Origin of the sequence: Rhodovulum euryhalinum (assembly GCF_004342445.1) — a bacterium.
GTDB lineage: Bacteria > Pseudomonadota > Alphaproteobacteria > Rhodobacterales > Rhodobacteraceae > Rhodovulum > Rhodovulum euryhalinum.
Genome location: NZ_SLWW01000006.1, coordinates 53,706 through 110,865, shown reverse-complemented (window position 1 = coordinate 110,865; position 57,160 = coordinate 53,706). Strand labels below are relative to the sequence as shown.

At 67.6% G+C, this 57,160-nt stretch carries 53 protein-coding genes (2 of these 53 only partly in view); 25 read left to right on the top strand and 28 right to left on the bottom strand.

Going from position 1 to position 57,160, the window contains the following annotated elements:
* From pseC to pseF, 4 genes are all read left to right on the top strand, one after another.
* A protein-coding gene (gene pseC, locus EV655_RS08905; RefSeq protein WP_132543940.1) for a UDP-4-amino-4,6-dideoxy-N-acetyl-beta-L-altrosamine transaminase crosses the window boundary here: on the top strand, positions 1–290 show its end. Its footprint begins 847 nt before the window's first position; 290 of the gene's 1,137 nt are visible here — the last part of the coding sequence; its start codon lies off the left edge, out of view; the stop codon is at positions 288–290.
* A complete protein-coding gene (locus EV655_RS08900) occupies positions 280–1,380 on the top strand; it encodes a glycosyltransferase family protein (RefSeq protein WP_132543938.1) in 1,101 nt (366 codons plus the stop codon). Before pseC ends, EV655_RS08900 begins: the two co-directional genes overlap by 11 nt.
* Positions 1,381–1,457: 77 nt before the next feature.
* Positions 1,458–2,522, top strand: coding sequence for a putative sugar O-methyltransferase (locus EV655_RS08895; protein WP_243645036.1), 1,065 nt, complete (start codon positions 1,458–1,460; stop codon positions 2,520–2,522).
* Positions 2,519–3,223 carry a pseudaminic acid cytidylyltransferase gene (gene pseF / locus EV655_RS08890; RefSeq protein WP_132543934.1) on the top strand — a complete coding sequence of 235 codons (705 nt, stop codon included), beginning with the start codon at positions 2,519–2,521 and terminating at the stop codon, positions 3,221–3,223. Before EV655_RS08895 ends, pseF begins: the two co-directional genes overlap by 4 nt.
* Before the next feature lie 107 nt (positions 3,224–3,330).
* On the opposite strand, the gene EV655_RS08885 is transcribed toward pseF, so the two are convergent.
* The 3 genes from EV655_RS08885 to EV655_RS08875 form a co-directional block, all read right to left on the bottom strand.
* A complete protein-coding gene (locus EV655_RS08885) occupies positions 3,331–4,116 on the bottom strand; it encodes an ATP-binding cassette domain-containing protein (protein WP_132543932.1) in 786 nt (261 codons plus the stop codon).
* Complete coding sequence (locus tag EV655_RS08880; protein ID WP_132543930.1) at positions 4,113–5,195, bottom strand: ABC transporter permease; 1,083 nt, start codon at positions 5,193–5,195, stop codon at positions 4,113–4,115. The genes EV655_RS08885 and EV655_RS08880 overlap by 4 nt, the downstream gene beginning before the upstream one ends.
* Before the next feature lie 111 nt (positions 5,196–5,306).
* Positions 5,307–6,320, bottom strand: coding sequence for a sugar ABC transporter substrate-binding protein (locus EV655_RS08875; protein WP_424511310.1), 1,014 nt, complete (start codon positions 6,318–6,320; stop codon positions 5,307–5,309).
* Between the two features lie 196 nt (positions 6,321–6,516).
* Between EV655_RS08875 and EV655_RS08870 the strand changes: the two genes are divergently transcribed.
* The gene (locus EV655_RS08870) at positions 6,517–7,719 is read left to right on the top strand and encodes an ROK family transcriptional regulator (RefSeq protein WP_243645035.1); all 1,203 of its coding nucleotides are present in this window, start codon (positions 6,517–6,519) and stop codon (positions 7,717–7,719) included.
* A gap of 41 nt (positions 7,720–7,760) precedes the next feature.
* Here the strand turns inward: EV655_RS08870 and EV655_RS08865 are convergent, their stop codons facing one another.
* From EV655_RS08865 to rsxA, 8 genes are read right to left on the bottom strand one after another with little or no spacing between them, the layout of a single operon-like run.
* Entirely contained in the window at positions 7,761–8,792 is a 1,032-nt protein-coding gene (locus tag EV655_RS08865) for an FAD-dependent oxidoreductase (protein ID WP_132543928.1), read from the bottom strand.
* Positions 8,793–8,815: 23 nt separating this feature from the next.
* On the bottom strand, positions 8,816–9,073 hold the full coding sequence (locus tag EV655_RS08860; protein WP_132543926.1) for an RnfH family protein: 258 nt from the start codon (positions 9,071–9,073) through the stop codon (positions 8,816–8,818).
* Positions 9,070–9,801, bottom strand: a complete 732-nt coding sequence (locus tag EV655_RS08855; protein ID WP_132543924.1) for an electron transport complex subunit E — start codon at positions 9,799–9,801, stop codon at positions 9,070–9,072. Before EV655_RS08855 ends, EV655_RS08860 begins: the two co-directional genes overlap by 4 nt.
* Before the next feature lie 15 nt (positions 9,802–9,816).
* On the bottom strand, positions 9,817–10,473 hold the full coding sequence (rsxG, locus tag EV655_RS08850) for an electron transport complex subunit RsxG (RefSeq protein ID WP_132543922.1): 657 nt from the start codon (positions 10,471–10,473) through the stop codon (positions 9,817–9,819).
* Positions 10,470–11,558, bottom strand: coding sequence for an RnfABCDGE type electron transport complex subunit D (locus EV655_RS08845; protein ID WP_132543920.1), 1,089 nt, complete (start codon positions 11,556–11,558; stop codon positions 10,470–10,472). The genes rsxG and EV655_RS08845 overlap by 4 nt, the downstream gene beginning before the upstream one ends.
* Entirely contained in the window at positions 11,555–13,117 is a 1,563-nt protein-coding gene (gene rsxC, locus EV655_RS08840; protein ID WP_132543918.1) for an electron transport complex subunit RsxC, read from the bottom strand. The genes EV655_RS08845 and rsxC overlap by 4 nt, the downstream gene beginning before the upstream one ends.
* Positions 13,114–13,683 (bottom strand): RnfABCDGE type electron transport complex subunit B, encoded by a 570-nt coding sequence (locus EV655_RS08835; protein WP_132543916.1) that lies wholly within the window; start codon positions 13,681–13,683, stop codon positions 13,114–13,116. The genes rsxC and EV655_RS08835 overlap by 4 nt, the downstream gene beginning before the upstream one ends.
* A gap of 22 nt (positions 13,684–13,705) precedes the next feature.
* Positions 13,706–14,287, bottom strand: coding sequence for an electron transport complex subunit RsxA (gene rsxA, locus EV655_RS08830; protein ID WP_132543914.1), 582 nt, complete (start codon positions 14,285–14,287; stop codon positions 13,706–13,708).
* 434 nt (positions 14,288–14,721) lie between these two features.
* On the opposite strand from rsxA, the gene EV655_RS08825 reads away from it, so the two are divergent.
* The 17 genes from EV655_RS08825 (at position 14,722) to acmB (ending at position 32,302) form a co-directional block, all read left to right on the top strand.
* Entirely contained in the window at positions 14,722–16,029 is a 1,308-nt protein-coding gene (locus EV655_RS08825; RefSeq protein WP_243645033.1) for an FprA family A-type flavoprotein, read from the top strand.
* An 18-nt stretch (positions 16,030–16,047) separates the two neighbouring features.
* The gene (fdxC, locus tag EV655_RS08820; RefSeq protein WP_132543911.1) at positions 16,048–16,338 is read left to right on the top strand and encodes a ferredoxin FdxC; all 291 of its coding nucleotides are present in this window, start codon (positions 16,048–16,050) and stop codon (positions 16,336–16,338) included.
* A gap of 64 nt (positions 16,339–16,402) precedes the next feature.
* Positions 16,403–16,597 carry a 4Fe-4S binding protein gene (locus tag EV655_RS08815; protein WP_132543909.1) on the top strand — a complete coding sequence of 65 codons (195 nt, stop codon included), beginning with the start codon at positions 16,403–16,405 and terminating at the stop codon, positions 16,595–16,597.
* A gap of 7 nt (positions 16,598–16,604) precedes the next feature.
* Complete coding sequence (locus EV655_RS08810; RefSeq protein WP_132543907.1) at positions 16,605–17,102, top strand: SoxR reducing system RseC family protein; 498 nt, start codon at positions 16,605–16,607, stop codon at positions 17,100–17,102.
* Positions 17,090–18,196: an FAD:protein FMN transferase gene (locus EV655_RS08805; RefSeq protein ID WP_424511309.1), complete on the top strand. Its 1,107-nt coding sequence runs from the start codon at positions 17,090–17,092 to the stop codon at positions 18,194–18,196. The genes EV655_RS08810 and EV655_RS08805 overlap by 13 nt, the downstream gene beginning before the upstream one ends.
* A 308-nt stretch (positions 18,197–18,504) precedes the next feature.
* Positions 18,505–18,834 carry an STAS domain-containing protein gene (locus tag EV655_RS08800; protein WP_132543905.1) on the top strand — a complete coding sequence of 110 codons (330 nt, stop codon included), beginning with the start codon at positions 18,505–18,507 and terminating at the stop codon, positions 18,832–18,834.
* Positions 18,835–18,837: 3 nt separating this feature from the next.
* On the top strand, positions 18,838–19,206 hold the full coding sequence (locus tag EV655_RS08795; protein ID WP_132543903.1) for a response regulator: 369 nt from the start codon (positions 18,838–18,840) through the stop codon (positions 19,204–19,206).
* Positions 19,203–21,140, top strand: a complete 1,938-nt coding sequence (locus tag EV655_RS08790) for a chemotaxis protein CheA (protein WP_132543901.1) — start codon at positions 19,203–19,205, stop codon at positions 21,138–21,140. The genes EV655_RS08795 and EV655_RS08790 overlap by 4 nt, the downstream gene beginning before the upstream one ends.
* Complete coding sequence (locus tag EV655_RS08785) at positions 21,140–21,610, top strand: chemotaxis protein CheW (RefSeq protein WP_132543900.1); 471 nt, start codon at positions 21,140–21,142, stop codon at positions 21,608–21,610. Before EV655_RS08790 ends, EV655_RS08785 begins: the two co-directional genes overlap by 1 nt.
* 2 nt (positions 21,611–21,612) lie before the next feature.
* Positions 21,613–23,259, top strand: a complete 1,647-nt coding sequence (locus EV655_RS08780; protein ID WP_132543898.1) for a methyl-accepting chemotaxis protein — start codon at positions 21,613–21,615, stop codon at positions 23,257–23,259.
* Positions 23,256–23,732 (top strand): chemotaxis protein CheW, encoded by a 477-nt coding sequence (locus EV655_RS08775; RefSeq protein WP_132543896.1) that lies wholly within the window; start codon positions 23,256–23,258, stop codon positions 23,730–23,732. Before EV655_RS08780 ends, EV655_RS08775 begins: the two co-directional genes overlap by 4 nt.
* Positions 23,733–23,750: 18 nt before the next feature.
* The gene (locus EV655_RS08770; RefSeq protein WP_132543894.1) at positions 23,751–24,647 is read left to right on the top strand and encodes a CheR family methyltransferase; all 897 of its coding nucleotides are present in this window, start codon (positions 23,751–23,753) and stop codon (positions 24,645–24,647) included.
* Position 24,648: 1 nt separating this feature from the next.
* Positions 24,649–25,779, top strand: coding sequence for a protein-glutamate methylesterase/protein-glutamine glutaminase (locus EV655_RS08765; protein WP_132543892.1), 1,131 nt, complete (start codon positions 24,649–24,651; stop codon positions 25,777–25,779).
* Positions 25,780–27,942: 2,163 nt separating this feature from the next.
* Positions 27,943–28,308: a NifB/NifX family molybdenum-iron cluster-binding protein gene (locus tag EV655_RS08755; RefSeq protein WP_132543888.1), complete on the top strand. Its 366-nt coding sequence runs from the start codon at positions 27,943–27,945 to the stop codon at positions 28,306–28,308.
* Between the two features lie 310 nt (positions 28,309–28,618).
* Positions 28,619–29,674, top strand: coding sequence for a hypothetical protein (locus EV655_RS08750; protein ID WP_132543886.1), 1,056 nt, complete (start codon positions 28,619–28,621; stop codon positions 29,672–29,674).
* 237 nt (positions 29,675–29,911) lie between these two features.
* Positions 29,912–30,943: an NADP-dependent oxidoreductase gene (locus EV655_RS08745; protein ID WP_132543884.1), complete on the top strand. Its 1,032-nt coding sequence runs from the start codon at positions 29,912–29,914 to the stop codon at positions 30,941–30,943.
* 153 nt (positions 30,944–31,096) lie between these two features.
* On the top strand, positions 31,097–32,302 hold the full coding sequence (acmB, locus tag EV655_RS08740; RefSeq protein ID WP_132543882.1) for a methyl acetate hydrolase AcmB: 1,206 nt from the start codon (positions 31,097–31,099) through the stop codon (positions 32,300–32,302).
* A 231-nt stretch (positions 32,303–32,533) separates the two neighbouring features.
* Here acmB and EV655_RS08735 read toward each other — a convergent pair whose 3' ends face one another.
* From EV655_RS08735 to EV655_RS08650, 17 genes are all read right to left on the bottom strand, one after another.
* Complete coding sequence (locus EV655_RS08735; RefSeq protein WP_132543880.1) at positions 32,534–33,865, bottom strand: TRAP transporter large permease; 1,332 nt, start codon at positions 33,863–33,865, stop codon at positions 32,534–32,536.
* The gene (locus EV655_RS08730) at positions 33,858–34,349 is read right to left on the bottom strand and encodes a TRAP transporter small permease (protein ID WP_132543878.1); all 492 of its coding nucleotides are present in this window, start codon (positions 34,347–34,349) and stop codon (positions 33,858–33,860) included. The genes EV655_RS08735 and EV655_RS08730 overlap by 8 nt, the downstream gene beginning before the upstream one ends.
* A 69-nt stretch (positions 34,350–34,418) precedes the next feature.
* A complete protein-coding gene (locus EV655_RS08725) occupies positions 34,419–35,423 on the bottom strand; it encodes a DctP family TRAP transporter solute-binding subunit (RefSeq protein ID WP_132543876.1) in 1,005 nt (334 codons plus the stop codon).
* A gap of 284 nt (positions 35,424–35,707) precedes the next feature.
* Positions 35,708–36,487 carry a MurR/RpiR family transcriptional regulator gene (locus EV655_RS08720; RefSeq protein WP_132543874.1) on the bottom strand — a complete coding sequence of 260 codons (780 nt, stop codon included), beginning with the start codon at positions 36,485–36,487 and terminating at the stop codon, positions 35,708–35,710.
* Positions 36,488–36,581: 94 nt separating this feature from the next.
* Positions 36,582–37,613, bottom strand: a complete 1,032-nt coding sequence (locus EV655_RS08715) for a C45 family autoproteolytic acyltransferase/hydrolase (protein WP_132543872.1) — start codon at positions 37,611–37,613, stop codon at positions 36,582–36,584.
* Positions 37,603–38,331: a glutamine ABC transporter ATP-binding protein GlnQ gene (glnQ, locus tag EV655_RS08710; RefSeq protein WP_132543870.1), complete on the bottom strand. Its 729-nt coding sequence runs from the start codon at positions 38,329–38,331 to the stop codon at positions 37,603–37,605. Before glnQ ends, EV655_RS08715 begins: the two co-directional genes overlap by 11 nt.
* Positions 38,328–38,984 carry a glutamine ABC transporter permease GlnP gene (gene glnP, locus EV655_RS08705; protein WP_132543868.1) on the bottom strand — a complete coding sequence of 219 codons (657 nt, stop codon included), beginning with the start codon at positions 38,982–38,984 and terminating at the stop codon, positions 38,328–38,330. Before glnP ends, glnQ begins: the two co-directional genes overlap by 4 nt.
* A gap of 69 nt (positions 38,985–39,053) precedes the next feature.
* On the bottom strand, positions 39,054–39,791 hold the full coding sequence (glnH, locus tag EV655_RS08700) for a glutamine ABC transporter substrate-binding protein GlnH (protein WP_132543866.1): 738 nt from the start codon (positions 39,789–39,791) through the stop codon (positions 39,054–39,056).
* Between the two features lie 378 nt (positions 39,792–40,169).
* On the bottom strand, positions 40,170–41,033 hold the full coding sequence (locus tag EV655_RS08695) for a phosphatase PAP2 family protein (protein ID WP_132543864.1): 864 nt from the start codon (positions 41,031–41,033) through the stop codon (positions 40,170–40,172).
* Positions 41,030–42,412, bottom strand: coding sequence for an ArnT family glycosyltransferase (locus EV655_RS08690; RefSeq protein ID WP_165905309.1), 1,383 nt, complete (start codon positions 42,410–42,412; stop codon positions 41,030–41,032). Before EV655_RS08690 ends, EV655_RS08695 begins: the two co-directional genes overlap by 4 nt.
* A gap of 55 nt (positions 42,413–42,467) precedes the next feature.
* Positions 42,468–42,785, bottom strand: coding sequence for a lipid-A-disaccharide synthase N-terminal domain-containing protein (locus EV655_RS08685; protein ID WP_424511308.1), 318 nt, complete (start codon positions 42,783–42,785; stop codon positions 42,468–42,470).
* Positions 42,782–43,588, bottom strand: coding sequence for a glycosyltransferase family 2 protein (locus EV655_RS08680; RefSeq protein ID WP_132543860.1), 807 nt, complete (start codon positions 43,586–43,588; stop codon positions 42,782–42,784). The genes EV655_RS08685 and EV655_RS08680 overlap by 4 nt, the downstream gene beginning before the upstream one ends.
* A 1,389-nt stretch (positions 43,589–44,977) precedes the next feature.
* Positions 44,978–45,847 (bottom strand): metallophosphoesterase family protein, encoded by an 870-nt coding sequence (locus EV655_RS08670; RefSeq protein ID WP_132543856.1) that lies wholly within the window; start codon positions 45,845–45,847, stop codon positions 44,978–44,980.
* Between the two features lie 2 nt (positions 45,848–45,849).
* On the bottom strand, positions 45,850–47,277 hold the full coding sequence (locus tag EV655_RS08665) for a hypothetical protein (RefSeq protein ID WP_132543854.1): 1,428 nt from the start codon (positions 47,275–47,277) through the stop codon (positions 45,850–45,852).
* 12 nt (positions 47,278–47,289) lie between these two features.
* Positions 47,290–47,973, bottom strand: a complete 684-nt coding sequence (locus EV655_RS08660; RefSeq protein WP_132543852.1) for a protein-tyrosine phosphatase family protein — start codon at positions 47,971–47,973, stop codon at positions 47,290–47,292.
* Between the two features lie 1,049 nt (positions 47,974–49,022).
* Positions 49,023–49,334 (bottom strand): carboxymuconolactone decarboxylase family protein, encoded by a 312-nt coding sequence (locus tag EV655_RS08655; protein ID WP_132543850.1) that lies wholly within the window; start codon positions 49,332–49,334, stop codon positions 49,023–49,025.
* A gap of 16 nt (positions 49,335–49,350) precedes the next feature.
* Positions 49,351–50,049, bottom strand: coding sequence for a cyclic nucleotide-binding domain-containing protein (locus EV655_RS08650; RefSeq protein ID WP_132543848.1), 699 nt, complete (start codon positions 50,047–50,049; stop codon positions 49,351–49,353).
* A gap of 252 nt (positions 50,050–50,301) precedes the next feature.
* Here EV655_RS08650 and EV655_RS08645 point away from each other — a divergent pair, with 252 nt between their 5' ends.
* From EV655_RS08645 to narH, 3 genes are all read left to right on the top strand, one after another.
* Positions 50,302–53,022: a nitrate/nitrite transporter gene (locus tag EV655_RS08645; RefSeq protein WP_132543846.1), complete on the top strand. Its 2,721-nt coding sequence runs from the start codon at positions 50,302–50,304 to the stop codon at positions 53,020–53,022.
* Positions 53,023–53,086: 64 nt separating this feature from the next.
* Positions 53,087–56,815: a nitrate reductase subunit alpha gene (locus tag EV655_RS08640; RefSeq protein WP_132543844.1), complete on the top strand. Its 3,729-nt coding sequence runs from the start codon at positions 53,087–53,089 to the stop codon at positions 56,813–56,815.
* Positions 56,812–57,160, top strand: the 5' portion of a protein-coding gene (narH, locus tag EV655_RS08635; protein WP_132543842.1) for a nitrate reductase subunit beta. Its footprint extends 1,175 nt past the window's final position; the window shows 349 of its 1,524 coding nt (coding positions 1–349); it begins with the start codon at positions 56,812–56,814; the stop codon falls past the right edge of the window. The genes EV655_RS08640 and narH overlap by 4 nt, the downstream gene beginning before the upstream one ends.

Genomic DNA, 57,160 nt, shown 5'->3' with positions numbered 1-57,160 from the left:
TGGTCCGGCCGGTGCTGGGTCCGGCCAATCTTTCGGCCTGGCACCTTTACCCGATCCAGGTGGAGGACCGCGCCCGCGTCTTTGGCCAGTTGCGCGCATCGGGGATCGGCGTGAACGTCCATTACATCCCGGTCCACACCCAGCCCTTCTGGCAGGCCCGCGGCTTCGGGCCGGGGGATTTCCCGGTGGCCGAAGCGTATTACGCGCGGGCGATCAGCATCCCGCTTTACTTCGGGCTGACCGAGGCAGACCAGGACCGGGTGGTCGAGGCCCTGCGCGATGCCCTCTGAGCCGAACACGCCGGTCCTGCTGGCCTATCTGAACGGCATGCCGGACGTCGAAAGCACCTATCCCGTTCTGGCCCGGCTGCATGCCCGCGGCCGGGTGCGGGTGCGCGCGCTGGTCTATTCCAAAGTTCTTCGTAAAGAGCCGCGCTTGGCTGAGGCCTTTGCGAAGAATGGGTTCACCCCCGAGCCTGCCTCCAAGCTGCGGATGAAGTTTTTTTTCCAACAAGACATTATCGAGGCCGATGCTATCCTGACTATAGCCGATGCGAGCTGGGACACGACAAGCCGGCGCAGACGATCAAACTTCATACGCAGTATGAAAAAGCGAAGTTATTTTATTCAGCACGGCGCATATCAACTTGGTATCAACGGTTCGCGACCAAACAACATTCCAATGGAATTTTATTCTCAACACCTCCTTTTCTGGGAACCAATAGGCAAGAACCATATTGGCGTGTCTGACAGATTTTCAGACAGGGTAAGCGTAGTTGGTTTCACCAAGCAGAACATCCTGCCGCCCCGCAGCTGGGGGGCCGAGGTCACGGACTGGGTTGCGCGCCATCCGCGCCGGCTTCTGGTCTGCCAGTCCTTCCGCTGGGGCAATGGCCGGTATTCGGCCGACCATATCGATCATTTCTACGCGCTCATGGATGCGGCGCTGACCCGGCATCCCGACCTGGGCATCGTCATCCGCTCGCACCGGGGCAAGGTACGCCGGAACCACCGGGCGCATGACAGGGCGCTGCGGGCGCGGCACCCGAACGTGCTGTTCTCGCATTACTATTCGGGCCCTCTGGCCAAGGCGACGATCCACGACGCGCTTGATCTGTGTCACGCGATGGTCTCGCCCACCTCGACCACGGTTCTGGACTGCGTCTATCGCGGCAAACCGGCCGCGGTCTTCGCCGAGAACCTGGATATCTTCCCCGACCTGCCGCAGATCGACGGGATCGAGGCGCTGGAGGCGTTCCTTTCGCAGATCGACAATCCGGGGCCCGAACAGGCGGCGCTGAGGGACCGGTTCGGTGCGTTCGACGACAATCTCGACCGCGCCGCCGCCGCCATAGAACGCACGCTTCTGGAGGCGGCATGACGGAACGCGACTCGCGAAACGGAAGACCTGCCAAGGGGCAAGGCGATTCTGCGGCGTCGGACCCGACGCTCGCGTTGATGCTCGCGGACATGGAAAGCGCCCCGGCCGAGTTCCGGCCGACGAATTTCTGGTCTTCCGGCCTGACGCGGATCATCGAGGACATCGAGACCCTTGGCCTCGACGGCTTCCGGACCCACCCCTCGGCCGCCTTCTTCTACGTGCCGCTGTACGCGTCGAACACCTTGCGGAAACGGGGGCGCTGGCTGATGCCGCTGGTCCGGCGCCTGCCCGCCCGCAAGCGGGCGCGGATGATGCGGCGGCTGACCCGGTCGGACCGGGCGTTCCTGGACTACCGCATCTATCGCGCGACCGAGGTCGCGGGCGGGCTGCCGCTCGACCAGGTCAGCGAAAGCGATGTGGGCGGGGGCGAGCGGTTCGCCTTCGACGGTCGCAGCTACAGCCGGTCGATGCTGAACTACCTGCGCGCGCTGAACCTCTACAAGCGCCATACCGACAGCGCCGGGCTGCAAAGCTGCCTCGAGAGCGGCGGCGGCTACGGCACGCTGGGCGAAATCCTGCTCAAGGCCAATCCCGAGGCGTTCTTTGTCAATGTCGACATCCCGCCCGTGGCTGCGGTCTCGACCTATTACCTCGGGCAGGTCTTCGGGGCGGAAAACGTCCTGTCCTACCGCGACAGCCGCACCATGGAGGTGATCGACCTCGACGACATCCGGCGCCGCTACAAGGCCGCCGTGCTCTGCCCCTGGCAGTTGCCGCGGGTCCGGGGGCAGGTCGATCTGTTCGCGAACTTCATGTCCTTCCAGGAAATGGAACCCGAGATCGTGCGGAACTACGTCACCCTCGTCCAGCCGCTGATCGCACGGCATGTGCTGATGCGGAATACCGCTGTCGGCAAGCGCGTCGCCCGCAAGGAGGGCGACGTCGGTGTCATCCGGCAGGTCCGGTCGGATTTTGTCCAGTCCTGCTTTGCCGAATTCCGCACCATCGCGAAGGATTCGTTCGTCTACGGCGAGACGAACGAAACCGGCACCTACGATTCCGAGGTCGTCGTGATGGAGCGCCACGGACCGGCCGGCACGCCGTCGACCGCCGCGCCGCCCGCAGGAACGGGCCCGGCATGAGATATGCCGTGATCCCGGCGCGCGGCGGATCCAAGCGTATTCCGCGCAAGAATATCCGCCCCTTTGCCGGCCGCCCGATGATCCTGCACAGCATCCTGGCCGCACGGGAAAGCGGCCTGTTCGATGCGATCCTCGTGTCGACCGACGACGACGAGATCGCCGAGATCGCCCGCGACGGCGGTGCCGAGGTGCCGTTCCGCCGCCCGGCCGACCTGTCGGACGATCAGGCCACCTCGGTCGCGGTCGTCACCCATGCGGTCGCCTGGCTGCGCGCGGCGGGCCGGACCCCGGCCGAGGTCTGCTGCCTTTATGCCACCGCCCCCTTCGTGCGACCTGCCGACCTGCGCGCGGGTCTGGCGGCGCTGGATGACTCGTCGGTGCAGTTCTGCTTTCCGGTGACGGCCTTCGATTTCCCGATCCAGCGCGCTTTGGCCCGCGCCGCCGATGGCAGCGTGACGATGCGTGAACCGGAACACCAGATCACCCGCTCGCAGGACCTGCAGGAATACGTCCACGACGCGGGCCAGTTCTACTGGGGCCGCGCCGAAGCCTGGGAGGCCGGGGCGCCGGTCTATGCCGCCCATTCCCGCACGATCCTGATGCCGCGTTACCTTGTGCAGGACATCGACACCCCAGAAGACTGGCGTCGCGCCGAACTGATGTTCGAGGCTCTTGCCCGGATGCCATCGACAAGCGACTGAGGTGACCCGCCGAAACACCGCGCACGGGGTACCTGGAACGCGCGTTCGGCACTGACTGGCCCCGGCATGGCACCTGCGCCCTCGGCGGCCCCGTCCGGGATCCCCTCTCAGGCCGCCTGCGCCGACGCGGGTGGTTCCTTGGCCCCGGTCATCAACGCGACCGCATCGGACATCGTATGCTCGCCGGGGTCGATCACGCAGAGACGCCGGCCGAGGCGGTGGATATGGATGCGGTCGGCCACCTCGAATACATGGGGCATGTTGTGGCTGATCAGCACGATCGGGATGCCGCGCGCCCGCACGTCACAGATCAGTTCCAGCACCCGGCGGCTTTCATTCACGCCCAGCGCGGCGGTGGGCTCGTCAAGGATGATGACCTTGGACCCGAAGGCCGCCGCACGCGCCACGGCCACCCCCTGGCGCTGGCCGCCCGACAGCGTTTCCACCGCCTGGTTGATGTTCTGGATCGTCATCAGGCCCAGTTCCGACAGCTTGTCGCGGGCAAAATCCTCCATCGCCTTGCGATCGAGGATCCTGAACCAGGTGCCCAGCACGCCAGGCTTGCGGATCTCGCGGCCCACGAACATGTTGTCGGTGATCGACAGCGCCGGTGACAGGGCAAGGGTCTGGTAGACGGTCTCGATCCCCGCGTCGCGCGCCTCGATCGGAGAGGTGAACCGGACGGGTTTTCCTTCCAGCCTGATTTCCCCTTCGTCGGGCGTGATCGCCCCCGAGATCGCCTTGATCAGCGAGGACTTGCCCGCGCCGTTGTCACCGATCACGGCAAGGATCTCGCCCGGGTAAAGGTCGAAATCGGCACGGTCCAGCGCGGTGACGCGGCCATAGCGTTTCACGATGCCGCGGGCGGTCAGGATGGGCTGAGGGGCGGTCATGCGGACACCTTTCTGATCCACTGGTCGATGGCGACGGCAAGGATGATGAGCCAGCCGATGGCGAAGACCTGCCACAGCACGTCGACCCCCGCGAGCCGGAGGCCCGACTGGAACACCCCGACGATCAGCGCACCGAACAGCGCACCCAGGATCGAGCCGCGCCCGCCGAACAGCGAGATGCCCCCGATCACGACGGCGGTGATGGATTGCAGATTGCCTTCGTAGAACGCCTGCGGGCTGATCGATCCGACGCGCCCGATCGACGACCACGCGGCGATGGCGCAGACGAAACCGGCCAGCATGTAGACCGAGACCAGCGTCCGGTCGGTGCGGATGCCGGCCAGTTCCGCCGCCTCCTTGTCGTCACCCACGGCATAGACGTGGCGGCCCCAGGCCGTCTTGTTCAGCAGGAACCAGAGCACGCCGAAGGTGGCGAACATGAGGATCGAGCCGTAGGTGATCCGTGCCTCGCCGAATTCGAGGGCATTGCCGAAGACCTTCAGCATCGGTGCCGCGGCGTCGATGTCCTGGCTGCGGATCGACTGCGCCCCCGAGAGCCAGAGGTTCAGCGCGAAGAAGATGTTCCATGTGCCGAGGGTGGTGATGAAGGGCGGCAGCTTGACCTTCGTCACCAGCAGCCCGTTCAGAAGCCCCGCAAGCGTGCCGCCCGCAAAGGCCACCAGCAGGGCCAGGGGCGCCGGAACGCCCATCTTGACCGCCAGGTTGCCCGCGATCACCGACATCAGCACCATCACCGCCGCGACCGACAGGTCGATGCCGGCGGTGAGGATGATCAGGCTTTGCGCCGCGGCCAGCATCCCGATGATCGAGACCTGCTGCATGATGAGCGTCAGGTTGAAGGGCGAGAAGAACCGCTCGCCCGCGACAAGACCAAAGACAGCAACGGAGGCGGCCAGCACGATCACGGGCACGAGGGTCGGATTGCCGTGCAACAGGTGCTGGATCGTTCCGGCCATCCCGCGGGACCCGTTCTCGAACCGGGCGACGCGGGTGTCGCTTTCGGCAAGGCTGCCTTCGAACTCCTGTCTGCCCCCCGTGGAGCCGGTCTTGTCGGTCATAACACTGCCCTCCCTGGGGAAGCATGCCCGCCCCGGGTGTTTCGGTCAAAGCGATCAAGCAAGATGGGGGCGCGGTGACTGGTCACCGCGCCAAGGGTCAGGCCCGGGCCCTCAGCCCCAGCACATCCCGAGCCCTTCGGCCGAGGTCTTCGACGGAACGCCGTCGACGGGCGCATCGGTAATCAGTTCGACCCCGGTGTTGAAGAAGTCGAGCCCCTCGGAGTTCTGCGGCCTTTCGCCGGTCTCGGCGAAGGTCTTGATGGCCTCGATCCCCTTTGACGCCATCAGAAGCGGGAACTGCATCGAGGTCGCCCCGATCACGCCATCGGCGATATTCTGCACGCCGGGGCAGCCGCCATCGACTGACACGATCAGTACATCGTCCTGACGGCCCACGGCCTTGAGCGCCTCGTAGGCACCGGCGGCGGCGGGCTCGTTGATGGTGTAGACGACGTTGATCGAGGGATCCTTCTGCAGGAGGTTCTCCATCGCGGTGCGCCCGCCCTCCTCGTTGCCGTTGGTCACGTCATGGCCGACAATCCGCGGATCCTCCTCGTCTCCGATATCGGTGGGGTTCCTGATATCGATGCCGAAGCCCTGCATGAAGCCCTGGTTGCGCAGGTAGTCCACCGACACTTCGGACGGGTTGAGGTCGAGGAAGGCGATCCGTGCGTCCGCCGCGGCGTCGCCCAGCTTGGCGGCAGCCCACTGACCGATCAGTTCGCCCGCCTTGAAATTGTCGGTGGCAAAGGTCGCGTCGGCCACGTCCGCCGGTTCGAACGGCGTGTCGAGCGCGATCACCAGCAGTCCGGCCTCGCGCGCCTGGGTGACCACGGGGGCCAGCGCGCGGCTGTCGGACGGCGTGATCAGGATGCCCTTGGCGCCCGATGCGATGCATGTTTCCACCGCCGCGATCTGGGTTTCCACGTCACCGTCGATCTTGCCCGCAAAGGTCGAGAGCCTGATTCCATTGGCCTCGGCACCCTGCTGCGCGCCCTCCTTCATCTTGACGAAGAACGGGTTCGTGTCGGTCTTGGTGACGAGGCAGGCGCCGATGTCTTCGGCAGCGGCCCCACCCGCGCCCAGCGCGATCAGGGCCGCGGCGCCCATCAGGGCGGTCTTGATGCTGGCAGAATGTGTCACGGTCTCTCCTCCCGTCTTGTCGGCCCGGAGCCTGTGCCCCGGTTTCCGCTTTCCTCAAGGTCATATGAGCGCGATTCGAGGGGAGTCTGTCAATAAATAAATCACTCTGAATTATTATTGACAGCCCGCCGTGCCAGCCGCCATCATCCGTACGGAAACGAAGGATGCGGCAGTGAACATGGCGGAACCCTCCCCGGTGTCGATCCGGGGGTCGAACCAGAGCGGCATGCGCGCCCATAACGAGCGGCTGGTGCTGACGCTGCTGCGCCGCCACGGCCCGCAGCCCAAGGCACAGATCGCGCGGATGACCGGGCTGTCGGCGCAGACCGTCTCGGTCATCATGCGCGCACTCGAGGCCGAGGGGTTCCTGGTCAAGGGCCAACCCCAGCGCGGGCGCGTCGGACAGCCCTCGGTACCGATCGGGCTGGCGCCGGGGGGGGCATATTTCTTCGGGCTCAAGGTCGGCCGGCGCAGCCTGGAACTGGTTCTGACCGATTTCCTGGGCCGGGTGGTCGATCGTCGCCAGGCCCGCCACCGCTACCCGACCCCCGATGCCACCCTTGCCTTCGCACGCCACGCCCTGGCCGAGATCGCCGCCGCCCGCCCGGCCGTGGAACGTGCGCGCATCTCGGGCCTGGGGATCGCGATCCCGTTCCAGCTATGGGACTGGGCGGACGCGATCGGCGCGCCCCGCAGCGACATGGACGCCTGGCGCCACCGGGACATCCGCGCGGAACTGGCCGTGGGGCTGGATACCCCGGTCTATCTGCAGAACGACGCCTCGGCCGCCTGCGGCGCGGAACTCGTCCTTGGCACGGCGGCTCTGCCGCCCAACCTGCTGCACATCTTCGTCGGTTACTTCATCGGCGGCGGCGTGGTTCTGAACGGCAGCCTCTTCACCGGTCCGACGGGAAACGCGGGCGCAATCGGGTCACTGCCGGTGCCGGGGCCGGACGGGAAAAGCCGGCAACTGATCGAGGTTGCATCGCTTGCGGTGCTGGAGCGGATGCTGGGCGCGCGGGGTGCGGCGGCAGATTGCCTGTGGAACCGGCCGATTGACTGGCGGATCGACCAGGAGGTGTTGCACGCCTGGCTGGAGAGCGCCGCGGGGGGGCTTGCGCATGCGGTCGCCGCGACCTGCGCCGTGATCGACTTCGAAGCGGTGCTGATCGACGGGTGGCTTCCGCCGCCGATCCGCGCAAGGCTTGTCGAGCGCACGGGCGTCGCCCTTGCCGGGCTGAACACCGCCGGCCTGATCCTTCCGCGGATCGAGGAGGGCACGATCGGGCCCGATGCGCGATCGCTCGGCGCCGCCTGCCTTGCCCTTTCCAAACGGTTCCTCGTCGATCAGGGCGTCCTTACCAAGGCCGATCAGATCTGAGCCGGCCGGGTCTGTCGGCGATCCCGGGCCGCTGCGCCGCGCTAACCGACCAGCCCCCCTTTCGTCGCAACCTCGGCCGAGCGCAACGCGCCCGCCAAGGTACGTAGCGCGGATTTGCGGGCATCGCCAAGGACCAGCACATCGCGGCGGAGCGACGACCGCCCGGCGGTATCGCAGGGGCACCAGCCGCTGTGATCGACAAGCCCCGCGGTGCTCGCGATCGCGCCTGCCGTGAGCGCGGGTACGAAGTTCACCACGTCGGCCCGAAGCCCGCCGGCATCGGTCTCGATCAGGCCACGGCGCGCGTCGACCGCGCGAACGATGCCACCATCGGCGGCGGTCCGCCATTGCACCCCCGCCGCCACCCCGTTCGGAACGGCCCTGACAAAGGCGCTGGCCAGATCATCGGTCGCCGATCCGTCAAGCACGGTCAGCCGGGCGGCGGGGCGCGCGGCGGCCAGGTGACGCGCCAGATCGACTGCGCGGGTCAGCGCGGCATGCGGATGGCTGATCTCGGCGGGCAGGCGCAGCACGACATGCCCGCGCTCGGGCAGCGCCGCCAGTTGCCCGGCCAGCCGCCGCGCCTCGCGCGCACTGCCCCAGGCGGCAGGCCAGGCGTGGCGCGCCACGGCGTCGAGCCCGGGGATTGCCTCATCGCGGGGCGAGGTGCCCGGGGCCAGCAACAGGCGGTCGAAGGCGAGCGTCCGGCCACTGAAAAGCGAAAGCCGCGCCGACGCCCAGTCGATGCCCACCACATCGTCCAGCACCACGCCCACGCCCGCCTGGCGCAGCGCGTCCAGGTCCGCACGGGCGCGGGGCCGGGTAAAGGCAGCGCCCTCGATCCCCTCTTGCGCACGCGAAAGCCGGCCGGGATCACGTTCGACCAGCAGCACCGAGGCGGCCGGGTTGGCAGCCCGCAACGACAGCGCGGCAGCGGCCCCGGCGGGCCCGCCGCCGATGACGATGGCGCGCAGGCCCGGGCGCAACGTGGCGGCAAGCCCCCCTGCCCCCGCAAGCGCGGAGACGGCGGCGAGGCCGAGGGTGAAGTGGCGGCGGCTCGGACTCTGCATCACGGGGTCTCCTTGCGGCTCGGGGGTCATCGCTTCTTTTCCAGCAGTTCGGCTTCGGGATGGATCGGGCGGTAGATCTCGACCCGGTCCCCCTCCTTCAGCGGCTTGTCGAGGGGACAGATCGCGCCGAAGATGCCGATCTTGTTCACCTCCAGGTCGATCTCGGGGAATTGTGCAAGCAACCCCGAGCGTTCGATCGCCTCGCGCGCCGTCGCGGTTTCGGCCACGTCGACATGCTTCCAGACCTGCACGGTCGGCTTGGCATAGGCGACACCCACGATCATTCGTCTTCTCCCGTTTCGAGCCTGGGCTTGAGCACACCCGCGGCGGTGAACACGCGCTCGACGCGGATCTCCTCGATCTCGGCCTCCAGGCGCGCCTTGCTGCGGTCGATCACCGCCTTCAGCGCCATCAGCAGCCCCAGCACGAGAAAGCCGCCAGGCGGCAGGATCAGCAGCAGAAAGCCCGGATACTGCGGAAAGACGGTCATTTCGAGAAAGGCGAATTGCGGCCCCAGCAGAACCGCGGCATCGGCAAACAGCGTCCCCGATCCGAACACCTCGCGCAGCGCGCCCAGCACGATCAGCACCAGCGTGAATCCCAGCCCCATCGTCAGACCATCCAGAACCGACACCACCGGGCCATTGCGCGAGGCGAATGCCTCGGCGCGGCCGAGAATGGCGCAGTTGGTCACGATCAGCGGGATGAACAGGCCCAGCACCTTGTGCAGATCATGCGCCCAGGCGTTCAGCATCATGTCGACCACCGTCACGATACAGGCGATGACCAGCACGAAGACGGGAATACGGATTTCCGGGCTGATGGCACGGCGCAGCACCGAGATCGTCAGGTTCGACACGACCAGCACCGCGGTCGTCGCCAGCCCCATGCCCAGGCCGTTGGTCGCCGTGCCGGTGATGGCCAGCGCGGGGCACAGCGCCAGCATCTGCCCGAAGACGATGTTCTTGTCCCAGAACCCGTCGCGGGCGATCTTGGCATAGCTTGTCGGCATCGGTGCTGTCCTCCGTCACGATTTCGGGGGCATGGGGGCGAGCAGCGCGTCGCGGTGGCGCCGGAACAGGGTCAGGCCGCGATGGACGGTGCCCACCACCGCGCGCGGCGTGATGGTCGCGCCCGCGAACTGGTCGAAGACGCCGCCATCGCGCCGGACCTTCCAGCCCTCGGGCGCGGGGTCGGTCAGCGAGCGGCCGGCAAAGCCCAGGATCCACTCGCCCTTGGCGACCTCGATCTTGTCGCCAAGGCCGGGCGTTTCCGCATGGGACAGCACCCGCACCCCGAGAAGCGTGCCATCGGGTGCAACGCCCATCAGCACGCGGATCGCGCCGCTATAGCCATATCCGGTCAGTTCGAAGGCCACGCCGCTGACGGCGCCATCCCGGGCCGCAACGTGAATGGGAACCGCGCCTTCCACGGCGTCTTCGACGGTGCGGATGTCGGCGGCCAGGTCGTTGTCGTGCAGATCGGCCGGAACAACCTGCGCCAGCGCGGCCAGCAGATCCTCGGCGTGGCGCGCGGCAATGGGCGCGCGGGTCAGGTCGTTGGCAAAGGCCAGCATCAGCGCCGCCACCAGCGAGAACAGCCCCAGCATCAGCCCAAGCCCGAGCGGCGCGCGCAGGAACCCTGCGGGTCGCGCCTTCGGGGGAAGGATGGCGTCTTCGGTCATCTGGCACCCCCACGCGGCTTGGTGGTCTTGATCGGCAGCGGCTTGCCGGTGCGGGTGCGGCCGAACACGCGGGGCCGCACATAGGTCTCGATCAGCGGCGTGCAGGCATTCATCAAGAGCACCGCAAAGGCAACGCCCTCGGGGAATGACCCCCAGGTCCGGATCACGAAGATCAGCGCCCCGATGGCGATGCCGTAGATCATCTTGCCCATCGCCGTGACCGGCGAGGTGACGTAATCCGTCGCGATGAAGAAGGCGCACAGCATCGTCGAGCCCGCGGTCAGGTGCAGCACCGGCGGGGCAAAGCGGTCGGGCGCGATCAGCCAGCACAGGCCGGACAGCGCGGCGATGGTGCCCAGCACCGACAACGGGATCACCGGCGTGATGATCCGCATCGAGATCAGCGCAAGCCCGCCCAGCAACAGAAGGATCGTGCTGGTCTCGCCCAGGCTTCCCGGAACCAGCCCGATCAGGCGGTCGCGCAGATCGGCGAGGTCGGGCATGATCTGCGCCATCGACGCACCCGCGTCGAGCTGGCTCTTGACCAGGCTCAGCGTCGAGGCGCTGGACACCGCGTCGAAATCCTGCGCGCCGGAAAAGGTGATGGCGAGGCCCTGCCAGAAATCCGGTCCGTTCATCAGGCCCACCGGCGCGACCCAGGTGGTCATCTGCACCGGCAACGCGACCAGCAGCATGGCGCGGGCCACCATCGCCGGGTTGAAGAGGTTCTGTCCGAGCCCGCCAAAGAGATGCTTGCCGATCACGATGGCGATGCCCGCACCCAGCACGCCCACCCACCACGGCGCATAGGGCGGCAGGGTCATCGCCACCAGCCATCCCGACAACAGCGCCGAGCCATCCCGCGCGAAGGACGCCACCGGCCGGCCCGCAACCCACAGGCACGCGATCTCGAACGCCCAGGCGGACAGGACGGTGACAAGGAACAGGAAGATCGCCGGCCAGCCGAACTGGTACAGGCCAAAGACCGTGGCGGGCGTCAGCGCCCCGATCACCGCCAGCATCGTGCGCGAGACGGTGAACACCCTGTGGGTATGGGGCCCGGAGACGATCAGGGGGGCGGTCATGGCGTGGCATCTCCGTGCTGGACCGGCTCGGCCTCGGGCGCGGCGGTCTGCGCCTGGGCGGCCGCCTCGGCCTCGCGTTTCTTCTTGGCCTCCATCTCGGCCTTGCGCCTGGCCATCGCCTGGCGCTTGGCCTCGGCGGCGGCCTCCTCGCGCGCCTTGCGCGCGGCGGCCAGGCGTCTGGTCTCTTCCTGCTTGTGCTTGCGGCTTTCCTCTTCGGCCAGCTTGCCCTTGGCGAAATGGATGGTCTGCACCAGCGAAATGTTGGACGGACAGGTATAGGAACAGCAGCCGCAGGCGATGCAGTCCAGCAACCCGACCTTTGCCGCGCCTTGCAGATCGTCGGCCTGGATCCTCGCGTTCAGTTCGAACGGCGTCAGGCCGACCGGACAGACCTGCACGCACAGGCCGCAGCGGATGCAGGGCATCACGTCGCGTTCCCGGGTTTCGCCCGCGGTCAGGGCAAGCACGCCGTTCGTGCCCTTGACGATCGGCACGCGCCGGTTCTGGATCGGCTGGCCCATCATCGGCCCGCCCAGCAAGAGCCGCTCGGGCTCTTCCGCCAGCCCGCCGCAATGCGCCAGAAGGTCGGCCACGGGCGTACCGATAAGGGCCCGGATGTTGGCAGGCCGCCGCACGCCGCGCCCCGACACGGTGACGACGCGCGAGATCAGCGGCTCGCCATAGCGCACCGCCAGGTGCACGGCATAGGCGGTCGCCGCGTTATGGACCACGACGCCCAGTTCGGCGGTCAGCGCCCGCGCCGGGGTCTCCTTGCCGGTCAGGATCTTGACTAGGTGCTTTTCCGATCCCATCGGGTACTGGGTCGGCACCACCTTGACACGCAGCGTGAAGCCGAGCGCGCGGTTGTGGCGCTGCATCGCCTCGATGGCCTGCGGCTTGTTCGACTCGATGGCGACAATGACCCGCTGCACCCCCAGCGCCCGGGCCATGATGCCGATGCCGTCGGCCAGTTCCTCGGCGCGTTCGCGCATCAGCCGGTCGTCGCAGGTCAGGTAGGGTTCGCACTCGGCGCCGTTGATGATCAGCGTGTGCAGGTCGAACTTGGCCCGCAGGTTCAGCTTGACGGCGGCGGGGAAGGTCGCGCCGCCCATGCCGACGATCCCGGCCTCGGCGACCTTGGCGGCGATCTCTTCGGGCGGGGCGTCCTCGGGGCGCAGGCGCGCAAGACGCGGCCCCCAGCGATCCTCGCCGTCAGGGCGGATGGTGATCGTCGGCACCGGCAGGCCCGAGGGGTGCGGCGCCGTGAAATGGCCGACCGCGATGACCCGGCCCGAGGTCGGCGCATGGATGTTGGCAGAGACCGGGCCCCGCGCCTTGCCGATCAGTTGCCCCTTCAGCACCAGATCGTCGCGCTGCACCAGCGGTTCGGCCTCGGCGCCGATATGCTGTTGCAGCGGCACTCGGATCAGCGAGGGAAGTGGCATGTCCTCGATGGCGGACTCGGAACTGAGGGACTTGCGGGTTTCCGGATGCACCCCGCCGCGGATCGTGAAAAGCTGCGAAGGCCGGAACAGAGCTGCAAAGGACGGAAGGCTCATGCCGCATTCTCCCTGCTGTCCGCGTCGAAGGCCGATTGCGGCTTGGTCCAGTACCAGCCCCTGAGGGTCGTCGGCTTGACCCGCTTGACGATGGCCTCGGTCGGGCAGACCTCGATGCAGGCGTCGCAACCGATGCAGGCATCCACCACCACGGTGTGGATCTGCTTGTTGGCGCCGATGATGGCGTCGGTCGGGCAGCGCTTGAAGCACTTCATGCAGCCCGTGCAGTGATCCTCGAAGATGAAGGCCACGGTCGGTTCGGCCTCGGCCATGCCGCTCAACGCGGTCTCGGGGTCGGCGTCGGGCACCACGATCGCGGCCAGTTGCAGCGCCACGTCGCGACCACCGGGCGGGCAGGCGGTCACCGGGGCGCTGCCCTCGGCCATCGCCTCGGCCAGGCCCCGGCAGCCAGGATAACCGCAGGCGCCGCAATTGGTGCCGGGCAGGATGCCGTCGATCTCGTCCACGATGGGCGGCGTCTCGACATGGAACCTGCGCGCGGCAAGCCCCAGAAGCAGGCCGAGCCCGAGCCCGAGGGCCGACATCGAGACAGCGGCATGGATCATGGCATTCGTGTCCTGTCAGTGCTCAGTTGGGTGCGAGGCCGGCGAAGCCCATGAAGGCCATCGACAGAAGCCCCGCAGAAATGAAGGCGATGGGGGTGCCCGCGAAGGGCGCGGGAACGGCAAGCTGGGCAAGCCGCTCGCGCATGCCCGCAAAGATGACCAGAACGAGGGTGAAGCCCATGGCCGAGCCGAAGCCGTAAAGCAGGCTTTCGGCCAGCCCGTGTCCCTCCTGGATGTTCAGCAGTGCGACGCCAAGGACCGCGCAGTTGGTGGTGATCAGCGGCAGGTAGATGCCGAGCGCGCGATAGAGCCCGGGCGAGACCTTGCGCAGCACCGTCTCGATGAACTGGACGATCGCGGCGATCACCAGGATCAGGCTGAGGATGCGCAGGTAACCCAGGTCCAGCGGCACCAGGATCAGCGTCTCGACGATCCAGCTTGCCCCCGCCGCCAGCGTCAGCACGAAGGTCGTGGCCAACCCCATGCCGATGGCCGCGTCGGTCTTGCGCGACACGCCCATGAAGGGGCAGAGCCCCAGGAACTTGACGAGAACCACGTTGTTGACGAGCGCGGTGCTCAGCAGGATCAGGAAGAAGTCGTGCATCACGCTCCCCGTGCTGGCTCGGAGTGGCCCCGCCGCGCCTGACATCGCGCCAGGCGCAGTGGCTTTGCGATGGAAGAAGCAAGAAGCGTGCCATCTGCATCGCGGTAACGAGACCAGCCACGGCCGCAGGCGTGGCATGAGGGGGCTGTGCACGCGGACGGGCCCGGATGCGGGCGGGGCGGTGGCGGCCTGCCGGCGGTGTGTCTGCTTCGTCGGGACATGTCGCGTTTCCGACAATTCGTCGAACACTCCGGCGCGCCGCGCAGCTTGGCGCGCGGCTCCCGGCCGAACAGCACCCGACCAAGGCTGTACGCTGTCGCGCCTTCCCCCCTCATCCGACGCACGCCAACAAGCGGCGCAAGGTTGGCACGAAGATTGCTTATCTCGTGATGCGCCCCATGCGCACCCAAAACCGGACCTTGTCGGAGACTCCCTTGTCAGCCCCCAGCCCCGCGCCGATCCCGGCCTCCCCGCTCTCGCTCCGGCCGGATGGTCCGGTCGAGATCGTTCCGGGCATCCACTGGATCGGCGCACTCGATCCGGGCCTGCGCAGCTTTGACGTCATCATGAAGACCGCGAACGGGACGACCTACAACGCCTATGCGGTGCGCGGAACGGACGGGGTCGCGGTCATCGACACGGTGGACCGGGCGTGCGCCGCCGAGTTTCTTGCCCGCCTCGAGGCGGTGGCGCGCTATGACGAGATCACCGTTCTGGTACTGAACCATCTCGAGCCCGACCATACCGGCGCGGTGCATGAATTGCTGCGCCGGGCGCCGCAGGCGCATGTCCTTGTCTCGCCGCGCGGGATGCAGATCCTGCGCGCGCTGCTGGGGGACGAGGCCGACCGCTACCGCATCTCGGCGGTCAAGACCGGCGACAGCATCCCGCTGGGCGGCCGCAGCCTGCGCTTCTTCACCACGCCCAACGTGCACTGGCCCGACACGCAATGCACCTGGGTCGAGGAGGACGGGATCCTGTTCACCTGCGACCTGTTCGGCAGCCATTATTGCGACGGACGCCTGTTCGACGACCTCGTGGGCGATTTCCGCTTCTGTTTCGAGTACTACTACGACCGGCTGATGCGCCCTTTCCGCAGCTTCGTCGCGGCGGCGCTCGACCTGATCGAACCGCTGGACATCGCCGTGATCGCGCCCTCGCACGGGCCGATCCTGCGCACCCGCCCGCGCGACTACCTGCGCCAGTACCGGCGCCTGACCAGCCCGCGCTTTGCCGACGCGGCCGGCACGGACCGATCGCTGCTGATCTTCTATGTCAGCGCACATGGCGCGACCGGACAGATGGCACGGGCGATCGAGGCCGGCGCGGCAGAGGAACCCGGTGTACGGGTGTCGCTGTTCGATCTGGAAGGCGGCGAGATCGCCCCCTTCATCGACCTGATCGAGGGCGCCGACGGGATCGTGCTGGGCACCCCCACGATCAACGGCGACGCGGTGCGCACGATCTGGGACCTGCTCGTGACGCTGGGCGACGTCGAGACCCGGGGCAAGCTTGGCGCCGCCTTCGGGTCCTATGGCTGGTCCGGCGAGGCGGTGCGCCTTGTCGAGGCGCGGCTTCAGGCGCTGAAGATGCGGCTGCCGGAACCGGGGCTCAGGGTCAAGTTTCATCCGAATGAGGCCGATCTGGACGAGGCCCGCGCCTTCGGGGTGCGGCTTGCCCAGCACCTGACCGGCCGCGCCCAACCGCGCGAGATCGACTTCGCCGACCTTGCCGCCCGCTGAGACAGGAGAGAACCTGCGATGGATAAGGCCACACTGACGTTCACGGATGTCTCGATCACGGTCAACGTGCCGACGGGAACGCGGATCATCGAGATGTCCGAGAAGGTCGGCTCGGGCATCACCTATGGCTGCCGCGAGGGCGAATGCGGCACCTGCCTGACCCATGTGATCGAGGGCGGCGAGAACCTCTCGGAGCCTTCGGCGCTGGAACTGCGCGTGCTCTCGGAAAACCTCGCCGGAAAGGACGACCGCCTCGCCTGCCAGTGCCGTGTGCTGGGCGGCGCGGTCAAGGTGCGGCCGGGCGGATGACCGCGGCGCACCGATCCCCAACCGCGGGCAAACCGCCCGCTCATACCCAGGAAAGGACCCCACCATGGCCATGACGATTGACGCCGATCTCTGCACCGCCTGTGGCGATTGCGAACCGGTCTGCCCGACCAACGCGATCAGCACCAGGAAGGGCTTGTACTTCATTAATGCCGAGGCCTGCACCGAATGCGAGGGCGAGTTCGATCTGCCGCAATGCCTGAACGTGTGCACCGCGGACTGCATCACGCCGCTCGACTGAGGACGGGATGCACCGGCAGGACGACAGCCTGGGCGATGACCTCGCCCCCCGGGCGCTCAGCGAAAGGCTGAGGGTCATCGCGGTCTCGGGCGGCCGGCTGCACCTTGCGGCCGATCGCGCCGCCGGGTGCGCGGCCTGCGCGATGCGCAAGGGCTGCGGCGCGGCGGCGCTGTCGGCCGGGGTCCGCCCCGCGGTCATCGAGATCGCGTGCCCCGCCGGGATCCTGGTTGCGCCCGGCGACGAGGTCGAGGTCTCGATCCCCGGCGGCCGTTTCCTGGCCGCGGTCGGCCTGGCCTATCTGCTGCCGACCATGGCGGTCGTGATCGTGGCGGCGCTTTCGCTGGCTTTGGGGCTGTCCGACCTCTGGGCGGCGCTTCTCTGTCTGCCGGTGCTGGCGCTTGCCCTTGTCCCGGCCGCCCGGGCGGAACGCCGCGGGCGGCTTTCCCGCGCGATGCGGATCGACGCCGTATATCCCGCAGCCAGCCTGCCGCGGTGCGGGACGTGACGGCCCGGCGGCCGCTGCTGCGCCTTGCGCTGGCCGCGCTTGCGATGCTGGGGCTGGCCGGCGGTGTTCTCGCCCTGCGCCCGGCCCCCGACATCCGCGAAACGCTTTACCTTTTCGGCACGCTTGTCGAGGTCGAAACCCATGGCGTGCCCGAACCCGTGGCGCGGGCGGCCATCGCCCGGGTGGAGCAGCGCCTGCAGGCGCTGCACAGCGACTGGCACGCCTGGCGGCCGGGCGCGCTGGAGGATCTGAACGCCGCGATCGCCGAAGGCCGCCCCCACGTGGTCGCCCCCCTGCTGGCGCAGGTTCTGCGCGAGGGGCAGCAGCTGTCCTGTACCAGCGGCGGGCTGTTCGATCCGGCGATCGGCGCCCTGATCGAGGCCTGGGGCTTTCACGCAGACACCCCGCCCGAGGGCGCCGCGCCGCCCGGGACGGTGATCGCCGCGCTCGTCGCGCGCCAGCCCCGGATGACAGATCTGTCGATTTCCGGCGCCGAGATCCGCTCGGCCAACCGCGCGGTACAGCTTGACCTCGGGGCCTATGCGAAAGGCGCGGCACTCGATCTGGCCGCGCACGAGCTGCGCGCCGCGGGCGTCGCGGACGCGGTGCTGAACGCGGGCGGCGGCGTGCAGGTGATCGGCAGCCATGGCGCACGCCCCTGGCGGGTGGCGATCCGCGACCCGTTCCAGTGGGGCGTGGTGGCGGCAATCGCGCTCCGCCCCGGCGAGGCGCTGCACACCTCGGGCAATTACGAGCGCTACTTCGATCAGGGCGGCGTGCGCTTTTCCCACCTCATCGACCCGCGGACCGGCCACCCCGTTCAAGGCATCGTGTCGGTCTCGGTTCTGGACACCAGCGGTGCGCGGGCCGATGCGGCCGCGACGGCGCTGGCCGTGGCCGGGCGCGAGGACTGGCCGCGCGTGGCCGCGGCAATGGGGATCCGCGCGGCGATGGTGATTGCCGATGATGGCACGATCCAGGCCACGCCCGAGATGAACGCGCGGCTCGAACCTGTGCCGGGTGGCTTTCCGTCCCCGGTTCAGGTGATCGCCTTGCCCGAGGGCGTGCTCCCCCCGGTCTGCCCCGGAATTTGACTCCGCCTTCGGCGCTGGCGACTCGCACCGGCGTCGGGGCGCGATCCGCGCAATGCCGCCACGCGCGCGCCATGAATCCCCCCAACAAACACCGAATTGCCCCGGGCGTGCCGCACGTTCGTTAAAGATGAACTTTAAATGTGTGATTGTGGCGCGCTCGGGCCAACTGGCTGTTCCGGCGTGAGAAACCGCATGTGGAACACCATCGTCGATTAATTCGCCCTCGTTTGTCGCAGGCGCTCCCAAAGCGTCTTCACGATCCGTTAATTGCCGCGACCTAGTGCGGATACCCTACAAGGAGGCTTTTGATGCCCTTTGACCTGATCCCAGACATTGCCGGCCTCGACCTGGGCCACGCCGAATTGATTGTTCCGCAAGTAGCCGAGGCGATCGCGCCGGGCGGAGACTACCGGATCGACACCCGAAGCTGGACGCATTGCGACCTCTCTGGTGTGGCGGTCCTGCTTTCGGCCCTCCGGTCGGCCGAAGCAATCGGCGCACGGCTTGCCATCGAGATGCCGCCCGACGGCCTGGTCATGGACCGGATGCGCGCCTGCGGCATCGACCCTGACACGCAACTCGAAATGCACGAGGGCCGCGCGATCGGCCTTCGAACGGGCACGTACCAAGGAACCTGACGAATGGCGAAAACAATCCTCATCGTCGACGACTCGCCGTCCGTGCGGCAGATGGTCAAGCAGACGCTCACGGGCGCAGGCTATCAGGTGCTCGAGGCCGGCGACGGCGAGCAGGCGCTGTCGGCGCTCGACCATGCGCGACCCGACGCGATCCTGACCGACCAGAACATGCCGCGCATGGACGGGCTGTCCTTCATCCGCAGCTATCGCGCCCGCCCGGACGCGCGCGGCGTACCGATCGTCTTTCTCTCCACCGAAACGCGCGACGACCTGCGCCAGGCGGCCAAGGCCGCCGGTGCGCTGGGCTGGATGACCAAGCCCTTCGACCAGACGCAGCTTCTGACCGTGGTGAAAAGGATGGTGGGCGCATGACCCAGGACGAAGATGCAGACTCTGTATTTCTGGCCGAGGCGGCCGAACTGCAGGCCGGGATCGAACGCAACCTCCTTGACCTTGCCGAGGCGCCGGACAATCGCGACCTGATCGACGCGCTGTTCCGCGACCTGCACACGCTCAAGGGATCGGGCGCGATGTTCGGCCATGTCGAGCTTGCGCATTTCCTGCACGGTTTCGAGACCGCGTTCGAGGCGCTGCGCGAGCCCGGCGGCACCGCAAGCGACCCGCTGATCCGCGTCGCGCTGCAGGCCTGCGACCAGATCGGCGCGCTGCTGGAAAACCCCTCGGCCGCAAGCCCCGGCAACACCCCGATCCTTGACCGCCTTGCCGCCGCCCTGGACAAGACGCCCGGCGACGCCCCGGAAAGCCTGGCCGAGGTGGGCTGGCGCATCGACTTTGCCCTGGGCCCCGATGCACTGGGGCTGGGAACGAACGTGCCCGCCTTGCTGAGCGAGCTTGAGGCGCTGGCGCCCGGCCATGTGCGCGTGAACTGCGACCTTTCCGGCCTGCCGCCGCTCGAGACGCTTAACCCGCTGGCGCCGCAGATGTCCTGGACCGTGGTGGTCGCAGCGCCGGTCAGCCGCGAGGCGATCGACGAAGTCTTCCTATTCGTGCGCGACGACCTGACCCTGACGGTAGAACCTTTCGGCCAGGAAGCGGCCGCGACAACCGTCGACACCGCGCCGGACAGTGCCACCGCGCGGCCCGAGAGGCGCGGCGCCGCCGAGCATGCCACAATGCGCGTCGCCACGACCCGGCTTGACGAGATCATGGACCGGGTGGGCGAGTTGGTGATCGCCGAATCGCGGCTTCACGACCTGTCGCAGACGCTGCGCGACGCCACTCTCATGGCCGTCGCCGAGGATATCCGCCGCCTTGCGTCGGGCATGCGGGAAACCACGATGTCGATCCGCATGGTACCGATCGGCAACCTGTTCGGCCGCTTCCGCCGCCTGGTCCACGACCTTTCGGAACAACTCGGCAAGCCCATGGAGTGCGCCTGTTCGGGCGGCGAGACCGAACTCGACAAGACCGTGATCGAGGTGCTCACCGATCCGCTGGTCCACATCCTGAGAAACGCCGCCGATCACGGGCTGGAGAATGGCGAGGCGCGCGCCGCGGCGGGCAAGCCGCATTCGGGCACGATCTCGCTGAGCGCGGCCCATGCGGGTGCCGAGGTGCATATCCGCATCCACGACGACGGGCGCGGGCTTGACGACGAGCGGCTGCGCAACCGCGCGATCGAGCGTGATCTGCTGCCGCCGGGCTCGACCGTATCGGGCCCCGATCTCTACCGGCTGATCTTCGAGCCGGGTTTCTCGACTGCGACAACGGTAACCGAACTGTCGGGCCGCGGCGTCGGCATGGACGTGGTCCGCAGCGCGATCCAGAGCCTGCGCGGCCAGATCGATGTCGACAGCGAACCCGGTCACGGCACCACCGTGACGTTGCGCCTGCCGCTGACGCTGGCCATCGCCGACGGGCTGCTCGTCGATGTCGGCGGCGAGCGCTACTCGATCCCCGTTTCGGCGGTGGAAGAATGTGTCGAGCTGCCCCATGACCTGATCTCCGGCAGCGGCCGGTCGAGCTTTCTCGACATCCGCGGCGAGTTGGTGCCCTTCCTGCGGCTTGCGGACGTGTTCGAGACGCCGGGCCCCCGGTCGGAGTTTCAGAAGGTGGTGATCGTCGCGGGGCTAAACGGCCGCGTCGGCCTGGTGGTCGACCGGATCGTGTCCAACGCCCAGACCGTCATCAAGCAGCTGTCGCGCGTCCATGCCGGGGTCAAGGCATTCTCGGGCGCGACGATCCTGGGCGACGGCAAGGTCGCGCTGATCCTCGATGTCGGGCACCTGATCTCGCTCGGCCGGACACTGGAAGACCGGATGCGTATTCAGCAAGGAGCGGCGTGATGCAGGTCGTGACCCTGACCCTTTCGGGCGAGACGCTCGCCGTTCCGACGCGGAACCTGCGCGAGATCCTCGAACCCGTGCCGGTCACGCGGGTGCCCCGCGCCGGGCGCTTTGCCTTCGGGCTTATCAATGTGCGCGGCGCGGTGATCCCCCTCACCGACCTGCGCGTCGCGCTTGGCATGACGCGGGCCGAGCCGGACGAGCACACACGGATGCTGGTGCTCGACGTACCGGTGGCGGGCGAACAGACAACGGTCGCGGTCATCGCCGACCGCGTGCTCGACGTGACCGAGATCGACGATGCCGCCCTCGGCGACATCCCCGAGGTGGGCATGAAATGGCCGCCCGAATTCCTGTCCGGCATCGCCCGTACCGATGCCGGCTTCGTGATCCTGCCGGATCTGGAGCGGATCTATGCCGCCTCGCTCGGCACCGCTTCCGGCACCCCCCAATACGACAAGGAAATCTGAAAATGCGCCTCACGATCAAAGTCAAGCTGGCCTCGGCCTTCATCGTGCTGATCGGCATGTCCGCCGTCGGCATCGGCCTGACGCTCAAGGACCTGTCGGCAATGAACACCCGGCTCGAACAACTGGTGAATGTCGACGCCAAGCGGATCGAACTGACCCAGTCGATCGCCGCCGAACAGTTGCGCATCCAGCGCGACGTGCGCGAGTACATCCTCGCCGAGGACCCCGCCGTGATCGCCGAGATCAAGGACCGGATGGACGCCTTCCGCGTCAGCCACAACGCCATGGTCGAAGAATTGCGCGGCATCGCGACCGAGGAAGGCCGCGCGCAGGTCGAGGTCTATCTCGGGATCTACGCCAAGATCGGCGACGTCTCGCGCCGCGCGATGGCACTGGCCGACTCGGGCGAGGATCTTCAGGCCTACCGCCTTCTTGCGAGCGAAGGGCAGACGATCTGGAAGGAGATGGAAGGCGAACTCGAGGCCATGCGCACCCGCAACCTCGAGGCCAAGGACGTCGCCGTGGCGAACGCCCAGAACCGGTACGAGGACGCCCGCACGCTTGCGATCATGCTGCTGATCGGCGCTGTGACCATCGGCACCATCGCCGCCACCTGGATCCTCGTGACCACCAGCCGCGGGCTCAACCGCGCCAACAGCCTGGCCCGGTCCGTCGCCGAGGGCGACCTGACCCGGACAGCGCAGGCCAGCGGCAATGACGAGATCACCGACCTTCTGAACGCGCTGAACCGGATGTCGGAAAAGCTGCGCTCGGTGGTGACCGAGGTGAACGGTGCCGCGCGCAACGTGTCGTCGGGGGCGGAACAGATGGCCTCGACATCGGAGGAACTGAGCCAGGGCGCGACCGAACAGGCTTCCTCGACCGAAGAGGCCTCGGCCTCGATGGAGCAGATGGCCGCCAATATCGAGAAGAACGCCGAGAACGCCAACGAGACCGAGAAGACCGCCCGCAAGGCGGCCAACGATGCCCGCGAAAGCGGTGCGGCGGTGAAACAGGCGGTCGAGGCGATGCAGACCATCGCCGAGAAGATCATGGTCGTGCAGGAGATCGCGCGCCAGACCGACCTTCTGGCGCTGAACGCCGCGGTCGAGGCGGCGCGCGCCGGCGAACATGGCCGCGGCTTCGCGGTGGTGGCCTCCGAGGTGCGCAAGCTTGCCGAACGCAGCCAGAGCGCCGCGGGCGAGATCTCGTCGCTGTCGGCCAGCACGGTCAAGGCGGCCCAGATGGCCGGCGAGATGCTGACCAGCCTGGTGCCCGACATCGAGCGGACCTCGGACCTGGTCACCGAAATCTCGCGCTCGAACCAGGAACAGGCGACCGGGGCCGCCCAGGTCAACATGGCGATCCAGCAGCTCGACAAGGTCACGCAGGAGAACACGTCGGCCTCCGAAGAACTGTCGGCGACCGCCGAGGAACTGGCCAGCCAGGCCGAGCAGTTGCAGTCCTCGATCTCCTATTTCCGGGTGACCGATGCCGCCGCGCCGGCCCGCGCCCCCGCGCCTGTGGCCGCGAGAAAGGCGCCCGCGAAGAAGGGCACGCCGATGGGCTTCGACTTCGACATGGGCAAGGACGCGGACGAGCTTGACGCGCAGTTCATGCGCGACTGGAAGAAAGAGAGCGCCGCATGACCGGGATCGGCCAGGTCGTGACGCTGGGCGTCGGGGACGAGCGGTTCGCCGTCCCCGTCGGCAGGGTGCAGGAGATCCTAGACCGGCGGCGGATCTCGCGTATCCCGAACGCGCCGGCCCATGTCATGGGCGTGATCGATGTCCGTGGCGCCGGAGTTTCGGTCGTCGACCTGCGCGCCGTGCTGGGGCTGCCAAGTGCCGCCGAGGACGACGCAACGCGGATCGTCGTGCTGTGGGTCGAGACCGCGGGGCGACGCGCCCAGGTCGCGCTGCGCACCGACCGGGTATTCGAGGTTGCGGCCTTCGACGACGACCGGGTCGAGCCCGTGCCCGAGGCAGATCTGCTGAACTGGGATCATCGGCTGGTCAAGGGGATCGGCCGGCGCGAGGGCGAGTTCGTCACGTTGCTCGATCTCGACCGGCTTTTCGCGACCTTTCCTGCGGGCGCTCCCGCGGCGGCATCGGTGGCGTGAACTTAACGGACGGGGACCATGAACTCAGTTCTGCAAGCCGAAGGACAAGGGCCAAAGCCCGGCGCGGCAGGCGCACCGAAAGGCGCGCACCCTGCGGGTGACATCTTCGGCCGGTTCGCAGCCTATGTCGAGGCCGAGATCGGTGTCCGGCTGGCCCCGAGCAAGCGGATGATGGTGGCCGGGCGGCTGCGCCGGCGCATGGTCGAACTTGGCTATGCAACGCTCGAGGACTACATGCGGCACCTGTTCCGGGACGGCGCGCTTGATGCCGAGCGGACCGAAATCTTCGACGCCGTGACCACCAACAAGACGGATTTCTTCCGCGAACCCTCGCATTTCGCACACCTGACGGCCGAGGCGCTGCCGCAGGCGATCGCGCGGCGCGGCGGCACGCACCGTCCGGTCAAGATGTGGTCCGCAGCGGCCTCGACCGGGGCCGAGGCCTGGACGATGGCGATCTGCGCAGGGGAATACGCGCGTGCCGCGGGCGCCTTTGCGTGGGCAATCCTCGCCACCGACATCAACACAAGGGTGATCGGCACCGCGCGGCGCGCGATCTATTCCGACCAGATCCTTGCCCCGGTGCCCCCCGAGCTTCGCGCGCGCTGGACGATGCAGGGACAGGGGGCGCAGATCGGGCATGCGCGGATCGTGCCGGAACTGCGCCGCCACGTCCGTTTCGAGCAACTGAACCTTCTCGACGACAACTACGCGCTGGACCACGATATCGACATCGTCTTCCTGCGGAACGTGCTGATCTACTTCTCGGCCGAAGACCAGGCGCGCATCGTCGAGCGTGTGGCAAACCATATCGTGCCGGGGGGTGTGCTCTATCTCGGCCATTCGGAATCGATGATCGCGCAGAGCCCGACCCTGGCCCAGATTGCGCCGGCAACCTTCAGAAGGGTGGTGTGACATGCAGGCCAGAGACCGGCGGGACCCCGTTCGCGTCCTCGTGATCGACGACAGCGCCTCGATCCGCATCGCCTTCAAGAAGCTCATAGCCGAGGATCCGGGCCTCGAACTGATCGGCACCGCCACCGATCCGTTCCAGGCCGCCGACATGATGCGCGAACGGCTGCCCGACGTGCTGCTGCTGGATCTGCAGATGCCGCGAATGGACGGGCTGACCTTCCTGAAGAAGATCATGTCGCAGCGCCCGATGCCGGTGGTCGTGATCTCGTCCCTGACCGAGTCGGGCTCGCACACATCGCTGAAGGCGCTGGAATTCGGCGCGGCCGAGGTGCTGGCCAAGCCCAGCATCGCCACGCCCGAGGAACGGCGCGAGGCGGCGATCCGCATCTGCGACGCAATCCACGCCGCCTACCAGAGCGGGACCGGCGCCGCGGCCAGGGGCGCGCGGCGAAACGCCGGGCGGCTGCGCGCGCTTGCCCCTGGAGAACGCTTGACCGCGGACGTGATCCTGCCGCCAGCCCCCGCGCGCAGCGGTGTCGCCGGTCCGCCGGTGATCGCGATCGGCGCCTCGACCGGCGGCACCGAGGCCGTCCGCGAGGTCCTGGAACGGCTGCCCCTGGGCCTGCCGCCGATCGCCGTGGTCCAGCACATGCCCGAACATTTTACCCGTGCTTTCGCCGAACGGCTGAACACGCTTTGCAGGATCTCGGTCAAGGAAGCCGAGGACGGCGACATCCTGCTTCCCGGCCAGGCGGTGATCGCCCACGGCGACCGCCATCTCGTGCTGCGCCCCGCGGGCAAGGCCTTCCGCGCCGAGCTGCGGAATGGCCCCTGCGTCGCGCGCCACCGTCCCTCGGTCGACGTTCTTTTCCGCTCGGTGGCGCAGGGTGCCGGGCCGTCCGCACTGGGCGTCCTGCTGACCGGGATGGGCGATGACGGGGCGGCAGGGCTGGCCGAGATGCACGCCGCCGGGGCCTGGACGATCGCCCAGGACGAAGTCTCGTGCGTGGTCTACGGCATGCCGCGCGCGGCGGTGGAACTCGGCGCCGCCAGCGAGAGCCTTCCGCTCGACCGGATCGCAAGCGAGATCGTTTCGCGCGTCGGCCAGGGCGATGCAAGGGTCGCATCGTGACGGCGCGCGCACGCCCCACGCCCCCGACGACCGGAGAACATCCGGACTTCGGCGCGCTTCGCGCCGACCTCGAGCGGGTTTTCCTCGCCGCCGGGGACTCGCTCATCGCGATGGACAATCGCTTTGGCGAACTTCACGCGCCGCTCGGCGTGCTGGCCGACCAGGCGCCCGCCGTGATCGAGGCGGTGGGAACCTATGCAAGCGACCTGACGCGCACGGTTGAGGGGCTTGATGTGGACCTCGCGCGCCGCAGCGCCGACATCGACGCGCTTCGGCGCAATGTCGAGGCGCTGAACGGCAAGGTGACAAGTGTCGCCCGCAACCTGAAGATGATGCGATTCGTCGCCACGAATGCGCGAATCCACGTCTTTTCGCTGCGCCCACGCCATACCCGCCTTGAGAGCTTTGCGGACAACGCGCGCGTTCTGCTCGACAGTTCCTCGGCCATCCTGAACAGCGTCGAGGCGACAGTTTGCGGCACGACCGGCGAACTCGGCGCACTGACCCGGCGTGCCTTCCCCGACCTGCGTGCCGAAGCATCCCGCCTGCTTCCGGGCTTCGACGCTCTTGGCCGGGCGGTCGCGGCCTTCGGAGGCGATCGCCGGAACGAAGCGGCCTTCGGACGCCGGCTTGCCGACCATCTCGACACCCTCCGGGCGGAATTCGAGGCCGTGATCGTCAGCCTGCAGTCGGGCGACCGCGCGAGCCAGCGGATCGACCACGCCGAACAGATCCTGCGCGACGCCACGACCGTGCCGGGGGCGGCCGGTCTGGTTGCGCTTGCAGATGCGCAGTTCGCAGGGGCGCTCGCCGATCTCGATGCCGAAACGGCCCGGATTACCCATGCGTTGGCCGATGGCGTGGTCCGGTTCGAGGAAATTGCAGGCCTGCAGGGCGCCGCGACGACCGACGAGAGGGTTCGCGCCTTCGAAACGCTGCTTGCCGGCGTTGATCGGGCGCAAGCGGCGGTCGACGGCCTCAGGGCGCGGCGCGAGCGGTTGCTTGGCTCCGCAGAGGCAGTGATGGGCCGCATGACCGATCTGCGCCGGGTTCTGGGTGACATGTCCTCACTGGCCGAGGATCTTCGCCTCGTCGGCACGAACGCGGTACTGGCCAGTTCGGAACTTGCCGAGGAAGGCGACGCGCTCAGGGAAATCGCCGGCCAGTTGCGGCTGCTCGCGGCCGAGTCCGCGCTGGAGCTTCGCGCGGTCGTCGACGCACTGGTCGCAAGCAGCGTCCGTATCTCCGAACTGATCGAGGATATCCGTGGCGGCGCCGCCCGCGCGATCGCCGAGATCGAAGACCGCGGCGCGATCGCCGCACGGGAACTTGATGACGTGTTCCATGCCGGTCGCCTCGTGACGGAAAGAACCGGCGACCTGGTCGCGAATCTCAGAAGGACGGTTCCCGCCACGTGCAACGCGATGCGCGCCGAAGTCGCCCGCCTCAACGTGGAAGTCAGGTCCATGGCGGCCAGAGAGATCCCGCCCCTCATGCCCGGGCCCGCGATCGAAGAGGTGCTGGCATCCATCTGGGTCAGGTATTCGATGGATGAGGAACGCGACATCCACCTTGCGTTCTGCAGCGATCACGGCCTCGCCCTCCCTCGGCAGGATGTCGTAGCGCGGGAGGCGGAGGCTTTGGACATCTTTTTCTGAGGCCCGCGCGAGCGGACGCCCGACAAAAAACCCACCCCGATCTCCGGGCGGCCGGGCACGGCGTTCAAACCAGCCCCAAGCCCCTCGGACCACGCGACGGGGCCGGCCGGGATGGCGCGATCCCGACAAAATCCATCGGTTTTCGTGATGGAGTCACAGACCGCGCGCCTTTGTCGGTATCTCATAAAATGGGTCCACCCCGCTGCCGGCGACAACAGGGCGGGCGGATGCCCATTCCAGGCCGCTCCGCCCGATCTGCCGCTGCCGCCAAGGTACAAGGATGTTTCGACAACCGCTTTCCCGTTCGCCTTGCGCGCCTGGACCGGTCCGGCCACCTGCGGACAGTCGTCCGGGACGACCCGCCGCAGCATGCCGGCGCCGCGACGCCGGACAGGCCAAAGGGGGCCATGCGCGGCCATGCCTGATCCAGCATCGCCGCGGGTAAAAGTGTTTCCCCTGCCAGGGTCTTGTGCCATCCCTTCCCGCCCATCCAAAGGAGCCTTCAATGCGTATCGCCGTCGCCAGCCAGAACTTCCGCAATGTGACATCTCATGTCGGCCGGACGCGCCGGTTCTTCATCTTCGAGGCCGTGCCGGGCGAGCCCGCTCGCGAGGTGGACCGGCTTGACCTTCCGAAGGACATGTCGATCCACGAGTTCCGCGGCGAGGGTCATCACCCGCTTTATGATGTGGCCGCAATCATCGCCGGCAGCGTCGGCGACGGCTTCGCCCGGCGCATGGCCGCCCGTGGCATCGCCGCGGTCGCCACATCGGAAACCGATCCGGCGGCCGCCGCGCTGGCCTTCGTTGAAGGCCGCCTCGCACCCGGCGCCCCGCACGATCACGACGACGCGGGGTGCTCTCACGACTGAGGGCGCCGCTCACCGCGGGCGCGTTCGTTCTGCGCGAGGCCGGCACCCTTCCATGACCGCGCCGGGAAAGCGGGCCCCGCGCTGCCAGTCAAATCTCGACAACCGGAAGCCGGGACATCATCCTGATCGCCCATGCGACACGTGCAGTGTTGCGCAACTGTGCGGCTTTGCCGAGGATGGGCCGGTGGGTCCTGCGACTCCCTGAGGGACGAAACATTGAAGGAATGGCCGCGCCGCAAACTTCGATCGGCCGGATTGACGCTGTGCGCCCGATCTGCGAGGTCGCGGGCCCATTTCCTGCGAGGCGCCTATGAAGAACATTCCGCTCGACCGGGCCGAACGGGCCCTGCTGGCTGTCATCCGCGAGCTCGATGCCGAAAGCGGCACCGTCGACCGCGACGCACTTTCGGTCCGGGCTCGCGGGCGCGGGCTCGAGGTTGCCCGGCCGCTCGCCACGCTCGTTGGCCGGGGGCTGGTCGAGGAAATCCAGCGCCGGCCGTTTTTCCTTGCGCGGGTTTTCGGGGCGCGGCCCGCCCTGCTTCTGAAACCCACGCCAGCAGGGCTTGCCGTCGATTGCGGCACCGAGCCGGAGGCGGCATCCGAGACCGCGCTTTCTACCCCGCCCGCGCCACAGGCCGCGCCCGAGGTGCCCGTCACGGCGCCACAGGCCGCGGATGCCGAAGGCCCGGCAGCCGTTGCCTTGGACGAGACCACGGCAACGGCACCCCAAGCCGCGGCGCGGGTGGCGGACGCGCCTTCCGACGGCGCCGCAGAGAACAGCATCGAGGACCCGGGTGCGGAGACCGGCGCAGCACCCGCCCCCGCCGAGATGCCCCGGCCCCGTCCGGCGCGCCCCGACCGCAAGCTGACCAAGGCGTTCACCGAGGATCTGGGCGGCGCGCCGGCCGCCACGGGCGGGGTTGCCCTGTCACACGGCGTCGAGTCCGAGGTCATGGACGGCATCCGCGACGTTCTCGCGGGGTTCGGGATGGAGCTTACCTTTGCGGGCGAGGCGCTGGTTGGCGAACGGATTTCGCGCGGCGAAACGGCGGGGGATGCGCTGAGCCAGGTGGTGCTCTTTGCCTTTGCCCATGCCGTGCGCGAGGATCTGGCGACCGGCGGATCCCTCGGCGCGCTGGGTCTTGGGGATTACGCGGCCGAGGTCGCCGATGAACTGCGAAAACTTCATTCTGCCGGGCTTGTCGGGGAAGATCGGCTGACTCACGACCTGGGGCGCATCATCGCCCTGACGGAGGACGGCAACGAGCGGGAGCGCCTGGCCGCGGAGGTTCTGAGCGATCCGGTTGGCGGACTTCTCCCGACCGCGCTACTGCCGGAGGAACTCCGCCCGGCGGGGGAGATGTGACGCCGCGCAGATCGAAGGGGGGCGCTTCGGGACGGCGATGCCGTTGAAGCGGCCTCGGTTCGAGCAGGATGGCGCACCGCAAAGGGCGCCAGACGCCGGTGGGGTTCCTGGCTGCCTCTGCAGAGGACGAATGGCTCTCCTGCGACCCGCCCGCGCCCGGCGACCCAGGGTGGGGCCCTGTGCGGAGGAGTGATTCAGCCTATAGTCCGACGAGATATCGAGGTCAGGGAGCATCGGATGCCGCAGACAGCCGAGACCAACCGCCGCTTCGTTCTTGCGGAGCGGCCCAGGGGATTGCCCGACGAGAGGACCTTGCGCCTGGAGCAAACGCAGGTGCCCTGTCCGGGTGAGGGGCAGATGCTGCTGCGCACGCTCCATCTTTCGCTTGATCCCTACATGCGGGGGCGGATGAACGACGCCAAATCCTATGCGAAGCCGGTGGAGATCGGCGAGGTGATGACAGGACAGGTGATCGCCGAGGTCGTATCCTCCAGCCTCGAAGGGTTCGCGCCGGGCGACCATGTCCTGGCCGGCAGCGGCTGGCAGGACTATGCCCTGTCCGATGGCACCGGCGTGCTGAACCTGGGACAGGCCCCCGAGAACCCCTCGTGGTCGCTCGGCATCCTCGGGATGCCCGGTTATACTGCCTATGCGGGGCTCTTGAAGATCGGCGAGCCAAAACCGGGCGAAACCGTGGTGGTCGCGGCCGCCTCGGGGCCGGTCGGCGCCACGGTGGGGCAGATCGCGCGCATCAGGGGCTGTCGCGTGGTCGGCATCGCGGGCGGGGCCGGGAAATGCGCCCATGTGACCGATACGCTCGGGTTCGATGCCTGCATCGACCACCGGGCAGAGGATTTCGCCGCGCGACTGGCCGCCGCCTGTCCGGACGGGATCGACGTCTATTTCGAGAATGTGGGCGGCAAGGTTCTCTATGCCGTCCTGCCTTTGCTCAACCCGTTTGCACGAGTGCCCGTCTGCGGCGTGGTGTCGTGGTACAACCTCGCGGGACTGCCCGAGGGGCCCGATCACGGCCCCGCCATCATGGGCACGATCCTGAGGATGAAGGTGAAGATGCAGGGCTTCATCATCTTCGACAGCTTCCCCGACAGCACCCATGACGATTTCATCCGGGACATGTCCCGGTGGCTTGCCGAGGGCAGCATCCACTACAGGGAGCAGATCGTCGAAGGGCTGGAGGCGGCGCCCGCAGCGCTCAACGATCTGCTGGCCGGGCGGAATTTCGGCAAGATGGTCGTCAGGGTCGCGTGAGGCCGGAAAACCTTCCGTTTCGCGACAGAACTGCCGGTCCTTCGCCCGCATCAGGTGGCAGGAAAAGGATGTGAAGGCTTCGATATGCATCGAGCCCTTGCCCGGGTGGTCGAAAGCAGCCGGGGCAGGATTGGAAAACCAAGGGAGGAAACGATGGACACGAACGGATGGAAACCAGGCTTTGATGCGGTGCTCGACGGCGTGACGGCGGGCGATGCGGCGGGGCGTGTGCCGGGTGTGGTGGCGATGGTCACCGACCGCGAGGCCAATGTCTACGAGGGCGCGCGCGGTGTCCGCGATATGGGCACCGGGGCGGCGATGACGACCGACACGGTCTTTGCCATCTTCTCGACCACCAAGGCGATCGGCGGGACGGCGGTTCTGCAATGCGTCGAGGAGGGCCTGCTGGACCTCGACGCGCCGGCAAAGGAGTATGCCCCGGCGATCGGCGAGTTGCAGGTGCTGGACGGGTTCGATGCGGACGGCACCCCGCGCCTGCGCCCGCCGGGTTCCGACATCACCACGCGGCAACTGATGCTGCACACGGCTGGGTTCGGCTACGATTTCTTCAACCAGAATTACCTCAGGATGGCCTCGGAACACGGCCAGCCCTCGGTGGTGACCGCCAGCCACGCGTCGCTGATGACGCCCCTGCTGTTCGACCCCGGCACCCGATGGGAATATGGCAGCAACATCGACTGGGCGGGCCAGGTGGTCGAGGGTATCCGCGGCAGGCGGCTGTCCGAGGTGCTGGCCGAGCGGGTGTTTGCGCCGCTGGGGATCACCGACATGGCCTTCACCCGCACCGATGACATGAAGGCGCGGACCGCGACGGTCCATGCCCGAAACGCGGATGGGTCGCTGACCCCGCTCGACTTCGCGCTGCCCGACAATCCCCAGATCGACATGGCCGGGCACGGGCTTTACGGCACGGTGGGCGAGTACATGAAGTTCATCCGGATGTGGCTGAACGACGGGATGGGGCCGCACGGCCCGGTGCTGAGACCCGAGACGGTCGCGATGGCGGTGCAGAACGGCCTTCAGCCGCACCAGAAGGTGGTGATGCTGCCCGGCGTGATCCCGTCGCTGTCGAACGATGCCGAGTTCTTTCCGGGCCTGAAGAAGGGCTGGTCCTACAGCTTCATGGTCAACGAAGACGAGGCGCCGACCGGCCGGCCTGCGGGCGCGATCGGCTGGGCGGGACTGGCCAACCTTTTCTACTGGATCGACCGGCAGAACGGGTTCGGCGGCTTCTGGGCCACCCAGATCCTGCCCTTCGGCGACCCGGTCTCCTTCGGAGGCTATCTCGACTTCGAGACGGCCTTCTATGACAGGCTGAGGACAACCCGCGCGGCATGACGCGCCACGCCCGCCGGCGGTTCAGACGGCGGCGGGCGCCTTGGCAAGGGGGCGGGTGGCCAAGGGACATTCGAAAGCCGGAGTTCCGGCGCATCACCTTCGATCATGGCCGTGCTAAAGCAGCAGGACGGCCGCTGCTGCCTTGACGGCAGCCCCAGCCGCCCGTCGACGAGCGGGGTTCGGGAGCCGCTGCAAAGGCCCCCGCAGCGGTGCTGTCAGCCCGGCCCCGACCTAGCGCAGCACCTCGACCAGCGTGAGTGACAGCGATGGCAGGCTGGCAATCACGGCCAGTCCCAGAAGGCTGGCCAGCAGGAACGGCACCGCACCCCGCGCGATGCGTTCGATCGACAGGCGCGTGACGTTCGCTGCGACATAAAGGTTGATGCCCACCGGGGGCGTGAACAACCCGATGGCAAGGTTCACCATGACCACCACGCCGAACCAGACCGGATCCCAGCCCATTTCCCGCATCACCGGCAGGAAGATCGGCAACGAGATGAACATCACCGTGATCGCGTCCATGAACATCCCCGCGACCAGCAGCACCAGCATGATGACCAGCAGGATCACCCATTCGTTGCCGCTGAGGCCCAGAAGCGCCTCGGAATAGGTGCCAACCAGATCCTCAACCGTGACCACCCAGCCGAAAAGCCCGGCATAGGCCACGACCAGCATCACCACCGCCGATGATGCCGCCGCATCGGCAAGCGCCTCGTAGAGGCCGCGGAAGGAAAGCGTGCGGTAGACAAACGCGCCCACCCCCAGCGCATAGACTGTGGCAACCAGGGCGGCCTCGGTGGGGGTAAAGATGCCCGAGTAGATCCCGCCGAGGATCACCAGCGGCGTGACGAGCCCCCAGAACGCCTGCCGGAACGCCAGCCAGAGCCGCGTGCCATAGGGCAGTCCGGCATGGGGCGCGGGGCTCAGCGCGTCCAGCGCGGGGCTGCCGGCTGGCCCCTCGCGCCGGGCGAAGGGAAGGGTTGCCAGCATCATCAGCCCCATGAACAGGCCGGGGATGATCGCCGCGATGAAAAGCTGCGAGATCGAGGTTTCCGCGATCACGCCATAGATCACCAGCCCGATCGAGGGCGGAATCACGATCGACAGCGCGGCCCCCGTGCAGACCAGCCCCGCGGCATAGGCGCGGGAGTAGCCGTCCTCCTCCATGCCCTTGACGATCATCGGCCCGATCGCCGCAACAGAAGCAGGCCCCGAGCCGCTGACCGCGCCCCAGAACAGGCAGACCACCGTTCCGACGACGCCCATGCCGCCGGGTGTCGATCCGATCAGCACGCGGAAGAAGCGGATCATGCGTTCGGCAATGCCCAGCGTTCCCATCAGCGTGCCCGCGAGGATGAAGAAGGGGATGGCCAGCAGCGAGAACTTGGTCACACCGGCCGAGATCAGGTCTCCGGCAAGGTCGAGGCCGAAGCCGATCTGCCACATGGCGTAGATCGCCGAGAGGCCCAGCGAAAAGGCCACCGGCACCCGCAGCGCCATCAGCAGGAAGAACAGGATCACCATCTCGGTGCCCGCGCCGAGGCCGGGAATCAGGTCAGACATGGGGAACATCCGGAGCTGCCCCGTCCAGGCCGCGCAGCACGTCAAGCGCGTGTTGCAGATGGCGGATCAGGATCAGCGCAAAGCCGAAGGGCACCGCGGCCTGATAGTACCAGGCGGGCAGCCCCAGCGCGTAGGACCGGATGCCGCTGTCGATCTGGTTCGTCAGCGTAGCCCAGGCGAACCACGCCGACAGCGCCAGCAGAGCCACCGACAGGGCGGCGGAAAGCACGAAAAGCGGCTTCTGCAGGGGGCGCGGCAGCAGGTCATGGACCAGCGTCACCGCCAGATGCTCGCCCCGGCGGGCGGCGATGGCCGCGCCAAAGACGGTCAGCAGCAGAAAGCCGTTGGTCAGCAGTTCCTCTGTCGCGGCCAGCGAGTAATTGGTGCCATAGCGCACCACCACATTGGCAAAGCCGATCGCGGTCATGCCCAGGAACAGGGCGGCACAGACGATCTTTTCCGCCTCGTCGAGAAGGAAACGCATCGGATTGCCTCGTTGTGGGGCGCGGAAAGGGGCAGGCCCGCCCGCGGCGGGCCCACCCTTGACCGGGCGTTATTCAACCGCCTCGATGGCGGACTGGAACGCCGCGACGATTTCCGGGCCAACCTTTGCCGCCCACTGGTCAAAGGCGGGTTTGGTCGCCTCGCGGAAGGCCTGCAGTTCCTCGGGGCTGGGTTCGTGGATCTCCATCCCCTTCTCCGTCAGGAAATCGATGCCGCTGGCGGTTCCCTCGCGGGTGATCTCGCGCTGGTATTCCATGGCCTCAAGCGCGGCAGTCCGCAGCTTTTCCTGCATCCCGGCGTCATAGCTGTCCCACTTGGCCTTCGAGATTCCAAGGAAGATCGGGTCGTAGGAATAGTGCCAGGTGGTCAGGTATTTCTGCATCTCGTAGACCTGCTGCGGGATGATCACCGCGCCGATCGGGTTTTCCTGCCCGTCGACCACGCCCTGTTGCAGCGCGGTCAGCGTTTCCGACCACTGCATCTGTTGCGGGTTGGCGCCGAGCGCGTTCATCACGTCGATATACATCGGCCCCGCGACGCGCATGTTCAGTCCCTTCATGTCGTCGGGCGACGTGATCGGGCGGACATTGTTGGTGACCTCGCGAAAGCCGTTCTCGCCCCAGGCAAGCACGACAATGCCCTTCTCAAGAAGGATGTCGGCCATCATCTGACCGGCCTCGCCCTGGGTGGTCGCGTCCACTTCCTCGTAAGAGGAATACAGGTAGGGCAGCGAGAACACCGCCATCTCGGGCACCAGGGGCGTCACGTTGATCGCCGAGGTCAGCACCAGGTCCAGGGCGCCGCGGCCGATCATCTCGGCCTGCTTCATCTGGTCGCCGCCCGCAAGCTGGGCGTTGGGAAAAACGCGCACATCGATTTCGCCGCCGGTTGCCGCGGAAATCAGCTCGTTGAACTTCTCGGCGCCCTTGTGCCAGGTGGTCGTGTCGCCAACATTGTGCGACAGGCGCAGCGTCTCGGCCGAGGCGGCCCCGACCATCATCGCGCCCGCGACCATCGCGGCGAAAGCGCATCTGCCCAGTGTTCCAGCTTTCATCGATTTCCTCCGGTTTTCCGCTCGCCCGTTCCGGGCGGGTATGGGGGACCGGTCCTTGCCGGCCCGCGGGCGATATCAAGACCAGAAGCCTCCGCCGGGCACAAGACGCGATGCGCGGATGCGACGCCATGCATTCAGGCCGATCCCGGTCCCGTGAAGTCGCGCCTCTGCGGCGCCCGCCAAACCCGCGACGCGGATCGGGCCAGCCAGCGCCAGATGCGCAAGCCGCAGGTCCGGACAGGCGGCAGCCTGCGGCTGAAGCTGCGAACCTCCGGCGCCATGGGTCACGTCTCGATGTCGAGGGCGCGGATCATCCGGTCGCGCTCTTCCAGCGCCTGGCGCGTGGCCTCGGGGCGGGCCGCGGCGCAGCCGTTGATCAGACATTCCGCGGCAAGAATGAAGGTGGACATCGAATTCGAGATGAAGCTCGTCTGATGCGGCGCGAAAAGCGCGACGTCGGCGTATCGCAAGAGGGGCGAGCTTGCCATGTCGGTGATCGCCAGCAATCGCACACCCTTTTCCGCGGCGGCGCGCGCCACCCGGATGACCGGGGTCGAATAGGGATTGCAACTGGCCACGATCAGCAAGTCATCCCCACCGAGCGCCGCCAGGCCCTCGGCCTGGCCCAGCGCGTTGCTGTCGAGCAGGCTGACATCCGAGCGGATCAGCCGCAGCCCGTAGACCAGAAAGCTCGCGAAGGCGTGGAACTGGCGGATGCCATAGACGGACAGCCGCGGCGCGGCGACGACCATCTGCACCGCCTCATCAAAGGCCCGCGCATCGAAAGCGTCGATCAGGCGGTCGGTGTTGGCCTGGCTTTCCCGGCACAGACGCGTCGCGTTGGCCTGGCTGGGCGCGTCGGCCGAATCGAGAGCCCGCCGCGCCTGCTGCGAGTAGAAGGCGCCCGGGGTCATGGGCGACCGCAGCAGAACCTCCTGCAGCGCGCCGAAGCCCGGGTAGCCAAGTGCGCGGGCCAGCCGGGTGATCGTCGAGGGGTTGACCCCCAGCCGCTCGCCCAGCGTGGTGATCGAGATGAGCGCCGGGTCGCCCTGCAGGTCGAGCATCTGCCCCAGAGCGCGCCGCGCCTTGGGCCCCAACGGGATGTCAGCCTCTCCCCGTGAAATGCGCAGCAGCAACGCGCGCAGTTCGTCCGCGGTGTCAGGCGGCGGTGAGGGGTGCCTGGCAGCCGTGGTAGGCCGGCCGGTCGCTGAGCCTGTCATGGATTGTCCACTCCACCTTGTCCGCGCCGAGGCGGAAAAGAGCCGTTGCAAGCGTGTTCTCGCAATCGGGGTCGTCCGGTGCATCACGGCGGATCGGCAGGCCCGGCCCGGCCCTGTCCTGCAGGATCGCCAGCGGATCGCGCGTTCCGGCGGCCAACAATGCCTCGCCCCGGGCCTGCCGGTCGCGCGACGAGTCGGTGACGATCTGCGGCCCCGCCATCCGAAGCGCATGGTTTGCATGAACTGACGGCACCACGATTTCGGTCACGGCCGGTTGGCCGGTGCCGAACTCGACGCTGCAAATCCGGGTATCGCCAACCTGGGCAAGCGTGAAATGGAAGCCGCCGCCCGGCGGAGCCGCGGACAGCAGGTCGAGCGCCGGGCCAAGCTGCGCCGCCCGCAATACCGCCCGCCCCAGGACCATACGCGGCACTTCGGGGTCCACGCCCACGAGGCGCAGGTTGTTGACCGCCTGCACCAGCCCCGTCGCAGTCAGGGCGAAGGTATGGCCGGGCAGCGAGCCCGGATAGCAGAACGCCATGAAGCCCGGCGCGTCCTGGGGCGCGACCTCCGCGATGAAGCATGCCCCGCGAAAGAACGGCAGCCCGTCCTCGTTGTGGGCGATCAGCGGGGCGCTGCCGGGCAGTTGCACCGTGGTGCAGCCGTCGGGCACCGAGGCCAGCAGATCGCCCCGGCAGTTCCAGGCCATGACTTGGGTGACCGGCAGGTCCAGCCCCGCCGCCAGCCCCTCGATCTCGGCCCAGATGGCGGGGAACCTGTCCTGCGTGTTGCGCGTCAGCCGGTCGAGCCGCGCACCATGGCCGGGAGCGTTGACCGTGTGCCAGATCGGACTCGCGAGCAGGTGGCGATGCACCGATGACCGCCCCCGCACCCCGAGGCTCGCCCCGATGTCGTAGGGAGTGCCGGCCGCGCGGTGCCAGCCCAGGTCGCGCGCGCCGTCACTCGACATGTTGCAGAAAGTCCTTCAGCCGCGCGTTCGGCGGCGTGTCGATCACCTCGCGCGGGTTGCCGTCGACGGCGATCTTGCCGTGCTCCATGAAGATCAGCCGCGTGCCGACCTGCTTGGCAAAGGCCATCTCGTGCGTGACCACAACCATCGTCATGCCCTCGGCAGCCAGGCGGCGCATGACGTTCAGCACCTCCTGCTTGAGCTCGGGGTCGAGCGCCGAGGTCGGCTCGTCGAACAGCATCACCTTGGGCTTGACCGCCAGCGCACGGGCGATCGCCACGCGCTGCTGCTGGCCACCCGAAAGCTCCGCGGGATAGTGGTTCGCCTTTTCGGCCAGCCCCACCTTGTCCAGAAGGTCGATGGCGGTCTCCTGCGCTTCGGCCCGCGACAGCCCGCGCACCTTGCGCGGTCCGAAGGCCACGTTTTCCAGTGCGGTCAGTTGCGGGAACAGGTTGAACTGCTGAAAGACCATGCCGGCCTCCTGCCGGATTTCACGCAGTTGCCTGGCACCGCCCTTGACGCTGAGACCGTCCACGATCAGGTCGCCGCCGGTGATCGTCTCCAGCCCGTTGATGCAGCGCAGAAGCGTCGACTTGCCAGAGCCCGAGGGGCCGATCAGCACCACCACCTCGCCCTCGTCTATGGTCAGGTCCACGCGGTCCAGCACCTTGAGCGCGCCGAAATGCTTGGATGTCTGGCGGAACTGGATGATGCTCATAGGATTTTCATCCGTCTCTCGATGGTGCGCAGAACCAGCGTCAGGCTGCCGGTCATGATCAGGTAGATCACTGCGACCGCCGACCAGATTTCCACCGCGCGGAAATTGGAGGCCATGATCTCCTGCCCGGTACGGGTCAGTTCGCCCACACCGATCACGATGAAGAGCGAGGTATCCTTGAGGCTGACGATGAACTGGTTTCCGAGCGGCGGGATCAGCCGGCGGAAGGCCAGCGGCCCGACGATGTAGAGCAGCACCTTCCAGTGCGGCAGGCCGATGGCCAGCCCCGCCTCGCTCAGCCCCTTGCCGATCGACAGGAACGCGCCCCGGACGATCTCGGCGATATAGGCGCCCGCGTTGACCACGATGGCCAGAACCGCCGCCGACATCGGGTCGATGCGGATATCTGCCAGCACCGGCAGCGCGAAGTAGAGGAACATCACCTGCACGACGATCGGCGTGCCGCGGATCAGTTCGATATAGGCAAAGGCGATGGCGTTGAGGACGCTCCCGCCATAGGCCCGCATCAGGCCGGCGATGGTTCCCAGAAGCAGCCCGCCGACAAGGCCCAGAACCGTGATGTAGATGGTCGTCTTTGCGCCTGCCAGCAGTGCGGGCATGTAGTCGATGACGACGGACCAGTCCGTTTCCATGGGAAACCTCCGCGATCAGGTGGACGGCAAGGGCCGGGCGCCCTGGCCCGGCCCCGGGGGCGATGCGGATCACTCGCCCGGCTTGGCGCCGAACCACTTCTCGTAGATCGCGTCATAGCGGCCGTCCGCGCGCATCTTCGCCAGCGCCTCGTTCACCGGGCCGACCAATGCGCTGCCCTTGGGAAAGCCGATGCCGTATTGATGGGCCATCATCTGCCCGCCCACCGCCTTGACCTGGCCGTTGCCGGCCTGCGCGATGTAGTAAAGCACGTTGGGCGTGTCATGCATCGCCGCGTCGACCCGGCCGGTACGCAGTTCCAGATAGGCGTTGTCGATGTTGGGGAACTTGCGCAACTCGGTATCGGGCAGGTTCGCCTCGGCCCAGTCCGACGCCGAGGTGCCGGTCTTGACCGCCAGCGTCTTGCCCGCCAGATCGTCCCAGTCGTCGACCTCGCTGTCGGCGGGCACCATCAGGCGAAAGCCGCTGTCGTAATAGCCGTCGGAAAAATCGATCACCTCCTGCCGCTCGGGCTTGATCGTGATCCCGGCCAGCGCGACGTCGACCTGGCCGGTCTGCAGGGCCGGGATGATGCCCGCGAAATCCATCGGCTGCAGTTCATAATCCATGCCGATTTCCTGGGCGATGGCGTCCCACATGTCGATGTCAAAGCCGGTATACTTGCCGTCCTGCTTGAATTCGAAGGGCACGAAGGCGGTGTCGGTCGCCACGACCAGTTCATCCGCCGCTGCCAGCGACGCGCCCAGCGCGAGAGTCGCCGCGACGGCCAGTTTCACAAGGGACTTCATGGTTGCTCTCCTGTTGGCTTGCAAACTTTCTTGCGTATTTTCTGCAACGCAACAGACCGTGCCACGCGCGTTGCGGCCTTGCAAGTTCTTTTGCGCAGCCCGCAACGCGCAAGGATTCCATGTAAAAGACTCGATCATCCAGAAGCACAAAAAGCGGGCCGGGGCTTGCAACGTCGCCGTCCGTCCGGTCGCAGCATCAACGCAAGAGCGGACTGCGCCGGGACGTGCTCGCGCAGGTTCGGCCGGACTCTCGCATCAGATGAAAGGGGTATCGGGGATGACGGTGCCATCCATGGCTGTTGCCGGCGCGACGGTTTCGGGTCAACCCTTGGTCGAGCACAGGTTCTCAACCAATACGGCGGCACCGGAAAGGTGTTTCTATGTCTTGCGCGGTGTCGCGTCGACATCCCGGCTTTCGGGCGCATCCGCTACCTTGGGGGCGCGTCCGCCAGACCCCGCGCGTAGCTCGCGGGCAAGCGCCCTGGCAAAGTGGGAAAACGCGCGGGCAACCGCCGCCAGATCATGCGCCGCCGTCCGTGCATCCGCCGCCACGGCACCGAAGGTGATGCGATCGATGACATCGCGCAGCCGGAACGCCCGGGCAAGCGCCCAGGCCATCGTCAGGACGATGATGTCGGCCCACAGCACGTCCGACAGGAAATGACGCCCGAACGAGACCCGCAGCATCCCCGCGCCCAGGGCAATGGCGACGAGGACGGCAACCAGATACGGGCGCCGCCCGCCGGGCACCGCGTTCCAGGCGAACAGGCCGATCAGGATGGCCATCGTCGCAGCGGACGCCGCCTCTCCCGAGACGAAAGAGCAGTTCCTGGCACACTGACCGGCAATTTCCCATGGCGGGGTGAAGGCCAGCGGGCCGCCGAACTCGGTCACATCGTCGGGACGGGCGCGACCCCAGAATTCCTTCAGGATCCCGTTCACGATCCCGATCGGCACGACAAGGATCAGCGTGACCGCATATCCCCACACGCGCCCCGGAACCCGGCATGTCCGCCGGGACAACAAGGCATGGATCCCGAAGGCCAGGGCAACGAAGCCCACGAGGTTGGCCAGGTTCCACAACCCTTCGCGGATCAGTTGCAATTGGCGCACGTCGCCCAGAACGAAGCCTTCGCCCTCGACGAAAAAGACTCGCGCCACCGCAAGGTCGATTCCCGGCAGGACCGCGAAGACAAGGCTGGCCGCCAGCCAGACGACAAGGAAAACGCGCCCGACGCTCATGCCCCGCCCCCTGCGGCAAGGCAACTTGGCGGCAAGCGGTAGACGCGCACCATCCGCCCGTCATAGGCACCGGGCCCCGGCGTCCAGCGGCCAAGTTCCTCGGCCGCATCAGCGCAGGGCAGCACACCGCCGTCCATTCGCACGAAAAGGGAAGGCGTGCTGCGGCCTGTGGGATAAGGGTGCTGCTGCGCGTAGAAATTCTTCGGCCGCCCCGCAGGAGGCAGGCTGAAGATCGTCACGTCGCGGTCGCGCGCGGTGTAGAAGAGATCGGCAAGGACCTGCCGCTCGACTGCGACGATGTCGGTCAGGCCGGCCGCGGCTGCCGCGGAAAGCACATGCTCGCTCAGCTCTGCCCGGCCGGTATAGCGCTCGAAGACCAGATCGCCCCCGACGCGCCACCGGGTGGCCTGGGTGACCGCCACCGGCAGCGCCAGCGCAAGCACGAGGTTGACCCCCAAGGCCGCCCAGAGGAGTCGCCGCGACCGGCGCCAGAGCCACGGCACGGTCAGCAGGATCGCGGCGACATAGGCCGTGACGGCCCAGTTTGCATAGGCTTTCGACAAAAGCGCCTGCGTCGTCACGATCGCTAGGATCGGCGCGGACATCCACACCAGCCAGCGCGCCTGCCAGTCGCCCCGGGCGACTGTCCAGACGCCCGCCAGCAGAAAGGACGCGAACAGAAGAGGCCCCATGACCATGAACTGCGACCCGAAGAAGTGCAGCATCCCGCTGTCATTCAGCGCAAGGCCCGGCTTCTTGATCCAACCGACATTGTCGGCGGTATGCGCCACGGTGATCAGGTCGTTCTGCAGGTTCCAGACGATGTTGGGCGCGGCCACGGCCGCGAAGACCGCGGCCGCGATCGCGGCATCGCGCGCCGCGATCCGCGACGCCGGGATGAAGAGCGCGCCCAGCGCGGCGCAGAGCGGAAAGTAGATCGCGGCGTATTTTCCCAGGAACCCGAGTCCCAGGCACAGGCCCAGCAGGGCGGCGGCCAACGCCGAGCGGCCATCGGTCAGCCGCAAGTATAACCAGACCGAGGCCGCCCAGAACGGCAGCAGGATCGTGTCGGTCGAGATCAACAGCGACCCGACCCCGATCGCAGGCATGGTAAGATAGGCGATCCCGCAGAACGCGGCAGAGACCGGATCGGCATAGCGCCGTGCGACCCCGATGATCAGGACCGCTGCAGCCGCATGGAAGATCGCGCCGGGAAGCCGCACCCAGAACGGGCCGTCGCTGCCCGCAAGGTCGGTCACAGCGCGCAGCACCCAGCCGATCAGCGGCGGCTTCGAGTAATAGCCCCAATCAAGCTCTTGCCCCCACTGCCAGTACTGCGCCTCGTCCACGAAAAGGTCTGTCGTTGCCAGGGGCAGCAAGACAAGCCTGTAAATCGTGATGAAGGCGACCGCGGCAAGTCCAAGGACGAGCGGCTCAGGTTTCCAGCCGGAGGCTACGCTTTTCTGCATGGATCAGCCAGAGGTTGCGTGTGTAGATGATCACCCCAAGCGCCTGGCCGAGAATGAAGACAGGATCCTTGCGATGGATCGCATAGGCCAGCAGCGTGATCCCCCCGAAGATCGAGAACCACCAGAAAAGCTCGGGCACCACAGACCGGCTCTGCCGCTCCGAAGCGATCCACTGCACGATGAACCGCATCGAGAACAAGGTCTGCGCCCCGAGGCCGACCATGATCCAGACAAGTTCGGCACGGGTATCAACCCCGAAGAACTGGAGAGCCGCTTCGATCACGCTGCGCTCTCCTTTTCGGTTCTGCGCGGAACGGCCGGCTGCGCGTCCATCCTTGCTTCCTTTTGCATGACAATCTGCCCGTTCGGCGCGACTTCCGTTGGCCGCACGGATTTCCTACGGCGGAGCAGCCAGCCCACCCCGACAAGGTCATAAGCCCCGACCAGTCCCCGTTGCAGGTTGCTGTATTTCGACCGGCCAGCGACGCGGGCGCGGTGGGAGACGTCGACATGCGCAATCGTCCAGCCATGCGCGGAAAAAAGCGCCGGCAAGTATCGGTGCATGTGATTGAAGAACGGCAGCGCGAGAAAGGCGTCCCGGCGGAACGCCTTGAGCCCGCATCCGGTGTCGCGCGTATTGTCCGACAGCACCCAGCCACGAAGCCCGTTGGCAAAGCGCGAGGCGGCGCGCTTCGACCAGGTATCATGCCGTTTGACCCGCTGTCCCGCAACAAGTCCCAGCGCCGGGTCGGCATCGCCCTTCAGGAACGGCGCGACCAGGCGCGGAATCTCTGCGGGCGGGTTCTGGAGATCACCGTCAAGTGTGCAGATGATCTCGCCCTTTGCGGCCGCGACCCCACTGTGAACCGCGGCGGACTGGCCGCCCGCCCGGTCGTGACGGACGAGACGAAGCCAGGGAAACTCGGACCGCAGCCCCTGCACGATATCGCCCGTGCCATCGCGCGACCCGTCATCGACGACAATGACCTCCTTGCACGGCAAGTCCGCGCAAGCCGCATGGATCTCGCGGATCAGCGACTCGACGTTTTCGGCCTCGTCGTGGGCAGGTATTACTATAGAGATCATCACCGCTGCTCAGCCGACATTCCCGAAGCGGCCTGCCAGACGGTTTCAATGTCGCCTGAATCGGGCCTGCGATCAAGCAGGTTCACCACCAGCAGGGGCGCTGTTGCAGAACTCGCGCCTCGGTCGCGACGTTGCCCGCAGGGACCATCACCCTGCATCCGGATCGACGGAAGGCCCCCATGGCCCTTGATACGCGCAGGGTGGCGCCCGCTGGCGCAACCGCGACCGACAAGACCCTGTGCCGGTCCGGGGGGGGGGGGGGGGGCGAAAACCCGGCCGCCCCCGGCGCCGCGGTATCGGGGTAAGATCCTGCGCGGCCTGGCGGGCCCGGCTAAGGGCACCCGGGTACCCACCCACCCCCCCCCCCCCCCCCCCCCCCCCCCCCCCCCCCCCCCCCCCCCCCCCCCCCCCCCCCCCCCCCCCCCCCCCCCCCCCCCCCGAATACCCGGCCGCCACGGGCGCCGCGGTATCGCTGTACGATCCTGCGCGGCATCTCGGGCACGTCTCAGGGCACGCGGATACCCAACCAGCCCCCGAGGCGCGTGAATGTGATGTGACTTCAGTCCTCGGAGGCCGCGAAATGGCATCTGGGGCAGAGGCCGTCATGCAACCTCTCTCCGCAGCGGGTGCATCTGGCGCGCGCCGTCAGCACGCGCAGGATCGCTTTAAGAATTTTCATCGGGGCGGGCTCCTCTACAGCCTGTTTCAAGTGCCGGGGCTGGTGCCCGCAACGCCGCCATGGGTGCGTCCGCGGTGATACCCGCCCGTCAGTCACGCCAATCTGGATCGTCCGCCATGGCAACTTCTGTCATGGGGCATCGTCTGGCCTGATGGAGTCGACCGGCGCCCGTGCAATGCCGGTTGCCGTGCCGCGACAGTCCAAGGATCACGGCACCAGGATTCTACCTAGACCTGCCGATCCTGGCGGGTTGTGCAAAAGCTGCGCCGCCGCCGAGCGAAAGCCATCACCACGCCAAAACGCGCTCGCCAAGGACATCCGCGCGGGCTCTACCGGGGCGGCGCGGGCGGTCGGGTTCTCCGCAAGGCGGGTCACCCGGCACGGCCATTGTCGACCCGCGCGCGACGCGGGCATCGCCTCGATCGACCGGCCGTAAAAGCCGGTCGACGCATCTTGCGCAGAAGGGCCGAAACCGGGAACGACGTCTCGCCGGGCACTTCGCATATGAGCGATCCGAACGTGCCCGCCATCCGAGGCGGGAACGCGCCTGCTGGCGACGAGGCGCTGCGTCGCCGAAACCAGCGGCAAGGTGGCCGAGGCGATGCATGCCGGCTCGATCGTCGGCAACCGGTTCAAGGCTGTTCTGCCCTCCAGCGGCGACTACCGGATCGACGTCTACCTGATGCGCAACGCCGCGCGCCGGGACCCGCTCAGGGCAGGACCTCGCGAACCGTCAGCCCGCCGGAATCGGAGATCTCCAGCCAAGTGAAGGATTGCGGCGCGCGGGCGGTCTCGCCGATGCGCTTGCGCGGCCCGCCTCCCAGCGCACCCTGCGCGACATGCAGGACCGAGCCGATGCGCCGCGCGGCGAAGGCGTGGTGGTGGCCGCTGAGATAGGCGGCGGCCTGCCCCGTCTCCAGCACCCGCTGGAACGCCGCGTCGCCGATGATGTCGCGCTCGCGCCCCTGCGCGACGGGCACCAGCGGCAGGTGGCCGACCACGAGGATCGCGCGATTGCGCCCCCGCCCCGCGGCCAGCAGGTCGCGCAGCCACGTCATCTGCGGCGGCGCGGGCAGGCCGGGCACCGTCACGTCCAGCCCGACCACCAGCACATCCCCCGCCCGCGCGGCGAAGTGGAACGGCCAGGCGCGATCCGCGACGAAGGGCAGGCCCGGCTGCCAGGACGCCGCGGCCGTGGCGAAGGCCCGGCGTTCGGCCTCGAATCCGGGATAGGCCGAGGCGTCGTGGTTGCCCGCGACCGCCAGCATCGGGATGCCCGCCCGGCGCAGGGGGGCGGCCACGGCCAGATCGAATCCCGCCCACATCGCGGCCAGCTCGGGCCCGGTCAGTTTCGGCGCCGCCCGCTGACCGGCCACCATGTCGCCCGCGACGATGACCAGATCGGGACGGTCGGCCACGATCCGGGCGATGGCCGCGTGCACGGGGCGGCCATACCCGGTCGAGCCGTAGCTCCCGTTCAGATCCGAGATCAACGCGATGCGCCGCGGATGCCCCGCATGCACGGCCGAGGGCAAGGCGCCCGCCGCCAGCGCCCCCGCAACGAAGCCGCGGCGGTCCATCCCTACCGCCCCGCGCAGTCGACCGCGGCCGGGCTCACCTTGCCGTCCTTCAGGAACGCCTCGGCCTCCAGATCGAAGGCCAGCGTCCCCCCGGCGCAGGCCGCCGACAGGATATCGGCCGCCATCGCGGTATTGCGCACAAGCTGGCCGAACTGCGCCTCGGTCAGTCCGAAGCTGTCCTTCAGATAGGCATGCAGCGGCCCCCCGGCGGCCAGGTCCTCATTGAGCGCCATCAGCCGGGAATAGGTCCCGGCCGGGAAATGGCGCAGCCCCTCCAGCATGCCCGTGGACTTGGCATAGTTGGCGTATTCCACCCGCGCGCCCGCGTCGTTGTCGTTCAGATGCGTGCGCTTGATCCGGATCGCGCCGGGTGCGGGCGGCGCGTCGTCGCCATGCTTGGCGGCGGCCTGGGTCCGCACCGCGCCGGTCTCGACCCAGTGCCAGACCGGAACGAAGTCGATGTTGCCGACCCGGTCCTGCTGGCTGAGGATGAAGTCCAGCAGCACGAGTCCGGTCAGGTCCTCCATCCAGTATGCGACCTGCGCGGGGGCGACACCGGCCCCCATGTCCCTGGCGATCTGGGGGTCCTTCACCGCCTCGGCCACGCCCGCCGCGATCGCGGCCTCGATCGGGCCCGCGGCACGCAGGGCGAGGAAGGGCGCCGTCTTCTGGAAGTCGAGGTTCTGCCCCTTGCCCCAGCCCGAGGCGCGGGTGCCGTTGACCTCGGAATTGTAGCGGTCGCCCTTCGACTTGAGCATCACGCCGTAAAGCGCGCTGCGGTCGGCGGTGAACAGTTCATCGGTCGGGCTGTAGGTGCCGGGGTCCTGGTCGGCCGCGACCAGAATCTGCCAGCCCGAGCGGTTCATGTCGGACGAATGGCTGTGCCCCGAGATCGCGACGCCCGGGCGCGCGACCTCTGACAGGTGCGCGCCCCGGTCCATGCTGCGCCAGACCGCCACCGGCACGCCGATGTCCATGCCGAAGTAGCGGGACAGGTGGTAGTAGAGCAGCGGCGAGGGCGAGAAGGTGCCGCTGGTGCCCCTGGCGTTCATCGTCGGCTTGAACTTGGCCAGTTCGCCGCCCGACGCCTCCTTCGCCTCCTTGCCCTGAGGGCAGGCATTGGCCTCGAACCCGCGCCGGTCGCCGGCATAGGGCCCTTCGGACAGGTCGTGCAGGATCATCCCGGGGCTGGTGCTCCAGGTCTTGGGGCAGAGCCCCACGGCCGGGTCGTAAAGGTCGATGGCGCAGAAGGCAGCCTCGGCGGCGAGGTCGGCCTCGGAATAGACCGCGCCGGGCATCGGCGCGATGCGGACGCAGGTCTCGGTCACGCCGTTGGGGCTGGTGAATCGCGTGGCCGTGCCCTCGACCGCGTCAGAGGCCGAGACGGCGGAAGCGGTGAGGCACAGGGCGGCGGTCAGGGTCAGGCGCAAGGCTCGGTCCTTTCAGTCGGGGCAGATGGCGGCGCGTTCGGCCGCCGAGATGGCCAGCGCCGGGCTGGGAGAGAAATGCTCGAAATGGTGGTCGATCCAGGCATCGCAGCCGTCGGAACAATCGGCACCGTTGCGCGCCTCGTCCCAATAGGCCTTGGCGCGGTCCTCGCTCCAGCCGCAGAACTGCACCAGCGCCATCGCCGAGATCGCGCCCGAGGAATGTACGCCCCACATGCAGTGCACCAGCATCGGCCCGCGGCCCGGATCCTTGATGATGGCGTGGATTTCCTTCAGCACGTCGTCCGGCCGGGTCGACTTGCCCGGCGCATAGGCCAGCCGCCCGCCGCCGCAGGAGGTTTCGCCGAACTTCGTGTTCTTGCCGAAGTCGATGTAGCGCGCCGACGAGAAGCCGGCCGCGCACAGCTGCTTGCGCTGGGTATCGTTCAGTCCCGTGCGGCCCTTGTCGCCACCCTTGAAGCCTGCACGGTACAGCACCCCCGACAGCACCGGGCGGACGAAGGCCAGTCCCTCGGCCGGGCTCTGTCCATTCCGCCCGACCATCTCTGCGTGGCCCGGTCCGCCACTCCGCGCGGTGAAGCCCTCGGCCGACGCGCCGCCCGCCGCCAGCGCCGCCACCAGCAGGGCGGCCCATCCTGCCCGCCGCGTCCCGCCGTCCCGCCGCAGTCCTTCGATCATCCTCGGCTCCCTTCCTGGTTCAACCGGATGCCGCCCTGCCCCGCACGGCCGCCGCCCGTCGCAGGCGCAGACCTGCCGCCTGGGCTGCGCGGCGACTCGGGGGATGATCGGCGGCCTTTGACGGCAATGCTATCCGATTTGCGCAGCGTGCCTACGGCGTGTCCCGCCGGGCCTCGCCACAGCCGTTGGCGCGCAACCCGGTGCGGCTCAATGCCCGACCAACCAGCTTCCGTGTCGACCTGTGTCGACAAGCCCGGCAACCGGAACACCAGCGGACGGCAGTAAGCTCTTCAATGCACACGATGCCGAGGCAAGCCAGTGGGCTTTCCGGCGCGGATGAAGGCGGTGGATCTGGGCGATGTGGTGTGCAGTGTCCGACATCGCCTACGCCATCGCCGATCCGCGGATGCGCCGGGGGGCGGCCGATGACCGCGCTGCCGCGCGACAGACCGGGCCGGTCGGGCCTGCGCAGGCTCTGGGACGAAGCCGATGCGGTGCGCCAGGCCGCTGCCCTGATCGCCCTGTTCGTGCTGACGCTGTTCCGCTCCACCGTGAACGTGCTCGTGGGGGTGCCGGGCCTTTTCGGATGGTTGTGGATCGCGACCGTCACGCGGCTCGACCGTCACGCGGTTCACGGTGGCGACGGCCCGGTGCTCTCCGGCCCGCGTGTTCAGGCCAACCGCGGCGGCCCCACGATTCGCGGATCGCTTGGCTGCGGCCGAGGCACGGCTCGGCGAGCGGTCAGAGGATCGGCCAGACCTCGGGACGACCCAGATCGCGCGGGCGGTTTCCCCTGCGCGAAGATCGTCGCGCCGAGCGGAAACAGCAGCGTCCGGGCAGCGTCCAGAAGCGCGGACTGCAGGTGCTTGGGCAGGCTGCTGATGGGCAGGAAACGCCGGGCAATCTGGCGATGCTGGTCCGGCGAGGAAAGGAAACACTCCCGTCTGTCAGCCAGGACAGGCGATGTGACAGACCCGTTCGCATCGCTGAACCGGCCGGTCAGCGCCTCTCTCCGGCCCTGCGCGCCGGTGCCCTTGGCGAGGCCGGGTTCAGCCTTCGATATCCTCGATCCAGGTCTTTGCCGCCACCGCCTGCGGCAACCCCAGCGGACCAATGGCCAGCATCGACACATGCAGCAGCGCGTCGCGCCCGATGCCCTCGGCCAGCGCCCGGCGGGTGTGGGAATGTACCGCCCCCTCGGACCCGGCGCCCACGGCAAGGGCCAGCTTGACCAGCCGCCGCTCGCGTTCGGTCAGGGGCCCCGCGGCGGCGGTCGCCGCGCCGAGCGCGCTGTAGGCCTTCCAGACGTCAGGATGCGCCTCGGCCAGCCGGGCCGGCGCGCTGGGAATCTTGTCGGCCATGGTATCCTCCTTCCGATCAGCTTGCGGGGTCGTCGATCAGCGGCGTCGGCCGGGCCAGGCGTTCCAGATCCCCGCGATCGCGGATCGTCACCGTCAGCCCGTCCACCTCGACGCCGTATTCGGCCAGCGTCCTCAACGCGCGCGAGAAGTTCTCGGGCGTCATGCCCAGCAGCGAGGCGATCTTGCGCTTTTCGACCGGCAACTCGAAGCTCGGCGCGCCCTGGGCCAGAGTCTGCCGTCGGATCAGGTAGTTCGCAAGCCGCTCGATGGAACTGCGCAGCTTGAGGTTCTTGGTGGTCTTGACCACGTCGCGAAAATCGCAGGCCAGTTCCGCCACCACCGCACGGGCAAACGCGTTGTCCGTTTCGAACACCGCGCGCACATCCTCGGACGGCAGCAGGACGATGCGGGATTTTTCCAGCGTTCGGGCGGACATCAGATAGGGCCGGTCGCGCAGGGTCGCCGCCAGGATGAAGCTGGTCACCGGCCTGAGCAGCGCCATGGTCGTATCTCGGCCGTTCCAGCGGGCGAACATCTCGACATGGCCTTCAGACAGGATGTGCAGGAAATCGCTGGGCTCGCCTTCGGTGATCAACTCGATCTGCGGCGGGAAGGTCTGCACATAGGCGCCACGACACAGCCGGTCGAACGCGTCCGCGGCCATGTCAGCGAAGATCGCGAGACTTCGAATTTCGCGGATTTCCGATTCGCGCATGGCACCCCCGCCAGAAACGCTTGATAAAAATCAAGCCATCACACCCCCAAAGTCAAGTCCTGAATTCGGTATGCGACGGAACACACTTGCTCCATTTCCCGGGCCGACACCAAGGATTTCCCAAGCACCCTTGTTTCGTCTGCACGCGCCGCCCGCTTGATCGAGATCAAGTTTTTGCGGGCTGAACCACCTGAACGCTGCCGCAAATCCGGCACGTCCCGTGGGACCGCCGCGCAGAAGGAGGGGCACCGCATGCACACGTTGACGGGGGTCCGAAGGGGCGATCAGTATCGCGCACTCGGCCTCAGCACCTTCGCCTTCACCGCATGTTTCGCGGTCTGGACGATCTTTTCCATCATCGGGGTGGCCATCAAGGACGAGCTTGGGCTGACCGATACCCAGTTCGGCCTGCTGGTGGCGACCCCGATCCTGACGGGCTCGGTCACGCGCCTGTTCCTGGGCGTCTGGACCGAGAAATACGGCGGGCGGCTTGTCTTTTCCGCGCAGATGATCCTGACGGCGCTGGCCACCTGGGCGCTGACGCTGGCGGACACCTACACCATGTACCTGGTCGCGGCCCTGGGCATCGGCCTTGCGGGGGGCTCGTTCATCATCGGCGTGGCCTATGTCTCGCGCTGGTACGACGCGGGCCACCAGGGCACGGCGCTGGGCATCTTCGGGGCGGGCAACGTGGGCGCCGCGGTGACCAAGTTCATCGCGCCCTTCGTTCTGGTGGCCTATGGCTGGCACACCGTCGCCCATGTCTGGGCCGTGGCGCTGGCCACCATCGGCGTGCTGTTCTTCCTTTTTGCCAAGGACGACCCGGCGCTGGTCGAACGCCGGCAGAAGGGCATCCGCGCGCCCTCGCTCGCCGAACAGTTCGCGCCGCTCAAGAACCTCCAGGTCTGGCGCTTCTCGCTCTACTACTTCTTCGTGTTCGGCGCCTTCGTCGGGCTGGCGCTGTGGATGCCGCACTACCTGATCGACGTCTACGGCCTCGACGTGCGGAACGCGGGCATGGCCGCGGCCACCTTCAGCCTGTCGGCCTCGCTGTTCCGCGCCTATGGGGGCGTGCTGTCCGACAAGTTCGGCGCGCGGGCGATCATGTACTGGACCTTCGGCTTTTCGCTGCTGTTCCTGTTCATGCTGTCCTATCCGCCGACCGACTACATCATCCAGGGCAAGGACGGCCCGATCGCCTTCTCGACCTCGATGGGGCTGTGGCCATTCATCTCGATCCTGTTCGCGCTGGGCTTCTTCATGAGCCTCGGCAAGGCGGCGGTGTTCAAGCATATCCCGGTCTATTACCCCCATCACGTCGGCGCGGTGGGCGGCCTGGTGGGCATGTTCGGGGGCCTGGGCGGCTTCATCCTGCCGATCCTGTTCGGCGCCGCACTCGACCTGACGGGCGTCTACACCTCGTGCTTCGTGCTGCTGTTCGGCATCGTCGCCGTGGCGCTGACCTGGATGCACCTGTCGATCCGCGCGATGGAACGGCGCGCCCGCGGGACCGAGCTGGACCGGCTGCCGGCCCTGCCCGAAATGGAAGAGGTCCACGTTCCCGGCAAGACCGAACTACCCCGCGTGATCGAGGACTGGCGGCCCGAGGACCCGGTCTTCTGGGCCGACAGGGGCCGCCGGGTGGCGCGCCGCAACCTGTGGATCTCGATCCCGGCACTGCTTCTGGCGTTCTCGGTCTGGATGGTGTGGTCGATGGTCGTGGCGCGCCTGCCCGCGATCGGGTTCGACTTCACCACCGGCCAGCTGTTCTGGCTGGCGGCGATCCCGGGGCTTTCGGGTGCGACGCTGCGCATCTTCTACAGCTTCATGGTGCCGATCTTCGGCGGGCGGCTGTGGACGACGCTGTCGACCGCCTCGCTGCTGCTGCCGGCCATGGGGATCGGCTATGCGGTGCAGAACCCCGAGACGCCCTACCTGATCTTCCTGACGCTGGCGCTGCTCTGCGGTTTCGGCGGCGGCAACTTCGCCTCGTCGATGGCCAACATCGCCTTCTTCTTCCCCAAGGCGGAAAAGGGCAACGCCCTGGCGCTGAACGCGGGCCTTGGCAACCTCGGCGTCTCGGTGATGCAGTTCCTCGTGCCCATCGTCATCACCGCGGGCGTGTTCGGCGCCATGGGCGGCGCGCCGCAGGCGCTGTCGGACGGCGGGCAGGTATGGCTGCAGAACGCGGGCTTTGTCTGGGTGCCGTTCATCATGTTGGCCACGGCGGCGGCCTGGCTGGGGATGAACGACATTGCCGATGCGCGGGCCAGCTTCCGCGAACAGTCGGTGATCTTCAGCCGCAGGCACACCTGGCTGATGTGCATCCTCTACACAGGAACCTTCGGCAGCTTCATCGGCTATTCGGCGGGCTTCCCGCTCTTGACGAAGATCGCCTTCCCAGAGGTCAACGCGATCAACTTCGTGTTCCTCGGCCCGCTTCTGGGCGCGCTCAGCCGGGCGGGCACGGGCTGGGTTTCGGACCGGTTCGGCGGTGGCCGGGTCACGTTCTGGACCTTCGCGGGCATGATCGTCGCCACCTTCGCGGTGATCATGGCGATGGGGGCGGGCAGCTTCGCGGGCTTCTTCGCGGCCTTCATGGCGCTGTTCTTCCTGACCGGCGTGGGCAATGCCTCGACGTTCCAGATGATCCCGGCGATCATGGGGCGCGAGGTGCCGCGGCTGATGCCCGAGCTCGGCGCAGAGGCCCGCCGCAAGCAGGCCGAGCGCGAAAGCGCGGCGATCATCGCCTTCACCAGCGCGATCGCGGCCTATGGCGCCTTCTTCATCCCCAAGGGCTACGGCACGTCGATCGCGATGACCGGCTCACCGGTGGGGGCGCTGTGGGCCTTCCTGATCTTCTACGCGCTCTGCCTTGCGATCACCTGGGCCGTCTACACGCGCCCCCGCGGGCTTCTCCACGACATCGAGCACCGGTCCGCGGCCCCGGCCGCCGCCCAGCCCGCCGAATGACACGGACCGATTTCCGGGCGGCGCGCGCCGCCGCCTGGACGCTGCAATACGAAAGGACAGCCAGATGAGCCACCTTCTCGACAGATTGAACTTCCTCAAGCCCAAGGAACTGGAGAGATTCTCCGACGGCTGGGGCCAGGTGACCAGGGAAGACCGCGACTGGGAGGAGACCTACCGCAACCGCTGGCGCCACGACAAGATCGTGCGCTCGACCCACGGGGTGAACTGCACCGGGTCGTGTTCGTGGAAGATCTACGTCAAGTCGGGCATCGTGACCTGGGAAACCCAGCAGACCGATTATCCCCGCACCCGCGCCGACCTGCCGAACCACGAACCCCGCGGCTGCCAGCGCGGCGCCTCCTACAGCTGGTATCTCTACTCGGCCAACCGGGTGAAGCACCCGCTGGTCCGCGGCCGCCTGATGCGGATGTGGCGCGAGCTGCGCCGGACGAAATCGCCGGTCCAGGCCTGGGCCGCGATACAGAAAGACCCGGTCCTGCGCGCAGAATATACCCGCATCCGCGGCAAGGGCGGGTTCGTCCGCGCGAGCTGGGACGAGGCGACCGAGATCGTGGCGGCCGCGAACGCCTGGACGGCGAAGACGTATGGCCCTGACCGCGTCTTCGGCTTTTCGCCGATCCCGGCGATGTCGATGGTCTCCTATGCCGCCGGCTCGCGCTATCTCAGCCTCCTGGGGGGCACCTGCCTGTCCTTCTACGACTGGTATTGCGACCTGCCCCCCTCCAGCCCGCAGACCTGGGGCGAACAGACGGACGTGCCGGAGAGTGCCGACTGGTACAACGCGGGCTTCCTGCTGATCTGGGGCTCGAACGTGCCGCAGACCCGGACGCCCGACGCGCATTTCTACACCGAGGCGCGCTATCGCGGCACCAAGTCGGCGGTGATCTGCCCCGACTATTCCGAGGCGTCGAAATTCGGCGACATCTGGCTGAACCCCAAGCAGGGCACCGACAGCGCGCTGGCGATGGCGATGGGCCACGTGATCCTGCGCGAGTTCCACCTCGACCGCCAGGCGCCCTATTTCGAGGATTACGCGCGCAAGTACACCGACATGCCGATGCTGGTGCGGCTGGACGAAAAGGACGGCCGGTTGGTGCCGGGCCGGATGCTGCGCGCCGACGATTTCGACGGCAAGCTCGGCCAGACCAACAACCCCGACTGGAAGACCGTTGCCTTCGACGACGGGACCGGCGGCATCGTGGTGCCGAACGGGTCGGTCGGTTTCCGCTGGGGCGAGGAAGGCCGCTGGAACCTCGAAGAACGTGCCGGCGACAAGGAGACCAGGCTGCGCCTCAGCCTGATCCTGGAAGAGGACCACGACGAGGTCGTGGGCGTCGACTTCCCCTATTTCGGCGGCGCCGCGCACCAGCATTTCGTGAAATGCGGCCATCCCGACGTGCTGACCCGCAACATCCCCGCCCGGCGGGTGAAGCTGGCCGATGGCGAGGCGCTGGTCGTAACGGTCTTCGACCTGTTCTGCGCCAATTATGGCCTCGACCGGGGCCTGGGCGGCGCGTGGATCGCGAAATCCTATGACGAGGATCTGCCCTATACCCCCGCCTGGGCCGAAAAGATCACGGGCGTTCCGGCCGACAAGACGATCACGGTCGCCCGCGAATTCGCGCTGAACGCGGAAAAGACGCACGGCAAGTCCATGGTCATCCTCGGGGCCGGTCTGAACCACTGGTACCACATGGACATGAACTATCGCGGCATCATCAATCTGCTGGTGATGTGCGGCTGTGTCGGCCAGTCGGGCGGCGGCTGGAGCCATTATGTGGGCCAGGAAAAGCTGCGTCCGCAGACCGGCTGGCTGCCGCTCGCCTTCGCGCTCGACTGGAACCGCCCGCCGCGGCAGATGAACGGCACCTCGGCCTTCTACGCGCATACCGACCAGTGGCGCTATGAAACGCTGAACGTGCGCGAAATCCTCAGCCCCACCGCTCCCGAGGGCGACTGGGACGCCGCTCTGATCGACTACAACATCCGCGCCGAACGCATGGGCTGGCTGCCCTCGGCCCCGCAACTCAAGACCAACCCGCTGGAGGTGGCGAAGGCCGCCAGGGCGGCGGGCAAGGACCCGAAGGAGTATGTGGTCGAGGGGTTGAAATCGGGTACGCTCCAGATGTCCTGCGAGGATCCGGACGCGCCCGAGAACTGGCCGCGGAACCTGTTCGTTTGGCGGTCGAACCTCTTGGGCTCGTCGGGCAAGGGGCATGAATACTTCATCAAGCACCTTCTGGGCACCGACAACGGCGTGATGGGCAAGGATCTGGGCGCCGAGGGCCGCGAGAAGCCGAAGGAGGCCGTCTGGCACGACACCGCGCCCGAGGGGAAGCTCGACCTTCTGGTCTGCATCGACTTCCGGATGAGCACGACGGCGGTCTATGCCGACGTGGTCCTGCCGACCGCCAGCTGGTACGAGAAGAACGACCTCAACACCTCGGACATGCACCCTTTCATCCACCCGCTGCAGGCGGCGGTGGACCCGGCCTACGAGTCGAAATCGGACTGGGAGATCTTCAAGGCGATCGCCCGGAAATTCTCGGAGGTCGCGCCGGAAATCCTGGGCGTGGAAACCGATATCGTCCAGGCGCCGATCCTGCACGACACGCCCGGAGAACTGGCCCAGCCCCATGTGCGGGACTGGAAGAAGGGCGAATGTGACCTGATCCCCGGCAAGACCGCCCCGAACTATGTCGCGGTCGAACGGGACTACCCCGCGCTCTATGACCGCTTCGTGTCGGTCGGGCCGCTGCTGGACACGCTCGGCAACGGCGGCAAGGGCATCGGCTGGAACACCGAGGCCGAGATCCACGAACTGGCCAAGCTGAACGGCGTCTGGGCGGACGGCCCGGCCAAGGGGCGGCCGAAGATCGTCACCGACATCGACGCGACCGAGGTCATCCTGATGCTGGCCCCGGAAACCAACGGCGAGGTCGCGGTCAAGGCGTGGCAGGCGCTGGAGAAGCCCACAGGCCGACACCACGCGCATCTGGCCGAGGGGCAGGAGCACAACAAGATCCGCTTCCGCGACATCGCCGCCCAGCCGCGCAAGATCATCAGCTCGCCCACCTGGTCGGGCATCGAAAGCGAGGAGGTCTGCTACAACGCCGGCTATACCAACGTCCACGAACTGATCCCCTGGCGCACCGTCACCGGCCGCCAGCAGCTTTACCAGGATCACCTGTGGATGCGGGCCTTCGGCGAGGCGCTGTGCCAGTACCGCCCGCCGGTGGACCTGAAAACCATCACGGCGGAGGTGAACCCCGAAACCGACCGGCCCCATGTCGTGCTGAACTTCATCACGCCGCACCAGAAATGGGGCATCCATTCGACCTATTCCGACAACCTGCACATGCTGACGCTCAACCGCGGCGGGCCGGTGGTCTGGATTTCCGAGGTCGACGCGAAGAAGGCCGGGATCGAGGACAACGACTGGATCGAGGCCTTCAACGTGAACGGCGCGCTGACCGCACGCGCGGTCGTCTCGCAGCGGGTGAAGGAGGGGATGACGCTGATGTATCACGCGCAGGAGAAGATCGTGAACACGCCCGGATCGGAAAAGACCGGCATCCGCGGCGGCATCCACAACTCGGTCACCCGCGCGGTGCCCAAGCCCACCCACATGATCGGCGGCTACGCCCAGTTGGCCTACGGCTTCAACTACTACGGCACCGTCGGCTCGAACCGGGACGAATTCGTCATCGTCCGCAAGATGAACAAGGTCGACTGGCTCGACCGTCCCGCAACCCAGGAGGCCGCGGAATGAGAGTGCGTGCGCAAATCGGCATGGTGCTGAACCTCGACAAGTGCATCGGGTGCCACACCTGCTCCGTCACCTGCAAGAACGTGTGGACGAGCCGCGAGGGCGTCGAATACGCGTGGTTCAACAACGTCGAGACCAAGCCCGGCATCGGCTATCCCAAGGACTGGGAGAACCAGAAACGCTGGAACGGCGGGTGGGAGCGCAACCGGCGCGGCCACATCCAGCCGAAACAGGGCGCCAAGTGGCGGATTCTCTCCAACATCTTCGGCAACCCCGACCTGCCCGAGATCGACGACTATTACGAACCCTTCGACTTCGACCACGACCACCTGAAATCGGCCCCCGAGA

Bases quoted from the DNA above. Each gene is read 5' to 3' on its own strand.
- EV655_RS08750 (WP_132543886.1), top strand. From the start codon at position 28,619: ATGAAGAACATTCCGCTCGACCGGGCCGAACGGGCCCTGCTGGCTGTC.
- rsxC (WP_132543918.1), bottom strand. From the start codon at position 13,117: ATGAGCCTTCCGTCCTTTGCAGCTCTGTTCCGGCCTTCGCAGCTTTTC.
- rsxG (WP_132543922.1), bottom strand. From the start codon at position 10,473: ATGACCGAAGACGCCATCCTTCCCCCGAAGGCGCGACCCGCAGGGTTC.
- EV655_RS08745 (WP_132543884.1), top strand. From the start codon at position 29,912: ATGCCGCAGACAGCCGAGACCAACCGCCGCTTCGTTCTTGCGGAGCGG.
- EV655_RS08885 (WP_132543932.1), bottom strand. From the start codon at position 4,116: ATGACCGCCCCTCAGCCCATCCTGACCGCCCGCGGCATCGTGAAACGC.
- EV655_RS08695 (WP_132543864.1), bottom strand. From the start codon at position 41,033: ATGAGCGTCGGGCGCGTTTTCCTTGTCGTCTGGCTGGCGGCCAGCCTT.
- pseF (WP_132543934.1), top strand. From the start codon at position 2,519: ATGAGATATGCCGTGATCCCGGCGCGCGGCGGATCCAAGCGTATTCCG.
- EV655_RS08835 (WP_132543916.1), bottom strand. From the start codon at position 13,683: ATGATCCATGCCGCTGTCTCGATGTCGGCCCTCGGGCTCGGGCTCGGC.
- EV655_RS08895 (WP_243645036.1), top strand. From the start codon at position 1,458: ATGCTCGCGGACATGGAAAGCGCCCCGGCCGAGTTCCGGCCGACGAAT.
- EV655_RS08670 (WP_132543856.1), bottom strand. From the start codon at position 45,847: ATGGACCGCCGCGGCTTCGTTGCGGGGGCGCTGGCGGCGGGCGCCTTG.
- EV655_RS08680 (WP_132543860.1), bottom strand. From the start codon at position 43,588: ATGATCTCTATAGTAATACCTGCCCACGACGAGGCCGAAAACGTCGAG.
- acmB (WP_132543882.1), top strand. From the start codon at position 31,097: ATGGACACGAACGGATGGAAACCAGGCTTTGATGCGGTGCTCGACGGC.
- EV655_RS08765 (WP_132543892.1), top strand. From the start codon at position 24,649: ATGCAGGCCAGAGACCGGCGGGACCCCGTTCGCGTCCTCGTGATCGAC.
- glnQ (WP_132543870.1), bottom strand. From the start codon at position 38,331: ATGAGCATCATCCAGTTCCGCCAGACATCCAAGCATTTCGGCGCGCTC.
- EV655_RS08870 (WP_243645035.1), top strand. From the start codon at position 6,517: ATGGCGGAACCCTCCCCGGTGTCGATCCGGGGGTCGAACCAGAGCGGC.
- EV655_RS08735 (WP_132543880.1), bottom strand. From the start codon at position 33,865: ATGTCTGACCTGATTCCCGGCCTCGGCGCGGGCACCGAGATGGTGATC.
- EV655_RS08785 (WP_132543900.1), top strand. From the start codon at position 21,140: ATGCAGGTCGTGACCCTGACCCTTTCGGGCGAGACGCTCGCCGTTCCG.
- EV655_RS08790 (WP_132543901.1), top strand. From the start codon at position 19,203: ATGACCCAGGACGAAGATGCAGACTCTGTATTTCTGGCCGAGGCGGCC.
- EV655_RS08640 (WP_132543844.1), top strand. From the start codon at position 53,087: ATGAGCCACCTTCTCGACAGATTGAACTTCCTCAAGCCCAAGGAACTG.
- EV655_RS08815 (WP_132543909.1), top strand. From the start codon at position 16,403: ATGGCCATGACGATTGACGCCGATCTCTGCACCGCCTGTGGCGATTGC.
- EV655_RS08660 (WP_132543852.1), bottom strand. From the start codon at position 47,973: ATGATCGAAGGACTGCGGCGGGACGGCGGGACGCGGCGGGCAGGATGG.
- EV655_RS08900 (WP_132543938.1), top strand. From the start codon at position 280: ATGCCCTCTGAGCCGAACACGCCGGTCCTGCTGGCCTATCTGAACGGC.
- glnH (WP_132543866.1), bottom strand. From the start codon at position 39,791: ATGAAGTCCCTTGTGAAACTGGCCGTCGCGGCGACTCTCGCGCTGGGC.
- EV655_RS08655 (WP_132543850.1), bottom strand. From the start codon at position 49,334: ATGGCCGACAAGATTCCCAGCGCGCCGGCCCGGCTGGCCGAGGCGCAT.
- EV655_RS08795 (WP_132543903.1), top strand. From the start codon at position 18,838: ATGGCGAAAACAATCCTCATCGTCGACGACTCGCCGTCCGTGCGGCAG.
- rsxA (WP_132543914.1), bottom strand. From the start codon at position 14,287: ATGCACGACTTCTTCCTGATCCTGCTGAGCACCGCGCTCGTCAACAAC.
- EV655_RS08650 (WP_132543848.1), bottom strand. From the start codon at position 50,049: ATGCGCGAATCGGAAATCCGCGAAATTCGAAGTCTCGCGATCTTCGCT.
- fdxC (WP_132543911.1), top strand. From the start codon at position 16,048: ATGGATAAGGCCACACTGACGTTCACGGATGTCTCGATCACGGTCAAC.
- EV655_RS08845 (WP_132543920.1), bottom strand. From the start codon at position 11,558: ATGACCGCCCCCCTGATCGTCTCCGGGCCCCATACCCACAGGGTGTTC.
- EV655_RS08800 (WP_132543905.1), top strand. From the start codon at position 18,505: ATGCCCTTTGACCTGATCCCAGACATTGCCGGCCTCGACCTGGGCCAC.
- EV655_RS08725 (WP_132543876.1), bottom strand. From the start codon at position 35,423: ATGAAAGCTGGAACACTGGGCAGATGCGCTTTCGCCGCGATGGTCGCG.
- EV655_RS08880 (WP_132543930.1), bottom strand. From the start codon at position 5,195: ATGACCGACAAGACCGGCTCCACGGGGGGCAGACAGGAGTTCGAAGGC.
- EV655_RS08810 (WP_132543907.1), top strand. From the start codon at position 16,605: ATGCACCGGCAGGACGACAGCCTGGGCGATGACCTCGCCCCCCGGGCG.
- EV655_RS08645 (WP_132543846.1), top strand. From the start codon at position 50,302: ATGCACACGTTGACGGGGGTCCGAAGGGGCGATCAGTATCGCGCACTC.
- EV655_RS08775 (WP_132543896.1), top strand. From the start codon at position 23,256: ATGACCGGGATCGGCCAGGTCGTGACGCTGGGCGTCGGGGACGAGCGG.
- EV655_RS08855 (WP_132543924.1), bottom strand. From the start codon at position 9,801: ATGCCGACAAGCTATGCCAAGATCGCCCGCGACGGGTTCTGGGACAAG.
- EV655_RS08780 (WP_132543898.1), top strand. From the start codon at position 21,613: ATGCGCCTCACGATCAAAGTCAAGCTGGCCTCGGCCTTCATCGTGCTG.
- EV655_RS08860 (WP_132543926.1), bottom strand. From the start codon at position 9,073: ATGATCGTGGGTGTCGCCTATGCCAAGCCGACCGTGCAGGTCTGGAAG.
- EV655_RS08730 (WP_132543878.1), bottom strand. From the start codon at position 34,349: ATGCGTTTCCTTCTCGACGAGGCGGAAAAGATCGTCTGTGCCGCCCTG.
- glnP (WP_132543868.1), bottom strand. From the start codon at position 38,984: ATGGAAACGGACTGGTCCGTCGTCATCGACTACATGCCCGCACTGCTG.
- EV655_RS08720 (WP_132543874.1), bottom strand. From the start codon at position 36,487: ATGCTCGACCTGCAGGGCGACCCGGCGCTCATCTCGATCACCACGCTG.
- EV655_RS08755 (WP_132543888.1), top strand. From the start codon at position 27,943: ATGCGTATCGCCGTCGCCAGCCAGAACTTCCGCAATGTGACATCTCAT.
- EV655_RS08770 (WP_132543894.1), top strand. From the start codon at position 23,751: ATGAACTCAGTTCTGCAAGCCGAAGGACAAGGGCCAAAGCCCGGCGCG.
- EV655_RS08715 (WP_132543872.1), bottom strand. From the start codon at position 37,613: ATGTCGAGTGACGGCGCGCGCGACCTGGGCTGGCACCGCGCGGCCGGC.